The organism is Candidatus Nebulibacter yamunensis, from assembly GCF_024208055.1.
In the GTDB taxonomy this organism is placed as follows: Bacteria; Pseudomonadota; Gammaproteobacteria; order Francisellales; family Francisellaceae; genus Caedibacter; species Caedibacter lacustris.
Genome location: NZ_JAMBMW010000004.1, coordinates 57,672 through 115,068, shown reverse-complemented (window position 1 = coordinate 115,068; position 57,397 = coordinate 57,672). Strand labels below are relative to the sequence as shown.

The following is a 57,397-nucleotide window of genomic DNA, read 5'->3' as shown; positions in this document are numbered from 1 at the left end:
TCCATATGGACAAATGTTAGTATTCGAGGAGATTTACTGAACATTACCATAGGCAATAAAAGCAATGTTCAAGATAATAGCAGCATTCATACCACACAGTTCTTTGATCGCCCTGGGTGTGGCTTTGATGTGAAAATTGGTGATGAAGTCACCATTGGGCATGGTGCGATTATTCATGGCTGCCATATTGGCAATCAAGTCTTAATTGGCATGGGAGCAATTATATTAGATGGCGCTATTATCGAAGATGAGGTTATTATTGGTGCAGGTGCTGTCGTTTCTCCTGGCAAAAAACTAGAATCAGGTTTTTTATATATAGGTGCTCCAGCTAGACAGGTGCGCCCATTAAAAGAAAGTGAGAAACAATATATTCGTGCAAATGCTCAAAATTATTGCGAAATTATGCAACAGCATAAAAAAGGATTAAACCAGTAATATGTCTATTTTCACTCACACCTTACAGCTTATTGAATCAAAATATATATCTCTTTTGGGCTTTCCCTACGAAAAGCGAATGAATAAAAATATGTGGCAAAATTCAACTTGTCAAAAACACACAAAATGCAAGGCGAGCAAGTCTGTGAAATGGTCTATCTGTGTATATGCCTTGCGAAACTTAAGTTATTTTATTAGCGTTAGTTTTATGGCTATTTTTATTAGTTCTTGTACGACTATCAGCATACCTAAATCACCATTATTGACAAGTCAAAACCCAGAAAGCCAATGGCAAAACTATCAAAGAATCTTAACCACTCTAACCACTTGGCAAGTTTCTGGTGTGGTTGGTGTTGTAATGAATCAAAAAGGTGAATCTGCCAATTTTATTTGGAAACAAAACAAAAATTCTTTCTGGATCCAAATTTATGGTCCGCTTGGCTTAGGTGCAACAACGTTTGAAGGAGATACTAATACTCAAGAAGTAACTTTAAAGCGTAGTAATGGTGAAACTGTTAAAGCTAAAAGCTTACAAATATTAATGCAATCTCAATTAGGTTGGAGCATCCCTATTGCTGGGCTTTACTACTGGGTACGTGGTTTATACATCCCTAATGCTGCACATATACTTACACTTAATGAATATGGATTAATCCAAAATTTACAGCAACAAGGCTGGATGATTGATTACAGTCGTTATATGTTATTTGCCCATAAATATCCACTTGCTGAAAAAATGATATTTCGTTATGGTGAGGACTTAAAAATTACCTTGATTATTAAAATATGGCAACTCAATCCTTAATTTATCCTTCATTTGCTAAAATAAATCTATTTTTACACATTACAGGTAAGCGTCACGATGGTTACCATGATCTGCAAACGTGGTTTCAATTTATCGATTTAAAAGACTATTTGCATTTTACACCACGCCAAGACAATGAGATCTCGATTTTAAGCAACATTAAAATCACAGAGCTCTATAACAATTTAGTTTATAAGGCTTCAAATGCACTCAAAGCCTTTGCCCAGAATCCAATTGGTTTTGACATTTTTATTGAAAAGAATATTCCATTAGGAGCTGGTCTTGGCGGTGGCAGCAGTAATGCTGCTACCACCCTTATTGCACTTAACACACTGTGGCAATGCAATTTATCAAATGAAATGCTCCATGCAATTGGTGCCAAGCTTGGTGCCGATGTTCCTATATTTTTATTCCAAAAAGCAGCTTGGGCAGAAGGCATAGGTGAATTACTTACTGAGAAACCCTATATTGAACAATATGCTTTGATTATAAAACCCAATTTTCATGCCTCAACTGCTAAACTTTTTAATCACCCAAGTCTCAATAAACATAAGCCACTATTAGATAAAAATGCTGAAATAGACTTGTCGCAACAAGAAAATGTATTTTTAATCGCTATATCGAACCTCTATCCAGATGTTTGCCAAGAGTTAAATAAATTGCCTGATGCTAATCAACTAAAGCTGACAGGAACAGGTGCTTGTTTTTACCTATTGAGTCCAGATCTTGATCGCCTTTTACAAAATAAGAAAAACTTAAAAAAAGATATTGACAGTTGGATAGTTAAGACATTAAACTTTGCTCCTGTCGAAAGATGACAACCCTTGAAGTTAAAGGGTTTTATCGTCAAGATTGGGCTGTCGCCAAGCGGTAAGGCAACGGGTTTTGATCCCGTCATACCTAGGTTCGAATCCTAGCAGCCCAGCCATAAACTCCTATAATACTCCTTATATTTCGGGTTACAGTTAGAGATGTAAAATAAGTCTAAAAAATGTCTCTTTTTACTGTTTAGTGATCTTGATATTTGAGAGTTCTTGCAAGTAGACAAGATTGATCAAAGGTTTTAATATAAACTGATAGACTTAAGTTATTTTTGAGACATTACTAAGCTTTAAATTAAATTATGTAATGTTGAAATTTTAAGTTTTTATTAAGCTTTAGCTTTTAATTTTGTGTTGTCTTTGTTCACTTATCTTGAGTGAATTTATTTAACTTCAACTTAAAAATGAGGAAAAGCAATGAAAAAATTATTATTAGTATTAGGTTTAGCTGCTGCTTCAACAACTATTTTTGCAACTGGTTATCAGGTCTATAGTGAACCAAATAAAAATTCACAAGTTATTTCTCAATTAACAGACCAAAACCAAAATCAATATATCCAATTTTACCAGCAAGGTGACTGGGTGAAGGTAGCAAATACTCAAACAGGAGCAGTTGGCTGGGTAGATACGGCAAAAATGCAACAATCACAAGCTAAATATCAAAATGCTATTAATGCATTAACTGCTGAGCAAAAGCAACTTGAAGCGCAACGACAATTATTTGAGCAAAACTATCAGCAAGCCGTTTCTCATTTGCAACAAAAAGTGCAACGATTACAGCAACAAATGAATGCAAAAACTGAGCAACCAATTCCAAATGTGCAAGTAAACGATCAACCTGTAGTACAGAATCAAACCCAAACAAATATTCAACGTTCATTTAATGCGATAAGTATAAAAACGAATTCAGACGGAAAAACAGCGACAGTGACAAAAGAATGGTTAGGGAATGATGGTAAAATTCATAAGGAAACTAAACAAGTTACTTTAAGTGACTTACAAAATACATCTTTGAATTTCTGAGTTTTGACAATATCTGACAAAGTCAATTTTAAGGATCAATTTTTAATGTTTCTATTGAGTTGAATGCGATGAGTTAGAATAATGCTGACAAGCGCGCATATTGCCAATGTGGATAAAATAATAGACAGTGGTAATTGACTTTTTAGTGGTATAAAAGCAGCAAGAGCAGTTAAGATTCCAGCACCTAAATTTTGTGTACCTCCTAAAACTGCTCCTGCCGTTCCTGCAATATTGGGAAACGCTTCTAATGCCTTAGTTGTTGCAGTTGGAAAAATAATGCCACAGCCTAGAAAATAAATGCAACCAGGTAAAATAATACCTAAGCTTGTGATCCCAACTAAGTAATAAGATAAAATCATAGTAATTCCACTTATGAATAAAGTAACACAGCCAATCAGTAACAAATGATCTAAGCTATATACGCGAGCAAGTCTAGCTGAAAGAAAGCTACCAAACATATAAAATGGTAAAGGAATAATAAACAACAAACTTGTGATTGCTGGAGAAAATTGCAAAATAGAAGTAAAAAGTGCACCAGAGCTCACTTCAAATATGGCGATACCACTATTAGCAACAATCAAAAGAATCAGATTTATGATAAAGTTGGAATTGCAAAACACAAGTTTATATTTAGAAAATACATTTCCACGGGCAGATCTTTGTAAGTTTGTTTCAGGGAAGAAAGCCCACTGGATAATAAAGAGCAAGATCCCATAAATACTTAAGAATACGAAAATTGCACGCCAACTATGTAGATCGGAAAATAAACCACCTAGTAAAGGTGCGATAAGTGGTGAAAAAATAAGTGCAATTGCCATAATGCTATTTGCACTATGTAGCTTTAATCCAGAGTACAAATCACGCATCACTGTCCTTACCATGACACCAGCAACTGCTGTACCACTACCCTGTAGAAAGCTTGCACATAAGAGTGTTACAAAATGTGTTGAGAATATTGCTAAGGTGGAACCCAACGTAAAAAAGATGATTCCAACTAAAATCATAGGTCTACGACCAAAGCGATCAGAGTAAGGACCGTAAACAAACTGTAATAAGCCATAAGGGAAAAGGTAACAAGCAATAACTGCCTGCATTCTACCTACACTTACTGAAAAATCATGTGCCATTTGGGTCATTGCAGGAACGTATATAGTGTTTGTCATTTGTCCCGCAGCTGTCAAAATAATAATCAAACTTAAAATTCGGTAGAAATTACGATCAAAGGTTGCCATAGTAGCATCTGAATTAAGTGGCTCATAAATTTGTTGTCATAATATCCTAAAATAAGAAAAATAAAAGTATTGTAATTGTTATTTTGGGGTAACCTTAACTGAATAGACTCCTTATCTGTATATGTATTGCCTGAAGCAATATCTAGGCTTAAAAGCCTTATAAACTCAATTCCTGATCATCAGCTGTTATTAGACGGCAAACTAATAGCCCTATGAGATTAGTGAAATGCAAAAAGTATAAGATTTGTACCCAACTCTTTCGAGATAGAACTATAAAAATGAATTATTATCTTTATAATTTGGAGCAATTGCATATGGGAGTGGGAATTATAATTTGTGTAGCATTAGCTATATATTGCATCACAATTCGTTTAATGCTGAAAAGGCTGATATATCAAAAATAAATAATTTTGTGACAGACTGTAGGGTTCAAAGCTAAAAAGGCTGTAAATAAGTATATGATATGTATATACTGCCAAGCCAAAGAGACAAGCAAGCTTTTACATTATGTTACTTACTTTAGACGTTGGCAATTCACATATCCATGCAGGAGTTTTTAACCAAGATGAGTTGGTTTTGCAGTTTCGTTATACTACTGCATCTGCGCATGGTAGTTCAGATCAAATTGGTATTTTCTTGCGCCAAGCGTTGCATGAAAATAAAATTAACTCTAAGACGATTACAGGAGTAGCTGTGGCTTCAGTTGTGCCTGCAATTAATTATTCTTTGCGTTCTGCAGTTTTAAAATATTTTGACCTTGAACCTTTTTTTCTACAACCAGGTGTGAAAACAGGTTTAAAAATGCAAGTAGCAACGCCAAAGGAAGTTGGTGCAGACAGAATTGCCGGCTGTATAGCGGCAGTGCAATTATTTCCAAATACAGATATTTTGGTTATAGATTTGGGAACAGCTACCGTATTTGACGTTGTGCGTAAAGATAAGACATATTTGAGTGGGGCTATTTTGCCAGGCGTGCGAGTTTCTTTAGATGCACTAAGTGCAAGTGCAGCACAACTTTCATCAGTGAGTATTGTAAAACCACAGATAGTAATTGGTAAAGATACTGATACTAATTTGCAATCAGGCATATATTATGGACATCTAGGTGCGTTAAAAGAGCTTAAATCAGCGATGATTAATGAGATTAATGTAGAGGCAAATGAAGTTGTTACAATTGCAACGGGTGGTTTTTCACAGTTGTTTAACGTTAAAGGATTGTTTGATATGATCGTGCCAGATCTGGTTTTACAAGGTATTAAAATAGCCTTTGATAAAAATAAAATACAAGAGAAATAAATAAATGCGACCAACTAGGGAACAAGCAGAACAAGCAATAAAAACGTTATTAGAATATATAGGTGAAAATCCAAATCGCGAAGGGCTAATTGAGACACCTAAGCGCGTCATAAAATCGTATGATGAGTTTTTTAAAGGGTATTCAGAAGAGCCAGAAGAAATTTTAGCAAAAACCTTTGAGGATGTTGAAGGTTATGATGAGATTGTATTGTTAAAAAACATGCGTTTAGAATCGTATTGCGAACATCATATGGTCCCGATTGTCGGCAAGGCTCATGTTGCTTATTTACCTAATGGTAAAGTCGTGGGAATTAGCAAAATTGCACGTGTAGTAGACGTGTATTCAAAACGGTTACAAACCCAAGAGCGCTTAACGATGCAAATTGCTTTAGCGATTGAGAAAGCCTTAATTCCCAAAGGGGTTGCTGTCATCATTGACTCTATGCACCAATGTATGACAACACGAGGCGTACGTAAGTCTGAAACCTCAACGGTTACAAGTTGCATGCGTGGCATTTTTAGGCGTGATGAAAAAAGTAGAAGTGAATTGATGTTACTTATTTCAGGGTTAAATTAAGATTCCAAATTAACCATAAAGCTATAAAAAAGCTTGGTTTAATGTGTATTATTTATATAATAATTGAATCATAAATTCACCTAATCATGTAATGAAAAAGTTGCTGATACTCTTAGTGTGCTATTGCCTTGTAGGATGCGCTAGTACACATGAAATTATCACAAGCTCAATGCAAAAAACAGTTGCGGCTCCAATAAATGATGTTCATTATGTAGATAAATTAGTAAAATTACCTAAAAATGCGACAGCTTACCTTGCTTACCCTAATAATGGATATGATGATTTGCATAGCTATCCACAAAGTGGTAAAAAAGCAATTAATGTGATTAATCAAAGTTTTAAATCTTATTTTAGAGAGCTACATTGCGCTAAAGATTTCAGATCCGCACAGTTTGAATATTTGGCAGCTAGAGAAAAAAATTACGACTATTTTATTTTGCCGCGTATTACTAAGTGGACAGATAGCTATACACTATTTACAGGAATAGCAGATGAAGTAGTAATGAATTTAAAGATTTATGATTTAAAAACAAACACACTCATCAATGAGATAAGAATCAACAGTCAAAGCTCAAAAGTACCAGGTTTTGAAAAATCACCATCAGAGTTGTTACAAGAACCACTATCGGCAATTGCGAGTCATTTATTTATAGATGAGATGTAGGTTATAAGCATGGATAAAGAAAGACTCACCGAAGCTTATGCAATTTTACCAATGGAATTTACTGAGAATCACGAACTTCCCTTTTTTGATGAATGTGATTTACACGATTTAATTGATGCTGGTGAAGACGTTTTTAAACGTAAGGTTATGATGACTAAAGAAACATATCACGCTTGGCAGATGATGCAAAAAATTGCGCAACGTGAAGGCGTGTCATTACTGATTGTGTCAGCATTTCGAAGCTATACCTATCAGGCTAAGATTATTGCCAATAAGTTAGCAAAAGGACTGTCATTAAATGAGATCTTAAAAGTTTCTGCTTTACCTGGATTTAGTGAGCATCACACAGGAAGAGCTCTTGATTTAACCACTGATGATGAAAAGCAAGTTTTAACACAAGCCTTTGAGAATACAAAAGCGTTTCAGTGGCTTACACAAAATGCACATAAATTTAACTTTTATCTTAGTTATTCACGGAATAATAGTTATGGCTTTATTTATGAACCCTGGCATTGGTGTTATAAATCCTAGTAAGGTTATGTTATGCTTTTTATTCCTATAACAAAATTCTAAATCAACATGTTACAGCATTATGCTTTGGTGCTTGAGTATTGTGGCACTAAATACAGTGGTTGGCAAAGGCAAATACATAGTAAGAGTGTACAAGAAGTATTAGAAAATGCTTTATCACAAATTGCTAATCAAAAAATACAAGTGGTATGTGCAGGGCGTACAGATGCAGGTGTTCATGCTACTGCTCAAGTGGTGCATTTCTCGACAACAGCAGTTAGAAAGTTGCAAGCATGGGTATTAGGTACTAATGCGCATTTGCCAAACGATATTAAGATTAGTTGTGCCTATCAAGTAGATGTAAATTTTAGCGCACGCTTTAGCGCATTATATCGCCGCTATCAATATGTTATTTATCAACATAAAACCAGCAGTGCTTTATGGTATGAGCGTAGTACATGGTTTAACCAAAACCTAGACATATTGGGCATGAATGAAGCTTGCCAGTATCTTCTTGGTGAGCAAGATTTTAGTGTATTTCGTTCATCACAATGCCAATCACTTAGCACTAATCGGAATATTCACCATGCTTATTTTACGCAAAAAAACGCATTCATCATATTTGATATTCAAGGTAATGCTTTTTTGCATCACATGGTAAGAAATATTGTTGGATCGATGTTAGAGGTGGGTTTGTCTAAACGCACGCCACAGTGGATACAAACGCTTATTGCAAAAAAAGATCGCACATTAGCAGGTCAAACTGCGCCAGCTCAGGGTTTATATTTAATTGAGGTGGGCTATCCGGAGCATCTAGGCATTAAAGCATATCAATATGTTCCATTTATTCATCATTAAAATGAGGTTTTGATTATGTCGTGTAGGTTTTATTTAGAACTGCTAATTTATATTTGGTTTTCCTCTATAAGCTTGCTATATTGCCGATGGCAGAAATATGCTTGCAGAATTCACTTTTAATTTTATCAGTCAAATTATAAGCTTGATTTAACTTGGGTTTAGATTGGTGAACGAGCGTTAAGATAATTTTGCAAGTATTTCGTTATGAATTGTAAATTGAGTTAAGTTGGAGGAACAAGATGATTATTGGTATTCCTAAAGAAATTAAAAATCATGAATATCGTGTTGGGTTAACACCTGGGAATGTTGCAGAGTTTGTTCATCATGGTCATAGCGTATTGGTTGAACATGATGCAGGTGATGCAATAGGGTTTTCAAATGAAAGTTATATAGAGGCGGGTGCAAGCATTGTTGATGATCCAGCCCAAATATATGCTAAAGCTGATATGATTATTAAAGTAAAGGAGCCTCAACCTAATGAATGTAAAATGCTGCGAAAAGGACAGCTCCTGTTTACTTATTTGCATTTAGCACCTGATCCATTACAAACGAAACTCTTATTGGAATCAGGCTGTACTGCGATTGCTTATGAAATGGTTACTGATAAAAATGGTCGATTACCTTTATTAACTCCAATGAGTGAGGTGGCGGGGCGCTTGTCTGTGCAAGCTGGTGCCCATTGCCTAGAAAAAGCTCAAGGCGGTAGTGGTGTGCTTTTAGGTGGTGTGCCAGGTGTGAAATCAGCAAAAGTTGTAGTTATTGGTGGGGGTGTTGTGGGTTTAAATGCAATTCGCATGGCGATTGGTATGGAAGCACATGTAACGGTGTTAGACAAATCTCTAGATCGCCTACGGGAATTAGATGATTATTTTGGTCCTAAACTTAATTGTATCTATGCAACGAAGGATAACCTTGAAAAATATGTGCAAGAAGCAGATTTGGTGATCGGTGCAGTATTAGTGCCAGGGGCGGCTGCACCTAAACTTGTAACAAGAGAAATGATCAAAAATATGAAAAAAGGTTCAGTCGTTGTTGATGTTGCCATTGATCAAGGAGGCTGTTTTGAAACTTCAAGACCAACAACGCATCAAAACCCGACCTATGTAGTTGATGGTGTGGTGCATTATTGTGTTGCTAATATGCCAGGTGCGGTTGCAAGAACCTCAACGGTTGCTTTAAATAACGCGACGCTTCCGTTTGCATTGCAACTTGCTAACAAAGGTTATAAGAAGGCAATTGTTGAGAATGTGCATCTAGAGCATGGCTTAAGCGTTCATAATGGAATGCTAACTTCACTGCCAGTGGCGGAAGCCTTAAACATTCCTTATGTAAATCCTCTGGAAGCCTTAAATAGCAAACGACAAGCATTTGTGGCATAAACCAAATAATTCAATGGTGTGTTGACTAATAGCAAACGCACTTTTTTGTGCGAGTTTTTGTAATGTTTGATCTAGTTGTTCATCGTGTTGTTCGATCTTTGTGCCACAGTTTTTGCAGATAAATAGCTGGCAAATGTGTTTTTCTGGATGACAACAAATCGTATAGCAATTGGTTGTATGGATGCGATGAATCAATTCATTTTGACACAAAAAATCTAAGACGCGATAGATAGACATGATGTTGTAGTTTTTATCCTTGCTTTGCTCGTTTAATTTAGCAAGCAACTCATAAGCTGTAATCGGTTGGTTTTGTTCAGATAAAAGAAGAATGATGAGCTTACGTAAACTTGTAAGCTTGATGCTGTGCTTTAAGCAATGGCTTTCTATGTGTGCAACAACGTTATTCATCATTTTTACTGCCACATTAGGTTTTTGATAAGACCGATTATATAAATCAAACAAATAATCATAGTAATACAAAAGCTGGCAGGAAGGTTAACATAAAATGCTAAACATAACGCCCCCCAAACGCTAATAAGCGAGATCATAATACTTAGAAGCATGCTTTTATAAAATCCATCGCTCCATTGAAAGGCGCTAGCAGCTGGTCCAATAAGAAGAGTAAATACTAAAAGTGCGCCAACAATTTGGCATGCCATTGTGACTGTGAGTGCCAAAATAATGAAAAAAATCATCGACAGTAATCTGCTTGGAATGTTTTTAGATTGGGCAATAATAGGATCAATTGAGCAAAAAAAGAGTGATCTGGCAACAATAGATAATGCACATATAATTATGATGGCCATAATTAGTAGTATGATAATCTGTCTATAAGAAACCGTTAGAATATTTCCAAACAAAATTGACATAATCGAGCCAGAGTAACCAGTTTGATATAGATAGAGAAAATAAGCACCTAAACCTAAGAAAAAGGTGAGAACGATTCCAATGGCAAGGTCATTTTTTTTAATTTTGTCTCCCATAAAGCCCATGAAAATTGCCGCAATCATGTTTGCAATGAGCTGACCATTCATGGCAGAGACTCCAATTAACACAGCACCAGAGGCACCGGTAAGGCTGATGTGACCTAAGCCGTGTGCAGCAAAAGCAGCTTTACGTAACACGACAAAAAAACTTACGATTCCACAGATAATAGCAATGAGGGTACCTGCAATAAAGGCATTTTGCATGAAACTATAAAATAACACTTTTATCCTCCGTCAAACAGGGTAATTGTGGGCATAAATGGACGTGACCATTTTTAAAATGAATAAAATTATCCAACTCGTGCGCAATTTCGTGCATATCATGTGAAATTATCAATAAAGTAATATTTTGTGATCGATGAATTTTCTTGAGCGCATCGATAAAATCATGTTTGGCTTGCGGATCAAGGTCAGCTAAAGGCTCATCTAATAAAAGTAATTTGGGATTGTTAACTAATGCTTGTATGAGGTAGATGCGTTTTTTTTGACCGCCAGATAGAGTTTCAAAAGCTTGATTTGCATAGCTTGATGCGCCAACGATCTCAAACAACTGATCAAGCATTTTATTGAATTTTTGACCAAAAAAAGGCATGCCGAATTTATTGGATTTAAAACTTGCTTTTACAAGCGTTTTACCAGAAATATGCTGGCTTAGATTAAGCTCACGTTCCTGTGGGATATAGCTGATTAAATCGTTACAAATCCCCACGGGTTTATCAAATACTGTTAATTGTCCAGAGATAGGTGGTTGGATTCCTAAAATGCTTTTTAAAAAAGTGGATTTTCCGATACCATTTTCACCAACAACTCCTAACCATTGATTTTGGTAAAGACTAAGGTTGATTGGTTTGGATAATTGGTGTTTACCATGCCCAAGCACAAGGTTATGGCATCGTATGATAGTTTGTTGCATATTCATTATTTTGCGTTCTGAGTGAAGTATTAGTGTCATTTAATTATTGTATTACTTTTACTTTTGTTGGAATAGCGTCGCTATTTTATAGAGTGTCCTGTTTAATTTTGCTTATTAAAGGCTTTTTCTAGTGCCTTTTGTGTCTCCTCTAAATTTGCGTTAAGCCAAGTAATCACATTGTCATTTTGTGGCATGGTTTCTGATATTCCAACTGTTGGGATTTGATTCTCTGTAGCAAGGTTTAGAATGTTGTCGATCACATTATCCTGAACTTGTTGATTGTAGAATAAAACCTTTACTTTTTTTTGATTGAATAGATTTTGATAGTCAATAAGCATTTTAGGTGTCGGTTCAGCATCATTCATTATTGCCCACTGAAATTTTTCGCCTAACATTTTTAAACCAAGTGCTTCTGCCATATAGCCAAAAACAGGCTCAGTTGCGGTAACGGCTGTTCCTGCAAAGTGTCCCTTTATTTCATTTATTTTGGCATAAACCATTTGATAACGTTCATCAAATGTTTTCATGTTGAGTTTAAAGGTCTTTTCATACTCTGGTTCTAATTGGCTAAAAACAGTTGTTAATTTTTTAGCTAATGTTGGAAAGGTATTGGGGTTATACCATAGGTGAGGGTTATCACCACTTTTGGCGTTCATAAGAGCAGCAACATCAATAATTGTAATGTTATTATTACTTTGTGCATTTAATAATTGTTTTATCCAGGGATCATAATCGGCACCATTGTAAATTACAACTTGTGCGTTATTTATAGCAATCGCAGTTTGAGTTGAAGTAGTGAAAAGATGTGGGTCAGCATCAGGGTTGTTAATGATGCTAGTTGTTGTAACATAGTCTCCACCAATTAAGCTTGCAACGTTTTCGTAGAAGTTTTCTGCTGCTACGACTTTAATTTCCGCAGTGGCTTGGTTGTAAAGTAGTATAGTTGTAATGAATATGAAGGTTAAACAAGTCAGTTTTTTGAGCATGATAATTCTCCTGGATAAAAAGTAAATGTTATAATATATCATTTATTTTTTTTAGCAAAAAGATTTCATGTTTTTTTTATTATTGTGCTGCGTAATTGCCACACCAGCTAAAACTTCCTGGATTTAGTTGGTTTTAAATAGAAAGACTGTAATGCAGATAATGTCTAAATGAAATCAGAATTTACACGTTATGTTTTAAGATTAATACTAAGTTGTGTTACACTTGAACTAATTTAAGTGAAGCTAAAAATAACAGTACCAGTACAGATGGCAAAACTAGAAATATTAAAATACCCACATCCCTTTTTAAAAAAAAGGGCAAATCCTGTTTCTATAGATAAGATTGATAATTATTTACGTATCACCATTGCCAATATGTTTGAGACAATGTATGAAAATCATGGAGGGGGGTTGGCTGCAACTCAAGTTGGGCTTAATATGCGTTTATTTATAATGGATGGCTCAGAAAATAAAGATCAGAAATTTGTTGCAATTAATCCTGAGATCATTGAGCGTAAAGGTGAGATTTATGAAGAAGAGGGATGTTTATCTTTTCCTGGGGTATCAGCAAAAGTCAAGCGTGCAGCATGGATAAAAATGCGTGCATTAAATGAATTTGGTGAGATGTATGAACTAGAATGTGATGGTTATCATGGACGTTGTATCCAGCATGAAATTGATCATTTAGATGGAATTACCTATTTTGATCATTTATCGCCATTAAAACGTCAGATGATTGAGAAAAAATATAAGAAACTTATGCAGGAAAATTCAGAAAAATAAAAGGCTTTCAAATACTTATTCGATTACCCCGCCACCTAAGCAGACTTCACCATTATAAAATACGACTGATTGACCAGGGGTGATGGCGCGTTGTGGTTTTTCAAATTTAACATGTGTTTTATCCTTTTGAATGTAAACCGTGCAAGCTTGATCAGCCTGGCGATAGCGTGTTTTAGCTGTGCATGTAAATTCTCGATCAGGTGCTTCTCCTTTTATCCAATCTAGCTTAATTGCTGTTAAGTTATCTTTGAACAAAAGTGGATGATTATGCCCTTGAACAGCTATAAGCACGTTGTTTTTTAAATCTTTTTTCGCAGCAAACCACGGAATTTCAGGACGATTTTTAACACCACCTACACCTAAGCCTTGCCGTTGACCAATTGTATAGTACATAAGACCATCATGTTTGCCAATAACAATGCCGTTTTCATCATGAATTTCACCTGGTTGTGCTGGCAAATATTGATTCAAGAAAGCTTTGAATTTACGCTCACCAATAAAGCAAATCCCTGTACTATCTTTTTTATTATATGTGACAAGCCCATGCTTTTTAGCAATAGCACGTACTTTAGGTTTCTCAAGCTCACCAATAGGGAATAGTGTATATTGAAGTTGGTCTTGTCCTAATGTGTATAGAAAATAAGATTGATCTTTGTTATGATCTAGTCCTTTTAATAGTTGATGCTCGCCGTTTTCAAGGGTACGTTTACGTGCGTAATGTCCTGTGGCAATATATTCCCCCCCCAATTGTTTGGCATAGTCCAAAAAAGCTTTAAACTTAATCTCTTTGTTGCACAAAATGTCAGGGTTAGGTGTGCGTCCTGCTTTATACTCTTCTAAGAAATATTCAAAAACATGATCCCAATATTCCGCTGCAAAGTTGATTCTTTGGAATGGTATACCAATGCTTTGGCAAATGCTTTGAGCATCTTTAATATCCTCTTTGGCAGAGCAGAATTCATCTGTGTCGTCTTCTTCCCAATTTTTCATAAAAACCCCCGTGACATCAAAGCCTTGTTGTTTTAATAACAAGGCAGCAACAGAGGAATCTACACCACCAGAAGCACCAACAATTATTTTTTGTGACATAGAAATTAAAAAGTAGTAATAAAAAAGAGTGTGGCTATTGTGCCGCCATTTATTTGAATTTGCAAATACATAGACAGAAGTGTCATAACTCATCATTAAAAATCACTAGGAACTACTAAGTTTTTAATAAGTAAACCATGGAAAAATCATTTTTTTTATGATGAATTATGCTCAATAATCTTTATATAATGGTGTTTCATGGCAGTTTTCCTAAGGTGGTTTATAAAATGGAATATGTGGTGCACAAGTTTGGCGGGAGTAGCCTTGCAGATGTTATTAAAATTAAACACGTGATGAGAATTATTGGCACCACAGCACAATCAGTCGTTGTTTCTGCAAGTGGGAAAACGACCAGCTTATTAAAAAAGGCGATTGAACTTGCTTTAGAGAATAAAAGTAATCATAAGGTGCTTGAGCAGATTAGTGAACATCATATGACACTAATCAATGGCTTATGTCCAGATAATAAAAGTGTAATCAAAATTTTTAAAAAGGATATTGAGTATTTAAAACAAATATTGTTGACTATTCGTTTAAGTGGCATTTGTGGGGATGCTCTGGAATACTTCATTCTTGGGTTTGGTGAGCTGTGGTCAGCACAGATTTTAACAGTAGTATTACAGCAAAATGATATTCAAGCTCAGTTTGTTGATGCGTCTACCGTTTTATTTATCGATGACCATCAAAAGCCTGTGGTAATTGATTGGCAAAGAAGCCAACAAGCCGTTGATAAACATATTATCGATAGAGCGAATAAGATTTACATTATTACTGGATTTATTGCACAAAACCAAGAGGGTAATCGTAGTATTTTAGGTATGAATTGCAGTGATTACTCATCGGCAATTTTTGCTAAATTGTTACAGGCGAATAAGCTTGTTATTTGGACGGATGTAGCTGGTATATATAGTGCTAATCCTCAAGTTGTAAAAAATGCAAGGCAGCTTAAACAATTATCATATAAAGAAGCTTTGGAGCTTGCTTATTTTGGTGCGTCAGTCGTGCATCCATTAACGATTAATCCAATGATGGAAATGGGTATTCCAATTGAGATTAAAAGTAGTTTTGACCCACAAGATCCTGGAACGGTGATTGTAAAAAAACTTGATCAAGAAAACCTTGCTCAGTACCTTATCAAAGGATTAACAAGTATTTCCAATGTGGCACTCATGCGTGTGCAAGGTGCTGGTATTATCGGTGTGTCAGGTATGGCAGCAAAGGTATTTTCAGTACTTGAGCAGGCGCAAGTTTCAGTGATGATGATTTCACAGTCAAGTTCCGAATACTCGATTTGCTTTGCCATTGAATCTAAGTTTGCTAAGAAGGCAACTAAAGCGCTTGAACGGCATTTTAAAGCAGAGATTGAGCGTGGAGATATAGAGCATATTTACTGCGAAATAGGTTATGCACTTGTCACGGCGGTGGGAGATGGTTTAAGAGCACAGCCTGGTGCGTTGGCACGCGTGATTAAACCATTAGCTGATGCTAAAATCAATATTCATGCGATTACACAAGGTTCATCTGAACGTAGCATCACAGTGACGGTTAAACAATTAGATGAGGATTTGGCGCTTAATTTGATTCATCAGCAAGCAAAGAACCCACCTCTACAAAACTTGGCAGTTGCAATTATTGGTACTGGTGGAGTTGGTAGCGAACTGATTAAACAGTTGCAAGCACAAAAAGCAAATCTTGAGGCAAAAAGCATCAATTTACAGTTGGTTGCTCTATTGAATTCTACAAATGCGCTTTATGCAAATGATCTATTAGTAAAAGAAAATCTATTGGGTTTGCTTAAAACAAACGTTGGTGGTCACTCTGACCTTGATCAGTTAATAAATCATATGCAAGCTTTATCTTGTGCACATAAAGTGATCGTGGATGCAACGGCAAATAGTATAATTGCTGAAAGTTATATTAAGTTTTTGCAAAATGGGATGAGTATTGTGACACCAAACAAATATGCCAATACCCAATCGATGGCTTATTATCAAACATTAAGAGCAACTGCTCAGCTGCATAACGTTGAATTTAAATATGAAACAAATGTTTGTGCGGGCTTGCCTTTGATTAGTACTATTCAAAGTATGCAACTAACGGGAGATAAAATTACTAAGATTAAAGGAGTTTTTTCAGGAACATTAAGCTTTATTTTCAATCAGATAAATCAAGGCAAAACTTTTGTTGAAAGTTTAATGTTAGCTTATAACGATGGCTACACTGAACCTGACCCACGTGAAGATTTATCTGGCATGGATGTGGCACGTAAAGTGGTATGTTTAGCACGTGAAATTGGCTTAAGTATCGAGTTAAGTGATATTAACGTGCAGAACTTAACACCCACTGAATTAAGAAATTGTACAAAAGAAGTGTTCTTGGCAAAGGTTGCAGATTATGACCAGGCATTAACGGATAAATTTAAGAAGCTCAAAGGCAAATTAGCTGCACTACATTTTATTGGTGAAATTAATGTCAGCGGTAAGGTTGTTGTTTCTGTTTTGCCGTTAGAAGAAACAAGCTCATTTGTGAATTTAACAGGTGTGGATAATATGGTTTTGATTTATTCTAAACGCTATTGTAATACACCTATGGTGATTAGAGGTGCTGGTGCGGGGACAGAAGTAACAGCAGCAGGTGTGTTTTCTGATATTCTATCGCTTGTTCGTGTATAGCTTAATCATTTTGGTTTAAAGAGCAGCATTTTGACGAGAAAAAAGTTAGAAATTGTAATTGCTTTGTCTGAAAGGATTTGTGTCACACTTATTTATGATAGACTACAACCAGAAATAAACTAGTCAGACAAAGCAATGAAGCAAATCTACCTTGATTACGCATCTACAACACCCGTTGCACAAGAAGTTATTGACGAAATGCTCAAATATTTAAGTTTTGAAAATATATTTGGGAATCCTGCATCCAACACTCATGAATATGGTTGGTATGCAAAAGAGGCTGTGGATAAAGCAAGGCAGCAGGTTGCATTATTAATTTGTGCCGACAGTCGAGAAATTGTGTTTACATCAGGTGCTACTGAATCCGATAACCTTGCAATAAAAGGGGTTGCAGATGCTTATGCCAATAAAGGCAAGCATATTATTACATCTTCGATTGAGCATAAGGCTGTGATTGATACTTGTGCTTACCTTGAGACAAAAGGCTATACAGTAAGCTATTTAGTACCCGATCAAAAGGGTCAGATTACAGCTGAACAAGTCATGCAAACAATACAACCAGATACGATTTTAGTGTCGCTTATGGCAGTCAACAATGAGCTTGGAACATGCTATCCTTTAGCAGAAATTGGCGCTTTATGTAAAGAAAACAAGATTTTATTTCATGTGGATGCTGCACAAGGCTTTGGTAAAATTGATGTTGATGTTAGAGCGATGAACATTGATTTGCTATCGATTTCAGCACATAAAATCTATGGACCTAAAGGTGTAGGTGCACTTTATGTACGTAGAAAGCCTAAAGTGAAATTAACACCCTTAATTCATGGTGGGGGGCATGAAAATGGTTATCGCTCGGGGACCTTGGCTACTCATCAAATTGTGGGCTTAGGACAGGCTTGTGTACTTATGCAAAAAAAAGGTAACTCTTTTTATAGACACGTTGAAAACTTAAGAGCGATTTTTTTAAAAAAGATAGAAGCTTTACCAAATATTACGATTAATACACCACTGGCAAACAGTTATCCTGGCATTGTTAATATCACTTTCGAAGGAGTTGACGGTGAAGCATTGGTTGCAATGTTACATAACCTTGCTGTATCGATGGGCTCAGCTTGTAACTCAGCAAGCATTGAACCTTCATTTGTATTATTAAATATCGGTTTGAGTCAGCAGCAAGCACATGCAAGTTTACGTTTTTCATTTGGACAATATACAACTGTAAGAGAAGTACATATAGCAGCAGATTCCGTTGTTGCTGCGGTAACAAAATTAAGAGCATTATCAGAGCAATGTGGTATGGGGGTGTAGATGTACAGTAAAAAAGTACTCTCGCTTTTAGATAATATTAATTCTACAGATTTTCTGCCAAGTAAAACCGTTTTAAAGCAAGTTAAAATAGGGGAAGGCATGCAGCAGATTATTATTGCATGTGACGATAATCGCTATTATTTTGCTGCTATTGGTAGTCCTTATTTACTAGCAATGGGTAAATGGTTGAGGGACAATTTACAGCAAGGTACATGGATGAAGATTAAGGACTATCAAATCACCGATTTAGTTGAATATTTTTCATTACCTGAGCATAAGCGCCAAGATGCGTTGTTAATTTTGAATTTAATTGAGCAGCTAAATCTAAATGCGTGGTAACCTTGAAAATGCAGTGATTTTACACAGTCGAAAATACAAAGAGTCTTCACTGTTATTAACCTTATGGTTGCAATCTCATGGTAAGGTGAGTGCAGTTGCTCGAGTGAGTAAAACAAAAAGAACAGCATTTTTATATGAACCATTTTGTTTACTAAATGTTGAAATAAAACTTGCACATTCAGCTGAAGCCTTATCAACCATCAAATATGTAGAGCTTGAAAAAAGCTATACCTTAGGCAGTTATTTATCACAGTTATCACGTTTATATTTAAACGAACTGTTATATTGGTTACTCCCTTTTGATCATCATGATAAAAAATTATTTGACTGCTATCTTGCAGTGATCAGTGGACTTATGACTGATGAGGTAGCACCTTTATTACGCTACTTTGAATTACAATTATTAGAGAGCATTGGTTATGGCTTTTCGTATCAGTTCGATGAGAAAGATAATCCAATTGATCCAAACGGATATTATGAGATGTCAGCCTTATCAGCATTTTATCAAACTACACCAGGGAATGGAGTATTAGGTAAGACAATTTTAAAACTGGGTGAACCTGTATCTTGTTGGAATAACAAAGAGCTCGCTGTATTACAAAAACTAATTCGCTTGAATTTAGATGCGTGTTTACATGGGCGAGCATTAAAAACACGAGAGTTGTTGATTAGTTATTTGCATGGATGTAAAAGCCGTTAATTTTTGTTAATGGAAGTACCTAAGTACCGTAGTGTCATTAACAAGAGAAATTGTTGGACTAATCGGTGCGACGATGCTCTCCGCTAAAAGCATATAGGTCCACAGGATATGGGACTGTTAAAATCACCTAAGCAGCTTTATAAAAAAATCCAAGCAACTGTAATTCATCTAGGTGATCAGGCAACACATGCAACTGACAATACGAGACTTTGGTTCATCTTAACAAGCATAATGGTGACAATAATGTAAACAAGATAAGTGCTTAGTGCACAAGAAATCGGGTGACAACTAGTTTGATACCTACTGTTTTGAGAATGCTAAAATACAGTATTTTTATTTGAATTAATACGGTTAATGTTTATCTTGGTATAGGATATAATCGGCGTGATACTGCTTACGGAAGAGTATGTTTGCAGTTAGGAGGTTAGGTAATAATTAGTTGGACGCTTAACTGAAAGAGGTCGTTATATTCTCTGATATATAGTTACAATCTCTCATGAATTCGAAGCAAAATTGGACTGTGTCTAGTGAAGGAAAGGAGTAAAGAATGCTTGAAACAGAAAAAGAGCTATTAATAAAAGCGGTTAGTAATCCAGTGTATGCTAATATTGATACGTGGGAAATTATCAATAATCCATAGCTGCGACCGCTACGACCGTCATCTTTCAAATATTTGAATTCAATCTCTACGCTTGGTGAGAAGATTTATGCAGAAAAATTATAAAAGAGACTTTTATTTTTTGTGGGCAGGTCAATCACTAAACGTATTAGGGGATCAGATTTTAATAGTGGCTTTGCCGCTATTTGCATTATCTATCCCAGGCGTATTGGAGTCTGAGGCAGTACTGCTGCGGTTTGCTTTTTTTCTACCATTTTTATTTTTAAGCCTTATTGCCGGGGCCTTAATTGATCGCTTGCCACTAAAGCGAGTTATGTTGGTATGCGATAGTATTCAGGCATCAATATTCTTGCTAATCGTTGTTTTGGCATGGTTTAAAATGCTTAGCTTAATACTGTTGTTAGGTTTAGTTTTTATTAGTGGCTGTGTTCTTGTATTCTTTCAAATTGCGTACTCATCCTATCTTCCTGAATTATTTAGCAGTCATAATGACATTCAAAATGGCAATGCTAAGCTATTTTTTTCGGAATCAAGCGCGCGAGCATTAGGTCCGTTATTGGCAGGATCATTAATTGCTCTTTTAGGTATTATGTTCACAATTTTTATGAACTGTTTGACATTTGTAATTTCTGTTTTAACGCTTTTTGCAATTAGACAAAAATCTGAAGCTCCCAAACGGTTAAATCAATCAGAGCAACGCCTAATGAGTGATATTAGAGAAGGACTCTTGTTTATTTTTCGTCATAACAAACTTGAGCCAGTGATTACTTGCGGTAGCGTTTATGTTCTTTTTCTCAGTATGGTCATGAGTTGTCTTGTTATTTATTGTGATAGAATACTAAACCTGAGTCCTGTGATGATTGGAATTGTGGTGGGATCTGCTGCAATCGGTATGTCTATTGGAAATTTATTAGCACCGAAGGTAGTTAACAGGTATGGGAACTCACAAACACTTATTCTGGGTGCTTTTATTTCTGTTTCAGGTATAGTTGGTATCCCTATATCTGGTGCTTTTCATTCACCTGCATTTTTGATCATCGCTGGGATAGTGCACGGCATAGGTGAGGGTTTTTTTAGCCCGACAGCTTTAACCTTAAGGCAAACGGAAACACCCAAACAACTTTTGGGGCGTATCAATTCAGTACAAAGATGCTTGCTATGGGGAATGATTGCAGTTGGTAGCTTATTGAGTTCTTTAGTTATTCATCTATGGGATATATCATCTGCGCTATGGCTTGGTGGAGTTGGCTCAATATTGTGTCTTATCCCACTATTAAGGCGCGGAATTTTACAGGACATTCTCAAACAGGAAAAAGCCAAATTTAGTGAAAATTAAGAGGTAGAAATATGGATTTATCATATGTTGAAGGAGTTCAAGAACTTATTGACCTATGTAATGCAGAGATGCCAAATTGTGTTCAATTACTAGAAGGGAGTAGTTGTGATGCCTAAAAGACCTATAGCTATAATTGTGGATCCATACTCATCTGGAGCCTATTACGCACATGCTTTCGATAAGGCGAGTGTTGATGTGGTGGCAGTACAAACGGCAAGGCAACCACCCGAGGTATATGCTGCTTCGTATAAACCAGAAGAATATAAACAAATATTTGTTTATGAGAACAACCTTGAAGATCTTATTTCTCAATTAAAGTTACTTGATCCACTTTGTGTTGTGGCAGGATGTGAGTCTGGTGTAGAGTTGGCTGAACAAGTGTGCTCTTTAATTCTACCTCATCTGAGCAATGATCCCAAAAAAGCTGTAGCTCGTAGGCATAAGGGTAGAATGATGGACGCTGTCACCAATGCTGGTATAGCCACAGCAAGGCAATTATGCACCAATGATCAGCAAGCAGTAGCAAACTGGTTGCTTGAAGAAGGATTGAACTCCTCAAGTTTTGTCATAAAGCCCCCTAAAAGCGCTAGCACTGACAGTGTTTATAAAGTGAATGCAGCAGATAATGACTGGCAAGTCATTTTTAACTCATTGCTCAACCCGCATAATCGTTTAGGAATTTTAAATGATTAACTGATTGTTCAAGAATTTATGCAGGGGGTTGAATATGTTGTTGACACAATGAGTTATGTAGGAAAACATACAATATCGAATATCTGTAGATATCAGAAAATTAGAAATGATAAACATATTGCCATGTATGACTATATGGAGTGGCTTCCTTCTGATATTGAGCTATATCAAGAACTACAACAATATGCGTATTCTGTTCTAGACGCCTTAGGGATAAAATTTGGTCCTGCTCATATTGAGATCATGCATACTGATAATGGGTTACGCTTGATTGAAGTTGGAGCGAGGGCTCATGGGGGAGGGCATCCACGCTATAATATGGTTGCTACGGGAGATAGCCAAATTGATCGTACGGTTAGATATTTTTCAAGGCAGCAACCTGTTTCTGAAACATATGATTTGCTAATCAATATGATGGTTGTATTTTTTGTCTGTATGAGGGAAGGTGTAATAAGCAATGTTGAGCATACGGTGGAAAAAATAAAAAGTCTCCCAAGTCATTATCATGTCTCTATTCATGTAAAAGACGGTGATCATGTGGCTGAAACAAAAGACTTATTTGCGACCTTAGACTTGGGTTTTGTTGTTCTTGCACATCGACAAAAAGAACAACTTTTACAAGATTACAAAGCAATTCGACAAATAGAGCGGGAACTGATTGCATGAACACAATAAATGCGATAAGGGGGATAGATTATCATGGAATTATGTGCAAATAACGAAGAGGTGATCAATAAGCAAAGTCTCCAATCAGAAGGTTTTTGTGTGGTTAAAAATGTTCTAAAACCAGAAACCTGTCTCTTGTTAAGAGAGTTATACGCCAAGGATCAGCACTATCGATCCACCATAGATATGCAAAGGTATAATTTCGGGAGGGGGCAGTATCGCTATTTTAATTACCCTTTTCCTGAGATCATCAGTCGTTTAAGGCGATACTTTTACGAAAATCTGGTCGACTGCACCAATCAAAGAACCTTGCATGAAATGAAGTTTCCTGCAGATTTTTACGCATTTGAACAATCACAATACGAAGCCAATCAGGCTAAACCAACCCCATTAGTTTTAAAGTATCAAGAGGGGGACTATAACTGGAGCACGGAATATATTGCGCTTAGGGCTCTAGGTGATCAAAATGCGTTTCCTGAAAATGATGTTTTTTTGCAAAAAATGTTGACTAATGAACATATTGATTGTAGTAAACCCTTTCGCGCTTATATTGCGAGCTATTGCTATATCTATGCGGAAACTATGAAAAATCAGAACTTGGTGAAGATGCCTACGGTACAACCATTAAAAGTGAATAAGAAAATAAACTTGCATAAGGAGGCTTTTATGCAAACTAACGGTTTTTATGAGGCGATTTACCGCTCCCCGTTTGGATTAGTGAAATTGCAAGCCAATGATCAATATCTTTTGTCATGTATTTGGATTATTAACCAACTCGTGTCGTTGGAATAGCTGTGGCAAAGATAGGATAAACGTGAGAATTGTGAGAATACAAAACACTATAATAATGGCAAACGGTGAGAGTAGAGTTGCTAAAATTGACATAAGAAGCCCAGCTAATGGCACGCTTAATTGATTTAAAAATACGATCATCCCAATTGTTTTTCCAAGAACATCTTTAGGGATAAATTTAGCTCTTTCTGTACGAATGTAGACGTTAAAAACGCCATCAAAGACCATGATAAAAAGATAACCGATAAAGAAAAAAGTGTAGGTTTGTCCTGCCCCGATAAGTAGTCCGCCTGTAATCATGCCGATGGTGGCAGAAAAACCTAAGATGGCAACACTACAGCGTTTGAGCACTATTGGGATAAGCATAAATATAGCAATGTTCACGATTCCTGTTACCGTTTGCACAAGACCAAAATAGCTGGCAGTTAATTGGAATGTTCCAGTAACTAAAGGGGCTCCCATTGATAGCATAAGTCCCCAAATAAGATTAATAAAGATTGTGAGGGTAACCATCCACCTTAATTTGTTACTATACCAGATGACGCCTAGTGCTACTTGTAAGTCTTTTACAATATTGGATTGGATAACGTTCTGTTTGTTTGTAGCTATAAAATAGCTTTTTGGCAGGCGCAAGATAAATAGGGATGACAGCACAAACATAACGGCAATAATGATGAGCTCAGATAGAATATTGAAATACACTGACAAAGCCACACCAATTGCAGGTCCCATGATTTGGCTTATTTGTTCAATATTCATAAGATAAGTCTGGACTTTGGCAAGTTTTTTGCCGCTGTAAACATGTGAGGTGTAATACTGTACAGTGACGAATGAGCGTGCATAGTAAAAGCCATTAATAACCATCATAAGGCAAAGCACAAGAAAAAGGGAAACTGAGGTAAGGCTTAGTGCCAAGAAAGCACATAAAATAATGACACCTCTTACAAAGTTGGCGTGGACAAACATATTCTGGCTGTCACATTTATCGAGTTTTCTGCCAGAAATGGGTAAAGAAATAACTCTTGGTAGCCACTCCATAAAAAAGGCGATTCCCGATAAAGAAAAACTATTTGTTAATTTAAATACAATAATCGGAATCGCGAAAAGGAGAATTTGATCAGCAAGCTTAGAAAGCAGTATAGAGAAAATTGCTAATAGGTGATATTTAGTATTAGTCATTGTAAAATCTCGGTTTCTTCTTTTGGGAGAGTGGGGACTATAACTAGTTTACTTTGTATTTGACAAGTTAATTCAATAAGTCCTTTCTCTAGCATGTCATAGTTCTCTGAGGTCAGAATAATATGACCAATAAAGGAAGCATTATCAGAGATTATATTATCTACATAGTCTCCAATTTTTTTATGCATCACAATCGATTCTATTTTGCAGTTATCAGGAGTAATAAATTCGGCTAAATCAGAGATGTTATTTAATATCCCGCGTAAAGGAGAAGCAATTTGTCGTATGCCAGCATAACGACGAAATTGGAGATGATGTTTCTTGGTCTTGCCACTTATACAAAAATCCAGCCAGTTTTCCCATGGGTTAAAATCAGAAAAAGCTAGCATAGCAAGATCCCATATGTGCATACCTGCAGGTCGCATATTTACTTCTACGGCAAAAGATTGATTGTTGATATGATTCAGGAAAATTTCATTGTGATAAGCGCCATGATTATTGCTGATCAATGACATCATGTGTTTACCTGTTTGGTTGATAATAGTTTCCTGATCTGTGCTCAGCCTAGCGGGGACGATTTGTTGAATTTCTGCTTTTACGGGTTGATCATGGGTAATTTTTTTATCGGTAATCCATGAGGTTCCTGCTACATAATCCCAGCTGTATTCTTGAACATTTTCGATTAACGTTTCTATCAGAATACCCTGATTATGGTAGCATACTAATTCAGTCCATGTTTTATGTGCATCAGCCGTGGACTCAACTGCATAGCATCCACGGCTATTGCCTTCTGAACTTGGTTTGACAAATACATTAGACTTAAAACTCTTAATCACATTCATATAGTCGTTGTAATTGAAGACTTTTTTGGAAAAAATTGGCTGATAGTTTTGAGGATGTTGAGTAGTTTGCTGGTCTAGCTTGCGAAAAATTTCTTTATCTAAGGATGCTCTAGGATATTGGCATTTTATAGGCAAAGCTTTTAATTTGCTTTCTAAACGAAGAGCTAGTTCTACACCACGATCTGAAAAAGGTAATACCCCTAATATTTCGAATTTTTCCTGGGCAATGGTGCTGCATATTGCCATTAAACTATTTTCAATATCATTTACTAGGGGATAACGCCAGATAAAATCAGCAAATTCTTGATCTCCAGCAGCAGGATTTTCATGAATTAGGATGACTCCAGAATCATACTTCCTTTGTGCTATTTTACGAATTTTTGCAACGTCGTAAATCCTTGTGTTGTTATAACCAACGATGATAACGTATTTACTCATATTATTTCCTCAACCTTTACTTCTTTGATAAATGCATGAAGTATATCTTGTAAGTTATCTTCACTGCTTTTAATTACCCCTGAGAAAGGAGAGTGCTCTTTAGAGTAACTAATCATTTTATTTTTTAAAGGAGAATGATTAATTTCATGCCAACAAAATATAGTTTGCCATTTCTGTGTGTCAAAACTAACTTGGTATAATTGTCCCCCAGTATTTGGATATACAAACCAGCCAAAAAAGTCGTTACATATTTTAGATTCCTGTGGTCTATATTCATCATAGATTTGCGAGAGGATATCAAGTTTATATAAATTTAATCCAGTTTTTCTTTCAAAAGTCTCGGCAACGCCAGCGCCTCCAACTCTACCACCAAGTTCTAGAAAAAATCTATCTCCATTAGGACGGATGATGCCTTCGTAGTGAAAGGAGCCATCAATATAATCAAGCGTTTTCAGGCATTCTGTTACCAAGGAAAGGGTTTTAGGAGAAGATGCCACTTGATATGAACCTAAAACTTTTCCTTTGGTATAATCAAAGCATGTATTTACATATCTGCTTTCAATAGCACAGTGTATAGTTCCTTTCGCTATGAAGCCGTCTACATGGTAAATTTCTCCTTTGCAAAACTCTTCAACAAAAAATCTTTCCGGTAGTTGTAATTGTTTAATTTTAGTGGTTATATCATCATAATTTCCAATATAGATATTTTCGCTAGAGGCCCCTAACTTTGGTTTTAATACGTAGTGAGAAGTTGTAGTTTCAGACTTTACAAATTCAAAGATGCTCCAATATTTTGGCTGCTTGATATTTTTGGATTGAAATATTAACTCTCTCATAGTGAATTTATCGCGAATTGCTAAGGACTGGGCAACAGATTTCCCTTTAATTGTGAAATATTCGCGTAATTCGGATGCGACAATTAGATCATATTCCGATCTTGCAATAAGGATATTACAGGCTGAAAATATATCTGAATAATGATCGATTAAGTGAGTTTTCTTATATTGATCATGTGAAATTTCTATAATTTTAGCATTAATATTTTGAGGAATGTCTCCTTTTTTGTCCTTAAGGCAAAAGTATGTAATATTATGTTCAGCATGATTTATATGGTTATCATAGCGGATTTTTTCAAAATGAATGCGGTGCAAAATAACAATGTTCATTTACATATACTCGATTTTTAAAAAGTCTTTACTATCTTGATGCATCAAAGAGTCAAACTCTTCTGTATTTAATTGAGTTATATCCCATAAAGCCTGAGCAACAAATATTTCTCTATCCGAATGAGGTAGAAGATCGTACGGTTTTTTGAATATTTTATATTCTTGTGGCATGAATTTTATAGGAGTTTCCCTAACTTTGCGTATTTGTTTTCCAGGTTCACCAAAGTACACCCTAAAAAACGTTTTGTTAGATTGTATTTTAACAGGTATACTTTTCTACCTTTGTAAAGATTGAATCCATAGTTCAAGAAGGTTTATTCCTGAATGTATTAGAGTACTTTTAAATATATAAGCACCACCAATACGTGGATTTATTTCTATCAATTCCCAGCCTGTAGCTTTATCATATTTGGCTTCGACATGATATAATCCTGCATCTATTTCTAAAGTCTTGAGAATCCGTTCAATAAGTATTTTCCCTTGTTCAATATCATATTGGGAAATATTATTGGGGGGGCATATACATGCTGGCTCGACAGTAGATAAGTTTTGTTGTTCAATCTCAATTTTCTCATGAATTGAAATTATATTGGTGATGCCGTGATTAATAATGACTTCAAAACAATACTCATTCCCGGAAATAAAGTCCTCATACATAAACTGCATATCACTTTGGAATACGCCCGAGTATGCACAATCTTTTAATGCATTAGATTTAAGGATTTCAAGGTCCTCAAATGTATTTATTTTATTCAGTGGAGTTGTTCCGAATGATGCTAAACCTTTCACTGGTTTTATGAAATATTGTCCTGATTGTGACTTTAATTCTTCAAATAAGTCATTTGTTAAAATGTTTGAGGAAATATTAGTTAGACTGTGAGAAAACAAAGTTTTTCTAAATGTGAGTTTATTTTTTAATATTTCAACTTTTTCGGGGGATATATCGTTAGCGTTGAGCAACTGATTAAGTTGAGACATGAGCTCTCTATAACCATCCCAGACACTTATGCAACCGACAAAATTAATATAAGAGGAGTGTAGAATATAAAAATTATAGAGATCTTCCCAACATAAATGAGCTTTGTTAACGATGAATATTTTATTAGGGTCTACAGTATTTATTTGAGAAGTTGGTTGAGAGGATAGAATAATATAGTCGAATCCTAATTTTTTGATAGCGTCACAAATTTCGGTTATCATAGATAATCCTTGGTGTGATAATACTATAAGAGTGCCCAATTTTGCCATTATTACTTATCCCTGTTGTTTATAAAACACTATTTTCAAGTTCTTGTGCTTTTGCTGTAGTTTTTTCATAGATTTCTATAAAAAATAACTTTAGAGTTTCTTGAAAATCAGAAATATACCTTTTGATATCATAGATATCGGCTTCGCTTTTAATTAAGGGGCTAATTGTATTCCACACTTCTTGTGTATGGTCTTCAACTGCATCTGTAGTGACATGTGCAAGCTGCCCTTCGATCATGTCTTAACCTAAAACATCAGTAAGGGCTGTCATTTGCTTTGGAGTAATTGCTTGTGATGTATATTCTACTAAATAGCTATAACACAAAGCACCTAAAGGATTTTCATGTTCTGCTATATAATACATAAAACCAATTAATAGTTTAGTGCTAAGCATGGGTTCTGTGTTATATATTTCATCTCTTGTTATCCCTGCTTTTTCTGCATCTTGCATAAATAATGTATCATGTAACATCTCTTCACTTTGGTAGTTTGCATATATTTTAGCTACTTCAGCATTTATTTTACTGATCTTGTAAAGGATATGGCATTGCGCACTACGCATTAATCGTATTCTCCAGCTATGCTCTATTAAAGTACGTTTATAGTATGCCATGTTAATCTCTGAACCTTCAAGATGGCTGGCGTATGGGACACTAGATTTCCATTCTGCAATTTTATGATCTATGAAACGGTCAATTTCACTTTTTACTTTATTGCTGTGGATGAAATCCAGAAAAGGTTTTTCTCTTTTAATTGAGAGTGTACGGACTCTATTATGCATGTGATTATCTCCTATGATTGTTTTTTCGGATTTGTTCAATTTTTACATTACCATAAATCGTACATTGGCATGCAAGCCTTATGGTGTCATCTTCTATTTTTAGGTGCATAAAAACCATTTTCTCAAGATCATTTTTGTGTGAAATATTGTCGTTTCCTTGTAAAACTCTGATTCGACAAATGCCACACTTCCCAGCTTTACAACCAAATTTTAATATTCCATCTAGTTCTTTCAAAGACAGTTTTTTGTCAAATGCAACAATATTATTGTCGTTAATGATTATTTCTTTCAAATAATTCTCCTGTAAACTAAGAGACGGTGCTATGTAGGTTTAATTACCTAAAGTATCAGTTCATATTCATTAAATCTACTGTCAAAAATACATGTTTTATGAATTTTTGACATTTTTTTACACTTGGTTACGTGGTAAGATTTGGGATAACATAACTTACCGTTTTGATTGGACGACAAAAGGAGGACTGTCTTTGAATAAGCGTGATGTATGGGGATTGAAAACTTTATTGTGTGATCAGTTGCACAAGGATTGGCGGTCAGTGGATAAAGTAATGTGTATACATGCCTTAAGCGTTGCCGAACTCAAGGTCGTTGAATTATTGGTTTTAGGGAATCAGTCCAAACAAGTGGCTCATAAATTAAGTTTATCCAAACGAACAGTTGATTGGCATATAGAAAACATCAAGAAAAAATTTTCTGTTAAAACTCAATTTGAATTGGGTCTCAAGTTAGGTATGCTTAAAGCGAAGCAAATCTTTAAAATAATTGTCTAAATTCTTTTATTGCTAACTCGACTTACGTATTTTTTTCTCATACTCATTTTTCATTTCTAAATATACAGGGTCACCTCATTAAAATTTAGCTCTTAAAATTTCATCTAAAAACACTTGATTCCAACCTGCCATTTTTCTCATGACTTTAAGACTTTTTCTCTTATGCTCAGGCTTTTGTTTTACAGCTCTTAACAAATTCATTGCTATCTTTTTTACAACAGCCATGTTTACAGGTGCATTGCCTTTGCGAATTCGACTCATATCATCTTCAAACGTCAGGTCTAGCACCCAATGCAATTGATTCTCCACACCCCAGTGGTAGCGGATAGATTTAAGAATAGTTAAAGCGTCGGTATCTAAGCTCGAAATATAATAGCGTTTCTCAGTATTAGTGATATTTTTAATCTCACATATGCTTTCAATTTCAATAATGGATGAAATGCTTGACCAGTTTTCATGTTGTTCCTTAAGCCAGTCAAGTTCTTTACATACTCTACATTTACGATGCTCAAAACGACCATGCGCCTTATCAATTTGCTCTGTTTCTTCAATTTTTGATGATCTTGGTGGTGTCCCAAAAAAAGTTTTAACGTCATCGTGCAAGGTGGATTGATTACCCTTTAGTGAAAATATATAACTAGCCCCTTGATCGATGATTTGAGTTGCGATTTTATGCTGGCACCCCATCGCGTCTATCGTCACAATAGCGCCTTTCAAATCCAACAGCTGTATCAGCTCAGGTATGGCAGTTATTTCATTGGATTTTTCATGAGTTTTTAACTGTCCTAGAACAACGCTAAATTGACTGGCAAAGGCACTCGCCATATGCATTGGCTTGGAATTACCATCAAAACGTCTCCTAGAGGTTTTACCATCTAAAGCAACAATTTTTGCTTCAAGGGTTAGCTGAAATGATTGCACCCATTTTATAAAAGCCTCTTCAAATGCATTACTATCGAGAGTGCGGAAAAAACGTCTTAGCGTATCATCACTTGGGCTACCATTTTCATATGGTAAGTCGAAGCGTAATTCATCCAGTTTCGTTTGACCATAAAGCTTAATATCATCCCCGTTTGAACAGCCCGAGATAACTGCGCAAAAGCTTAATAACAATATTTCTTCAACACTATGTAGCTTCTTGCGTTCAATACGATGATCTGGTACTTCTTTAAAAAAGTCTAAAAACTCTGGCTCTTTAGTTGGCATTATAAATAAAAATGATAAATCCCTTATAGCACACGCTTATTCCACATAATTTGCTAGATGTCACCGGTTTTTTTAATGAGGTGACCCTGATGAGCTCTAACTCTCATCTTGTGTTTTAGGCTTAAGTAGGACACAATGCTGTTGCTAGGAGAACTAGCATGGTTTGGTTGTCAACAAGATATAGGGGGAAATTATGGGAACCCTAAGCTCATGGTCAATAGTATTTATTCCGCTGGTCGTAATCGTTGGTTTATCCTTGGTAAATTACCTTAAGAATCGATCGTAATTAAGCTTATTGTCTTCAACTTAAGTAATGGTTAATGTGTGTTTAGATTTTAAGTATTGCATGAATCTAAATGTATAAATCTACTGTAGAGAAATCGAAAGGTAAGGAAAATGTCAGCACTTGTTATCGTCTTTGTATTATATATTGTTATTATTTTTGGTTTAGCGGTGTGTTCATACTTTTACACCAAAAATTTACATGACTATATGCTTGGTGGTCGATCATTAAGTGGTCCAATTGCTGCGTTAGGTGCAGGTGCTTCGGATATGAGTTCCTGGCTGTTATTAGCATTACCAGGTACGGTGATGTTAAATGGATTAAACCAAATTTGGCTGCCGATTGGGTTAGCATTAGGTGCTTATTTAAATTGGCAATTTGTTGCGAGGCGTTTACGTGTTTATACCGAAATGGCCAATGATTCGATTACGATTCCATCTTATTTTGAGAATCGCTTTGGCGATAAAACAGGACTTTTGCGCTTACTAAGTGCAATCGTTATTTTGATTTTTTTCACTTTTTACACAGCTTCAGGTTTTGTGGCAGGTGGGCTTTTATTTGGTTCTACATTTCAGATCGACTATTCAACTGGTTTATATATTACTGCGTTTATTATTTTAGTATATACCTGTATAGGTGGTTTTTTAGCGATTTCATGGGTCGATTTTTTCCAAGGGTCGTTAATGTTCATTGCACTTATCATAGTGCCAATTGCGGTATGGGTGCATATTGGGAGTTTGAGTGATGCGTTAACAATTGTCTCTCAGCAATCATCTGTATATTTAAATGTATTTAAAGATACGACTTTAGTCGGTGTGATTTCTCTTTTTGCTTGGGGTTTAGGGTATTTTGGTCAACCACATATTTTGGTGCGATTCATGGCTACAAAAACCGCAAAGTCTGTTCCTCAGGCACAGTTTATTTGCATGACGTGGATGTGTATCGCACTTTTGGGTGCGGTATTTACAGGTTTATTAGGTATTGCTTATTTTGCCCCAAATATGCTTCAAAATCCTGAAACGGTATTTGTTTTACTTTCACAAATGTTGTTTGATCCGTGGGTGGCGGGTGCTTTATTGGCTGCCGTGCTATCTGCTACAATGAGTACAGCCTCAGCACAATTATTGGCATCATCAAGTGCGGTGGTAGAGGATTTTTACCATAAATTTATTCGTCCGTATGCTACGGTCAATGAGATGCTTATTGTTAGTCGTATAGTTGTGCTTATGATTGCTATTATTGCAATGCTGTTTGCGCTTAATCCCAAAAACTCAATCCTAAATTTAGTTGGCTATGCCTGGGCAGGGTTAGGTGCGTCATTTGGTCCTATTATTATTTTATCGCTTTATTGGCGCAGGATGAACTTAGTTGGTGCGTTTGCAGGAATAGTTGTGGGTGCGCTAACTGTGATTATATGGCCTTACTTAAAATTCTTGGGTGGTTTTTTCGAGTTATATGAACTTTTACCTGGTTTTATTTTTGCTTGTGTTGCAATTGTTGTTGCAAGTTTAATGAGCAAAATACCAAATCAGTTAATCCTTGAGCAATATAGTCAAACAAAGGAAAGGCTGTAACTTGTTGGCGATTAAAGGTATGATGGAGTCGAAAATTCAAAAGTGTCCCAAATTCGTGAGGGAGGTCAAACACCATGAATACAGGATTAGTCAGTACTCTTTTAAGCAGTTTCGTCTTCAGTATAGTTACACTACCTACCGCATGGGCGGCGAACCGTATTGTGGATTTGACGGTAGATTACAAAACTGTGAATTTTACCGGAAAGAACGTTCAAGCCTTGACCATTAACGGTCAGATACCAGGACCGACGTTACATTTCATCGAAGGCGATACGGTCACCATTAACGTATATAACCACTTGAATAAACCCACTTCCATTCATTGGCACGGTTTGATTTTACCCTGGCAAATGGATGGCGTCCCTCTTATTAGTCAACAGTCAATTCCACCTAGTGGTGTTTTTCAGTATAGTTTTACCTTAAAGCAATCAGGCACGTATTGGTATCATGCGCATGAGGGGCTACAAGAACAGCAAGGTTTATATGGAGCACTGATTATTCACCCTAAGCAAGAAACTATCAAGGTCACGAAAGACTACCCTATCGTACTTTCCGATTGGAGCAATACCCCGCCTGAACAAATTTATGCAAATCTGAAAAAAGAAGGTGATTATTACTCACCACGATTTCCTATGCAACCATCTTTACAGGATTTTATAAAGAGATACCGCAACGGCACAGCTAAAGGACGCCAAGAACTGGTTGACAATTATAAGATGATGCAGTCTATGCGCATGAGTCCGTATGATTTTAGTGATGTTGCCTATGATGCATTCTTACTAAACGGTCATACTACGCAAAACCCCTGGAAGGCTTTAGTCAACGTGGGTGATACAATCCGTTTACGTTTAATTAATGCTGGGGCCAATAGCCTTTTTCGGGTTAAAATACCTGGCAGCAAGCTGCATGTGGTGCATGTGCAGGGTAGTAACGTGCAACCCTATGATATAGATAGTCTTACCTTAGCTCCAGGTGAAACCTATGATGTGTTAGTCAACATCACCCAAAAGAGACCCTATATTATCTATGTGGAATCCACTGATAAAGTTGGTAAAGTTTATGGCGCACTGGTTACAGATTTACAGCAATCTCTAGATGTGAGTGGTATTTCACCCTTTCCTGAACCCAAACTCAAAATGAGTGATCACAATATGGCAGGTCATAATATGGCGGGAATGACATCACATACAGCCCATCCTGTTGATCTGAATGTACCGATGATCCATGAAGGTATGGATATGCCTGCTTCTCATACCAAGACGCAGCATGAGAGACCAGTTGTGTTTGAGCATAAATACCAGACACTCAAAGCAACTCATAAGACCAATGATCCTAATAAATCTGTCATTCCTATCAAAATGGAACTCTCAGGCTATATGGAGAGATACATGTGGTTTATTAACGGTGTTTCTGAGTATCATGCTAAGCCCATTCTCTTAGAAAAAGGCAAGCGTTACCGGATTATTTTTACCAATAACAGCATGATGCACCATCCCATGCACATTCATGGACACTGGTTTATTCTACGCAACGGTTATGGCGCCTATGATCCTTTACTTCATACGATTGATGTGCCGCCTGGCACAACTATTACCGCTGACTTTGAAGCTGATGCCAGTGGTCAGTGGATTTTACATTGTCATAACCTCTATCACATGCAAGCGGGGGATGAGTCGCATCTTGCGCTATGAGGATGCTCAAGAAAAAGCGCATAGAGGAAATAATGAAATAGCACAATTACTTCTTAGCAACAATATGGCGCACAAATCTACTTGGTATCACGATAGTCACTTAGATGTAGCCACTGATTTGAAAGGGAGTTACGAAACCACATTAAAAACTCGGATTGGTGGTGATTATCATAAACTTGAAATTTATGCAGAAGATATGGAAGTAAATAAGGATAAAATGGAACAAGCCAATGTTGATGTCTTTTATTGGCATCTTGTGAGCGAGTTTTGGGTCATTAAAGGCGGTGTGAACTATGTATATCGCCCTGCTAAAACACCGTATGTACAACCAGGTATTGGTATTGAAGGCTTAATGCCTTATTTTATTGATACGGACATCCGTGCATATGTCCATAAAGGCAGCACGAAGCTCGATATACAGCTTACTCGGGATAATCAGTTGACTGATAATTTATTTATCCGTACCGGCATCCATAGTATTGCGGCCACCAAAACCATCGCCGAAGATTACATTGGCAGCGGTCTAAATATCCTCAAGTGGACCATTCGTCCCTATTATCGCTTAAAGCCAGGGTTAAGTCTTTACATCGATTTTAGCCATACGGATTATTATGGAGCTTTAAAGAGCTTACGAAACAGTGCGGGAGAAGTTATACGGGATGACAGTGTGGCGGTTGGTATTTCTTGGTTATTTTAGTTGATGGCGTAAGACGTTTTAGCTTTTAAAACTCTGTTAGCTTGAGAGCTACTTGTACTTGGTTTTTCAGTCAGTGTTTTCCTAGGTTAAGCTTGGGTCCGTCTTAAAAATTTAATTAAGATAGACTGGTGTTAGATCAGCTTAAAATTGCTTTTTGAGAATGAATTGTCTACTATGAGCCATCTTTTTTAGAACCAGTAATAAAACATGAAATTCAAACTATTAAAAACGAGCGCTAAAGCACGTCGTGGTGAATTACACTTTGCACGTGGTGTGGTTGAAACGCCAGCTTTTATGCCAGTAGGAACTTATGGGGCAGTAAAGTCATTATCGCCTTGTGATGTAAAAGCGACAGGGACTCAGATTTTGTTAGGTAATACCTTTCACTTATGGTTAAGACCAGGAACAGGAATTATCAAAATGCACGGTGATTTGCATGACTTCATGCGATGGCAAGGTCCTATTTTAACAGATTCAGGGGGATTTCAAGTTTTTAGTTTAGGCGCACTTAGGAAACTCACAGAACAAGGGGTGACTTTTCGCTCGCCTTTAGATGGTGCCAAAGTATTTCTTGACCCTGAGATTTCGATGAAAATTCAACGTGATTTAGGGTCTGATATCGTGATGTGTTTTGATGAATGTACACCTTATCCTGCAGCTGAGCTAGAAGCACAAAAATCTATGGAGTTATCAATGCGTTGGGCATTAAGAAGTAAGATTGCGCATAGTGATAACCCTTCAGCTTTATTTGGTATTATTCAAGGTGGCATGTATGAGCACTTACGAGATCAATCACTTGAAGCTTTAACAGATATAGGTTTTGATGGCTATGCTATTGGTGGGCTATCCGTTGGTGAGTCAAAAGCGGAAATGATTCGTGTTTTGGATCATATTGTACATCAAATGCCACAAGATAAACCACGTTATTTAATGGGCGTTGGCAAACCTCAGGACTTAGTTGAAAGTGTGCGCAGAGGTGTAGATATGTTTGATTGCGTGATGCCATCGCGAAATGCAAGGAATGGACATTTATTCGTAAAAAATGGTGTAATTCGTATTCGCAATACTCAATATAAAACTGATATATCTGCCTTAGATGATCATTGTGATTGTTATACTTGTAAAAACTTCAGTCGCAGTTATTTACATCATTTAGATAAAACAAAGGAAAGTCTAGGCGCGCGTTTAAATACCATTCATAATATTACTTACTATCAAAGGTTAATGAAGAATATTCGTAAAGCACTAGATGAAGATCAATTTGATGTGTTTGTTGAAGCATTCTATCGTGATTTAGGGCAGAATGTTCCTCCACTTAAATAGTAAAATGCATGTATTTTAAGTTTTGTTGAATATGCTAAGGGCTTTTAGTTGAAATCTAGAAAATAATGTTTGACTTCACTTATGTTTTAGCTAGAATAAGCCCTGTTTTAACCTGGTTGGAAAAGATTAGGATTAACAAACATGGTAGTTTCAAATTTTCTTGCTTAGGTCTTATGAATATGAAATTCAGCACAGATTTGTGCCAGAGTGGCGAAATTGGTAGACGCAGTGGACTCAAAATCCACCGGTGGCAACACTGTGCCGGTTCGAGTCCGGCCTCTGGCACCAAATAATCATTTCATAATATCTCATCAGCGGAATACAGAGGGTTACTTCTAAGGCATGAGTTAAGGTTGTTTAGTTTTTAATGCTTCGCTATCTATAGCGAGATTGTAATCAACTCCTTCTATATTAAAGCCATTCAGTTCTAAAAAGTCTTGGTAAAATCCATCGAAGTCACTGATTTTTTTAAAGTTTTCAGCAGTCATTTTTGCCATAATTTCGTTGGTAAGGCGTTGAGTGTTAACATCCATTTCCAAATTGTCAGAGCGCACACGCTGGGTCTCATCAATAATACGTTTATTACCATACATCATGTCACGCATGAAGCGATCTATTTGTTCAATAGTGTTTTCATGAGTGCCTTGTTGTTTCATGACTTTAAAGAGAGCACAACCATACAGTGGGAAAAGTGGAATAAAAGCGCTGGCCTTAGTTACAAGTGCTTTTAAAACAGTCACAAATGCCTCTCCATGAATACCCTGTAGCATGTAGTTTAACTCAAGTGCGGTTTTCTCTAAATGGCGTTTGGCAGCACCAATAGTCCCTTTTTTGTAGATGGCATCTGTTGCATCGGCACCATCATATGAATAAGCAGTCGTTTTGAAGTTTTGAGCCAATACATTCGCATCTTTTAATGCTTCAATCCATAATTGCCAATCTTCCCCGCCCATGACCTTAATTGTTTCATCAATGTCATGTTTTGTAGCTTCTAGCATTTTGCCTGACACAATCGTTTGTTTGTTTAAATCTAACGTTGGTGCTGAAATTTCACCAATAGTACTTTTGAGTACAGAGTTATGAGTGATTCCAGTTTTGGGATCTGTACGCCTAGGTGAGGCAAGGCTGTAAATAACAACATCTATTTTCCCATCAAATGTTTTCTTGATAAGGCTAATGGTTTGTTGTTTGACTTCATCTGAAAAAGCATCACCAATGATATTCTTAGCGATTAATCCATCTTTTTCGGCTTGCTCTTTAAACCAAATATTATTCCACCAACCAGCAGTCCCAATACGTTTGTCAGAAATGCCGGATTCAAAAGAAATACAAATTGTATCGGCATAAGCACCATAAGCCAGTGCAATGCGAGAGGCAAGTCCATAACCAGATGAGCCACCAATAATCAGAGCTCGTTTTTTATCGCTAAAGCAAGATTTTTTCTTCATATAGTTAATCTGTTTTTCAACGACAGCTTTGCAGCCTATTGGATGTGGGTTTTTAACAAGTCCACCACGCATGACTTCTGGTTTTATAATCATAATCTATCGATTGCTCATGTTCTAAAAGTAATGTGATAATACGTTTTGTCTAAGTGATAAGTCAAGCCTGCTCCAAGGTAAAGCAGGATTCTTGCTCACATTATGCAATAATGGCAGCAGCTACATTACGTGCTTCATTGGCAAGAATGTTAAAGGTGCGGCAAGCCGCCCCAGAGTCCATAAAATCAAGCGGTTTGCCTAAGCGGGCAAATGCGCCTAGGATTTCAGGGGCTGGAATAAGCGCATTTATTCCTGTTCCTAGAAGATAGATATCTACATTAAGTTCAAAAAGCAATTCGAGTGATTCAATAGTTAACATAGAAGCATGTGTAATTGACCAGCACTCACTGATTACGTTGGAGGGAGTAATAATAATGCTATTGGTATAAGTTTGATGTGGTAATATTATTTTTCCATTTTGGTAGTGTTTGACATAAACGTTAGTATCTGGTTTTTCAAGTTCAAGTTGCACAAGTAAACCTTTATGTTTAAGTAATTAGAAAATAAATTGTATCAGAAGAAGTAGCTTATTAATAACTGGAATTAAAATGCTCGCCAATAAGTTGCTATTGCCAAATGGAATGAATAGCAATAGTAAAACAATTAAGAAGCCCCAACGCTCAAGTCGATTATATTGTAAAGTTGCTTTGTATGGCAAAAGAGCACTGATAACGCGGCTACCATCTAAGGGTGGAATGGGTAATAGGTTGAAAACCATTAACATTAAGTTCAGTGCTACGCCATATTGTGCCATTTGATTAAAGCCAAAGTTTGGCACAAACTTCCATAAAATAAACCAAATAATTGCCATCGCAAAATTAGCAAAAGGACCTGCAATGGCAACAAGTATCATATCCTGTCTTGGTTTTTTTAGATTGTTGAAATTAATAGGAACAGGTTTTGCCCAGCCAAATAAAAAACCAGTTTGTAATAAAAACATTACAACAGGTAAGATGATAGTGCCTAATGGGTCAATATGTTTGATAGGGTTAAAAGTTACACGTCCCATCAAGTAAGCAGTCTGATCACCACAAAGTTTAGCAATGTAAGCATGTGCTGCTTCATGAAGTGTAATTGCAAAAAGCATAGGGATAATAAACATCACAAAGTGGGTTAAAATATTTGTTAAATTGCCAGACATCTGCTGTTGGTACTTTTCTTATGGTGGAGTAAGTGTATTATAAAGCGCTAATAGAATGAAGAAATTATGCAAAGGATTTAAAATGGAGAACGTTTTATTAACTGATTCAGCAATACCTGAATTTTCTAAAGTTGATATTAGTAAAGCAAAAGAAGCGGTTGATTTTAGGTTAAAAAAATGTCTTGATTTAAAAGAAGTTTTATTACAGGAAAACCAATTTACGTGGGCTCAATTTATTTATCCATTAGAAGAGGCTGATGATCGTTTATCAAAAACATTTGGACTTATTGCGCATTTAAATGCTGTACAAAATACACAAGAACTTCGAGATATTTATCAGTATTGTGTTGAAAAAGTTTCGGAATATTCAACTCAAACGGCACAAGATGAGCGGTTGCTTAAGGCTTATCAGTATATTCTTAAAAATGATACTTCACTTGACAGAGCACAAATCAAAGCGATTCATGATGTTATTCGTGATTTTAAATTATCAGGAGTGGAGTTAGAAGGTCAAAAGCGTAAGGAATTTGAAGTAATTGCGACGAAGCTCTCTATACTACAAAGTCAGTTTGAAAATAATGTCTTAGATGCTACGATGGCGTGGCATTATGTAACTGCTGATCAAAATGAACTTCTGGGCTTGTCAGAGGATATGTTAGAACAGGCTTGGCTTCGTGCAGAATCGGTAGGTGAAAAAGGGTATTTTTTAGGGTTGGATGCACCAACCTATCTTGCAGTCATGCAGCAAGCAGATAACCGTGCGTTAAGACAAAAAATGTATCACGCATATGTTACGCGTGCTTCAAGCTTAGCGGAAAACCCAATATATGATAACGCTAAAATTATGCAAGAAATTATAGAATTACGTTATAAAGAGGCGAAGTTACTAGGGTTTAATAATTATGCAGAGTTATCATTAAAGAGCAAAATGGCGAGTTCAGTTGATAAAGTTATGGCATTTTTAGAAGACTTATTGCAAAGGGCTAAACATCAGGCGCAAAAAGAACTTCAAGCACTTCAAAGTTTTGCAAATAAGCATGGGTTAAGTGGCAAGTTACAAGTGTGGGATGTGCCTTATTACAGTGAAAAAATGAAAAAAACGCTTTATGATTTTACTGCAGAAGAATTAAGACCTTATTTCCCATTACCTTATGTTATACAAGGTTTATTTAAAATAATTGAGTCTCTTTATGGTGTGCATGCACAAGAAGTCAAAGAATGGGATCGTTACCATTTACAAACGGCATTATATGTTTTTTATGATCAAAAGAAAGACATAAGAGGAAAGATCCTAGTTGATTTATTTGCAAGAGATAATAAGCGAGATGGAGCATGGATGGATGATTGTCGTACGCGTTATAAAAGGCAGGATCAGAGTGTGCAAGTTCCTGTTGCCTACGTAACGTGTAATTTCATGCCACCCAAAAATAATGAGGATGCGCTTTTAACACATAATGATGTTTTGACTTTGTTTCATGAATTTGGGCATGCGCTTCATCATATCTTGACTAAAGTAGATTATCTGCCTGTATCAGGTATAAATGGCGTTGAATGGGATGCTGTTGAGCTACCTAGTCAATTCATGGAGAATTTTTGTTGGAGTAGGGAAGGCTTGTCATTAATTGCTAAACATGTCAAAACGGGTGAGTCACTACCAACAGCATTATTCAAGAAACTGGAGGCATCTCGGCAATATCAATCTGCTTTGGCAATGTTGCGTCAATTAGAATTTGCATTGTTTGATATGAAACTCCATCAAGTTCAGCCAGATGGGCTTGATATTCATGGTACTTTATTGAGTATCAGAAAGGAGACTTCATTATTAGAAGTGCCTGAATATAATCGTTTTGAAAATAGTTTTTCACATATTTTTGCAGGTGGTTATGCAGCAGGCTACTATAGTTACAAATGGGCAGAAGTATTATCAAGCGATGCATTTTCAGTCTTTGAATCATCTGCCGAAATCATTAATCCCAAGATTGGTCAGTCGTTTCTGCAAAATATTTTGGAAATGGGCGGCTCAAGACCAGCAGCAGAGTTATTTGAGGCTTTTCGAGGTCAACAACCCACTGTTGACGCACTATTAAAATATAATGGTATTTTGTGAATGAGTCGTGAAATTGGTGGTAGGGCAGAAGGTACAGCGTTGAAATACTTGGAGCAGCAAGGGTTTACATTGATTATTCAGAATTTTTTTACTCCGTTAGGTGAAATTGATCTTATTGGGTTAATGGATGAAACTTTGCTATTCATAGAAGTTAAAATCAGAAAGAGTGCTGGCTTTGGAGGTGCGCTTGAAATGGTTACGTATACAAAGCAAAACAAGATTCGTAAAACAGCAGAAGTTTTCTTGCAGCGTTATCAACAATATCAAAGCTATGAGTGTCGGTTTGATGTTATTGGTATTACAGCAGGGCAACTTGAGTGGATAAAAGGTGCTTTTTGATTATACCTCCAAATACCATTAAAATTACCCCGCCATTAAATTGTTAGATTCTCGCACTGAGTAGTAATAACTGTTAGAATATTTAACGAAGTTAAACAAGCAAGAGTCAAAGATATGGCAGTTATTAAAGTAGAGGATTTCATCCAAAGTGTTGCAGACGCGCTGCAATTTATCTCATATTTTCATCCAAAGGATTTTGTGCAGGCAATGTATTGTGCTTATCAACATGAAGAATCAAAGCCAGCAAAAGATGCAATTGCACAAATCTTAATAAATTCACGTATGGCAGCTTATGGGCATAGACCAATTTGCCAGGATACAGGGATGGTATGTGCGTTCGTTAAAGTTGGTATGGATGCAAAGTTTGATCGTACGGATAGAACGATAACAGAACTTATCAATGAAGGTGTGCGTCGAGCATATTTAAACGAGGATAATCCGCTTCGCGCATCAATGGTAAGCCCACCACATGGTGCGCGCAAAAATACAAAAGATAATACTCCTGCAATTGTCCATATTGATATTGTGCATGGCTGTAAGGTTGAAATTGAGCTTGCTGCTAAAGGCGGTGGGTCTGAATTTAAGTCAAAATTTAAAGTATTAAATCCAAGTGATAGTATTGTTGATTGGGTCTTAGAAATGCTCCCAACTATGGGGGCTGGCTGGTGTCCACCTGGGATTATTGGAATTGGTATTGGTGGTACCGCAGAAAAAGCGATGTTATTGGCAAAAGAAGCGCTTGGTGAAGAGATCAATATGCTTGATATTCTTGCGCGTGGTCCACAAACAGAAATAGAAAAATTACGCGCTGAGTTATATCATCGAATTAATGAGCTAGGTATTGGTGCGCAAGGCTTAGGTGGTTTAACAACTGTTTTAGATGTAAAAATTCATGAATACTCAACGCATGCTGCGTGTAAACCTGTGGCGCTTATCCCTAACTGTGCAGCAACAAGACATGTACATTTTACTTTAGATGGTTCAGGGGTTGTAAAGCTCCCGGTGCCAAACTTAGATGATTGGCCTGAAATTACAGAAACGGATAACTCACAAGTAAAAAGAGTGAATTTAAATACGATAACGCAAGCCGAAATTGAAAATTTTCAACCAGGCGAAACTTTATTACTTAATGGTAAGTTATTAACAGGGCGTGATGCAGCGCATAAAAGAATTGTTGATATGGTAACAAGTGGTCAGACTCTGCCTGTAGATTTAAAAGGAAAATTTATTTATTATGTAGGACCTGTTGATCCAGTCGGTAATGAGGTAGTGGGACCTGCTGGACCCACAACTGCAACTCGAATGGATAAGTTTACGGATTTTATGCTAAGTAGACTTGGCATTGCTGGTATGGTTGGTAAGGCTGAGCGTGGTCAAGCAACGATTGACTCAATTAAAAAGCACAAAGCAGTCTATCTTATGGCAGTGGGGGGGGCTGCATATTTGATTTCTAAATCAATACGCAAAGCAAAAGTGGTTGGATTTGAAGATTTGGGAATGGAAGCAATTTATGAGTTTGAAGTTGAAGATATGCCCGTTATGGTGGCAGTGGATAGCAAAGGTACTTCCGTTCACGAAACAGGACCAAAAGAGTGGAAAATGAAGATTGTGGAAAGGATCCAATAACAGTGAAATATTTAACTGTTATATATAGATTCATCCAATTGTTTTTCGGTTTTAGCAACAACGGTAGTGACAGATACATCCCCTGTTACGTTTACCGCTGTTCTAACCATATCTAAAATACGATCAATTCCGATAATAAGTGCAATACCCTCTATAGGTAGACCAACCTGAGTGAGGACCAGAGTCAAAGTAATTAAACCAATTCCAGGCACACCTGCTGTGCCAATTGAACTTAATGTTGCGGTGATAATTACAATAAGATAGGAAAAAAGGCTTAGCTCAATATTGTAAACATGGGCTATAAAAACGGTTGCAACGCCTTGCATTATAGCAGTTCCATCCATGTTAATGGTGGCTCCTAATGGAATAGTGAAACCTGCCACCTTATTATCAATACCAATGCTTTTTTCGGCTGTTTTAAGTGTAACAGGTAAAGTTGCATTACTGCTTGCAGTTGAAAATGCAAATAATTGTACAGGTAACATTTTTTTAAAAAAGGTGGCAGGATTTAACCGTGCAAAAACAGCTATAAGTATGCCATTTGTGATAAATAAATGAATAACTAAAACTAGTAAAACGGTAAGAAAATACCCTAGTACATATACAAATTTATTTAACTCCGTAGTGATAACAAGCTTTGCAATAAGTGCAAACACACCATATGGTGTAAGCATGATAATAATGCTCACCAAAGACAAGATCACATCGTTTAAATCATCAAACCAGTTTTTAATGCGTTGCCCTGACTCTCCCGCAAAATTAATTGCTATTCCCAATAGTAGTGCAAACACAATAATTTGCAGCATATGACCTTGAGCAAGCGAATCTACTGGGTTAGCAGTAAATAAACTTAAAATCGTTTGCATAAAGCTTTGAGGTGCAGCAACAGTGAAGCTTAAGTTTTCGGTTGAAATGTTAGCTCCTGAACCGATTTTGAATAAAAGCGAGATTGATATAGCTAATGTAACTGCAATCGCTGTAGTGATAATATAAATTATAATGGTCTTGCCACCAATTCTCCCTAAGCTTTTAGGTTCAGAAACATTGCTTGCACCACAGACAATAGAAACCAGTACTAAAGGCACAACAAGCATCTTCATCAAAGTGATAAAAATTGAACCAATAAGCTGTAATATTCCATTGGTCATATAAGTATCTAGCCAGTACGTATTTGAAAATGGATGTAGAATTAAGCCAAAAATAGCACCTAAAAACATACCAATTAAAATGTTACGAGTTAATTTTTTACTAGTCATTCTCTCTCCTTTTTACAATATTTTGTATAAACAAAAAAACAATATATTAAAAGAAAAATAAAATGCAAGGTTAGAATTGTAATTGTGCTTTGCGAAAGTAGATCCAAATAAAGGGAATGAGAATAATCACAATATCAGCAAAAACAATAACCCCAGCATAAGCAAAAAGGTTTTCTATACGAGAGAAAGCAGGTGGAAAGATACCTAAGAATATGCCACAACAGCAAGCAACTATTCCTGATAGACAAACAACAATAAGTATTAAGTTATTGTTTTGTCTTCCAATCCGGAACATGCGTTGCGTGTTAGGTTCTTTGTAACGTAAGCGAATTGCAGCAGCAAAAATTAAAATCCACATAAAAGCCGTAAACTGTGAAGTCAAAGCAACAAGCATTGCAAAAGCAGCCTGGATAGTTGGCATAAATAAAAATACAAAAGAAAGTAGGCTGCTTATAACTCCTTGAGTTAGGAGCACATTGACCGGCATTTGATTGCTATTGAGTTTAGAGAATGCTGGTGGAAGTAAATTTTGTTGTGCTACCTCTTGCATAGCACGCGCAGGACCGAGCATCCAAGTGCTTAGAGCAGAGATCATCCCAACAACAATTAAAAATGCGATCAGCCCCCTAAATCTATCAAGTCCAACTAGATTTAGTACGTTTGTAATTCCTTGAATTAAACCATTCATCGGATTAATACTGTTATTTGGAATAGTAATAACAAGTGCTATAGTGGATATAGATGACAATAAAACAATAATAACGATAGAAAAAATCATTGCTTTAGGAATATTTTTTTTAGGGTTGACTACATTTCGAATATGAAAACAAGTAGCTTGAATACCAGAATAGCTTGCCAATGTTTTAACAAAAAGAGCAAAAGTTAAAAATGACATGCTAGGCAACCAATTTTCAAAATGAGTCAAATTAACCTGGTGCTCTCCAATTACGAGCATGTAAATTGCACCAGCTAAAAGTAGTATCCCAGGCAAAATCATACCAAAAAGTGCACCGACTACATTTAAAATGACAATCCTTTTTATGGGTAAAAAATTGAAAAAGGTAACAAGCCAGAAAATAGCAAGCATAGTGACAAAAAGTGTTAATTTATTGGTTTGCAGGCTATCAAACCCCATATAAGCAATAGTAGCTACAATTGCAGAAAGAGTTGCAGGGAAGCTGATCACATTGTTAAACCATCCCATCCAAATTGCAATGAGTCCTATTTTTGCTCCAAAAGCGCGCTTCACCCATGTGTATACTCCACCGTTGTCTTTGGTTAGCATCCCGCCTAACTCAGCAGAAACTAAAGCAGTTGGTACGAGAAAAAATATAGCTGCAATTGCATAAAAAAAGATGGAAGGTAAGCCAATAGTTGCCATGAAAGCAATTGAGCTTAAACTAATAATTGCAGTAATATTCATTAAGGTAAGTTTTGGCACGTTGAGTGCTTTGTTTTGTTGCATGATTTTTAATTTAGAAGGTCAGTTGAGCTTAAATTTGTTATCTTGAGCATAAAAAAATAAATAGCAAGTATAATCTGCAACAAAGGCTGTGTGGTCTGTAGTATACTAAAAAAATTATTTACTATAACCAGTAAAGCAGGATTGTGAATATCACTTTGTTAAATATTTTAAAGCAACTTAACTGTGAAAATTATACCGATGGAACAACCATCGGTAATAAGCTTAATATTACACGCGCAGCCGTGTGGAAAAATATTCAGAAATTACAAGATGAGTACCATATTGCAATTGAGTCAAACAAGGCGCATGGCTATAAGTTAATACAACCACTTATATTGCTAGATCAAAAACGTATTTTAGAACACATTCAACATAGTAATGTGCAATTAGACTGTTTGGTAAGCGTTGATTCAACGAATGATTATTTACAAAACAATGAATCAATATGTCCATATCACATTTGTCTGGCTGAGTATCAAAAAAAAGGTAAAGGTCGATTTAATCGAACGTGGATTTCACCTTTTGCAGAGAATTTATATTTTTCGTTAAAGACTACGCTTGCTAAAGAAATCGGAGAACTATCGGGACTTTCTTTAGCACTTGCGGTATGTGTAGCAAAAGTGTTAAGTTCACTTTTTACTGAGCTTGATATCAAAATCAAATGGCCGAATGATATATATCTGAATGAGAAGAAACTTTCTGGCATTTTAGTTGAAGTTAAAGCGGAATCAAACGCCCAAAGTCAGATCATTATTGGGATTGGCATTAATGTGAATATGTCTTTCAACCTAAACATTAGCCAGCCTTGGGTTTCTTTACAAGAAGTCTTGGGTCAATATGTTGATCGCAACATTTTAGCGATTAATCTTGCTAATGATGTCATTATCACACTCAAAAAATTTGAAGCATCAGGATTTATATCTTTCATAGAGAATTATCATCACTTTGATTATTTAACAGATAAGGAGATAACATTGAGCCTTCCCAATAACATGTTTGTTACCGGGATAGCACAAGGAGTAAATGAGCTGGGTCAATTACAGCTTTGCTGTGATCAAAAGCAAATAAAAACATTTGCATCAGGTGAAGCTTCGATTGTTAAGAAGTAGATTTTTGCTTCATTGTACTTCACTTCTATATTTTAAATAGTTTTCTGGGGTCTCTAATGAGATGCGTCCAATGCGTCCTTGACGAAAGTCTTGAATAATTTTCTCTGCAATATGGTGGTGGTTATTTTGTTGACCAATGAGCTTACCAATCTCTAATAAAAGCATCTCGCTATCTGCGTGAATCGTTTCAAGTTTGAATCTATCTGCAAGAAGCTTGGGATAATCTTCTTTTAAAAGCTCAAGTAAGAAATAAGCAGTTAACGGATAATCCATTGCAGTGTCACGAATAGAGCCAATGGCAGCAAGCTTATAACCACAACCTTCATCTTTAGGACTGGGAAACATAATGCCTGGAGTATCGTTTAAATAAAAATATTTTTCAATTTCAATTTTTTGCTGCTGTTTGGTTACTGCAGGTTCATTACCTGTTTTGGCAATTTTACGCTTAGCCAATGTGTTAATTAAAGTTGATTTACCAACGTTAGGGATTCCAAGGATAACTGCACGTATAGGTTTCAAAACTGTTCCACGATGAGGCAGCTCATGTTTACAGATTTCAATGATTCTTTGCGCGCTATTTTTATTATGAGCAATATCCAAGCTCAATGCCTTACCATTGTAAAATTTAAGCCATTGATTTGTAATAATCGGGTCAGCTAGGTCTTGCTTAGATAAAACTTTAACAATAGGTTTGCCTTTAGCAACTTCATGTAAAGCAGGATTAGCGCTTGCCTCTGGTGCGCGCGCATCGATAACTTCAATTGCGATGTCAATTTGCGGCATAAGCTTTTTAAGCTCTTTTGTGGCTTTGTGCATGTGCCCTGGAAACCAGTGGATCATAAAACTGGGGGATATTAATTTAAATTAGTAGCAACATTAGCGTATTTGGCTTTGGAAGTAAACGTTAGGAGGCATTATTTCCTTGCATCTTAGGAATGAGTATTGTAGAATTGTGCCGCTATAAATTCGTCTGATTTTATGATAAATAAAGAATTTTGGTCACATGAGTAATACATGGCATTTAAGTGAGGTGAGAAGTATGCCAGCAGTACGTGTTAGAGAAACTGAACCGTTTGATGTAGCATTACGCCGTTTTAAGCGTAGTTGTGAAAAAGCAGGAGTTGTTTCTGAACTCCGCCGTAGAGAGTTCTATGAAAAGCCAACATGGGAGCGCAAGCGCAAAAAAGCCGCTGCTGTTAAGCGCTCTATGAAGCAATCAATGCGTTCAAATCCAGCTGCACACCGTCGCTAGATAGTACGCAAAGAATACACAGCCATCTATGCTTTTGAGTATAGGTGGCTGATCCATTTATAGAGACTTTAATTTACTAAGAAAATGGGTAAATTTTAGTAAGTTTGTGCTGTGTGGTTGCAATGTGCAGGAATATAGTTGACAATACAAGCATAAAAATCAAAAGTTATTTTTTAACAAAATTTTCAAGCATAACCTTAGGATTTATTAAATGTCTGAGATACGAGCACGCTTAATTGAAGATATGAAAAGCTCCATGAAGAATAAAGATAAGAATCGCCTGGCAACAATTCGTATGGCACTAGCTGCATTTAAACAAAAAGAAATTGATGAGCGTGTGGAAATAATAGAAAGTGATATCATTAGTATTTTGAGTAAAATGATTAAGCAGCGCAAAGAATCTGCTGAGCAATTTAAAAGAGCGGGGCGTGATGAGCTTGCACAAAAGGAACTAGAAGAGATAGAAATCTTGCAAGACTATTTACCTAAAGCTTTGTCTGAGAATGAGATAATTGAGATTATTCAGCGTGCTATTTTAGAAGTAGGGGCATCATCTATCAAAGATATGGGTAAAATTATGAGTGCAATTAAGGCTGAGCTTAATGGTCGAGCAGATATGGGTAAAGTTGGCTCAATGATCAAATCACAATTATCCTAGTGAGTGCTAATGAAAGGGAACATTCCCGCTGATTTTGTACACCAAGTAGTAGCGGCAAATAATATTGTTGAACTCATTGCAAAATATACAACGCTAAAGAAAACAGGCAAAAGCTACATGGGCTGTTGTCCATTTCATCATGAAAAAACTCCCTCTTTTTCGGTCAGTCCTGATAAGCAAATTTACCATTGCTTTGGTTGTCATGCCTCAGGTGATGTGATCGATTTTTTATCTAACTATAATGGTTTGAGTTTTGTAGAAGCGATTGAGGAGCTTGCAGCTTTACAGAATTTGGAGGTGCCTTATGAAGCAACAAATAGACACGGACAAAAAACTGATGTAACCAACAAAATTTATGAAGCTTTGGTAGCGGCAAGTAAATATTATCGTTGGTGTTTGCGTTACGATAGAAATAAAACAGAAGTTATTGATTATATTAAATCTCGCGGGATTAATGCAAAAACAGCGCAACATTTTCAGATAGGCTATGCACCAGATAAGTGGCAAAGTCTTTATGATCTCCTAGTCAAACAGTATTCATTAGATGTGCTTGATCAAGCAGGGCTTATCGTAAGTAGGGAAAAAGGGGGGGCATATGATCGCTTTCGTGATCGAGTTATTTTTCCAATTCGTAATCGCAAAGGTCAAATAATTGGTTTTGGTGGACGCGTGTTACCCAATAAAGATGCAAAGCCTAAATACTTGAATTCACCAGAAACGCCAGTCTTTTTTAAAAACCAAGAGCTTTATGGTCTATATGAGTTGAAACTTCAATATAAAAATCCAGATCAAGTTGTAGTAGTTGAGGGTTATATGGACGTGGTAGGATTGTATCAGCATGGTTATCCATTTGCCGTAGCAACCTTAGGAACTGCACTTTCTCAGACCCACGTTAAGCTTTTGTTTCGTACCACAGAACAAATTATACTGTGTTTTGATGGTGATGCTGCTGGGCAAAATGCAGCACTACGTGCATTTGAGATGGTGTTACCATTTTTAAGTCAAAACAAAAAAGCGCGTTTTCTAACTTTGCCTCAAGAGCATGATCCTGATTCATATATTCAAGCCGTTGGACTGGAATTATTTAAACAAGAAGTGCTTGAAGCAACTCCAGCAGCAGATTTTTTTATTCAATACTTGCTTGCTAAATACACTTTGTCGAGTGCAGATAGTTTGGCAGAGTTGATCGAAGAGCTAAAGCAGATATTAAAAAATGTACCCGAAAGTGCGTACACTGAGATAATCATTCAACAGTTAGCAAAGGCGGTGGATACTTCAGTTCTTCAGCTTAAACGGATGATTGCACAAAAAAACAGTGATAAAAAAATGCTAAATAATGAGCGTATGAAGCGTTGGGTGCTCAATACTAACAAGGTAAGCTTGATCGAAAAAGCTTTAAGTTTCGTCATTAATATGCCAAGTGAAGTGCACAGAGCATTTCAAGGCAAAGAAGAAATAGAGTTTGAATGTGTTACGGAGCAGCATTTTATTTTACTTGATGCTTTGAAAATAATCAGGCAAAATAACGGGCTGTCTTCTGCGCTGCTGGTACAAATGTTATCTGAAAAATATGAGCAATTTCGAGCTTATTTTTATCAGTTGCTGCAATTGCCGATTGAGCTTCAGGCACCACAGTTGATTGATGAGTTAGTGGCGATGTTAGATAAAATTATTAAGCAGGCATGTCAAAATGAATTAGAACACCTGATATTAAAAGCAAAGACTTCTATCTTAACAGCGACAGAAAAACAAAGAATGCAAAATATTTTGCACAAAATACGAAAAACATAGCTACCTTTAGATCGTGTTGTCATGACATGGTTAACTAAGATGGTGTATAAAATAGGTGAGATTTTAATGTCAGATCAAACAAAAGAACAGCAATTATCTCGAATAAAAGAATTATTGGCGCTTGGTCGTGAGCAAGGTTATTTGACTTATGCTGATGTGAACGACTATTTGCCGGATGAAATTACTGATCCTGAGCGCATTGAAGAAGTCATTCAGATGATTAATGATGTCGGTGTTAAGGTATTTGAATCAACACCGAATGCAGAGGATTTATTATTGCTTGAAGCGGAAGCTGAAAGCACATCTGATGAGGATGCCGTACAAGCACTGTCTTCTGATGGTGATTTTGGACGTACCACCGATCCAGTTAGGATGTATATGCGTGAGATGGGTTCGGTCGATCTTTTAACTCGCTCAGGGGAAATTGAAATTGCAAAACGCATCGAGCAAGGCACAAAAGAAGTGCTTAATGCACTTTCTGAGTATCCTTTTGTGATCAAGTCCTTATTGGGGCGTTATCAAGACTTAATGGATGTAGCGCGCGAAGAATACAATGCACTTGAAGATGAAGAAAAAAAAGAAACTCTACTTTATAAATTTGTCAAATTTTCTGATTTAATTTCAGGGTTTAACGAGGGTGAAGAGATTGATGCAACAGGGACAGATGTTGGCTCTATGCTTGATAATCCTGAAGAGACTTTGGAAGATGCGGCAACTGAGGAAGTTGCTGAAGATGAGGATGATTCAGGGAGCGCATCAGTTGCAGATACTTCGGAAGATACAGGTCCAGATCCTGATCTTGCTGCACAAAAATTTGCTGAGTTAGAAGCTAAGTTTAACTATCTGCTAGATCAGGATGCAGGCAGTCAGGTTTACAAAGATGCACTCAATCAAGTTTCAAGCTTATTTTTAAGTTTACGTTATACTAGTGCGCAATTAAACCGATTGATCAATGCTATCCGTGCTTTGGTGACTGAAGTTCGTGCGTATGATCGTAAGCTTATGCGTTTATGTGTTGAAAGAGGAAAAATGCCAAAGCAATATTTTGTTAATCAATTTCAAGGACATGAAACGGATATCGATTGGTTAGATAAAGCTGTTGCAAAATACCCTGATTTGGTCAACGTATTGGAAGAAGCAAAGTCAATTCAAATTAAGCTTGGTTTAATTGAAGATCGTGCTGATATGTCGATCTATGAATTAAGAGAAGCCAGTAAACGTATTTCAGTTGGTGAAGCTAAAGCCAGACGTGCTAAGAAAGAAATGATTGAAGCAAATTTACGTTTGGTGATTTCAATTGCTAAAAAATATACTAATCGCGGGTTACAGTTCTTGGACTTGATTCAAGAAGGTAACATTGGTTTGATGAAGGCAGTAGATAAATTTGAGTATCGGCGTGGTTATAAGTTTTCAACTTATGCAACTTGGTGGATTCGTCAAGCCATTACACGTTCAATTGCAGATCAGGCGCGTACAATTCGAATTCCAGTGCATATGATAGAGACAATTAATAAACTTAATCGCATCTCACGTCAAATTTTGCAAGAGACGGGTAAAGAAGCAACACCAGAGGAGTTAAGCCAGCACATCGATATGTCGGAAGATAAAATTCGTAGGATCATGAAAATTGCTAAAGAACCAATTTCAATGGAAACACCGATTGGTGACGATGAAGATTCAAATTTAGGTGATTTTATTGAGGATTCGATCTCTGATTCTCCCGTTGATAGTGCAACAGGTGAAAGTTTGCGTGAAGTTACCAAAGAAATTTTAAGCACATTGACAGAACGAGAGGCAAAGGTGCTTCGTATGCGCTTTGGAATTGATATGAATACCGATCACACTTTAGAGGAAGTAGGTAAGCAGTTTGACGTGACACGCGAGCGTATTCGTCAGATTGAAGCTAAGGCGTTACGTAAACTTAGACATCCATCACGTTCAGAAACGCTAAAGAGTTTCTTGTCTGAGTAGTAAAAGATGTCAATAAAACAGGAGACTAGCATGAATGTCAGAAGTTTGAAGGATGTGGGTTTTGTGGGAGTGATGGTAATGGTATTAACAGGATGTGCAAGTCGCTGTATTACCATGCCTGCAAATGCCAATACATCACAGAGCTTTGGCTCAGGTTTTGGTCAGTTAAAGGCTATTCAGTTAAGTACAAGAACTTCTGCTGGTGATACGCTGCAAGGGCAAGTGATCGTAGAGAATAAAAAATCGTCCAACCAGCAATTTCAATACCAGGTGCAATGGCTAGATAAAAATGGATTTAATGTGGGGCAGTTACAACCATGGACGCCAGTTGAACTGTATGGAGACTTGCAAAAAACCATAACATTTAGTGCTCCAACACCACAGGCAACAAGCTACAATATTTCTTTTTGTCGCGTTTAACTTTAGTTTGTATGAAGCTAATAGCTAGCTGAATGTAAATGGCTATAGATTAGTTGCAACCTCAATCATTTTAATTTATTTTGGCAGTAAATGAGACAAATATCTATTGATTTGTAGAGAAAAGGTAACAAGTGATAAGATTTTTGTATTTGTTAAATTATGAGTGATTTATTTGATAATTTCTAAAAGACAAAGACAAAGACAAAGACAAAGACAAAGACAAAGACAAAGACAAAGACAAAGACAATATTACCCGTTTATCCTGACCAATAAATTACATGACTTCAAAACAGTTGGAAAATATGATGGAGTTGAAAATTCAAAAGTGTCTCAAATGCGCGGGGTAGGTTAGTGTTTAAAACGGAGTCTGTAATATGTTTAAAGCTAATTGGGAAAAAACAAGCATTACACATGAATTATCAGAAGGTGTTATAGAAAAAATGGTACGGCTTGCCTATCCCGACCAAAAGCTCAATTCTTTTCAGTTCACCGCTGGTGGTTGTGCTAACCTTAACATCAAGTTTCTACTTGAAGATAAAAAACAACCTTTAATTTTGCGTCTTTATTTGCGCGATAGGGACGCGGTTTACCGTGAGCAAAAATTAGCAACATTATTAAAACAAAATATACCAGTACCACTGACGTATTATACAGGCATACTTGAAAAGTATAGTTTTGCAATTACTGAGTTTATGCCAGGAATTTCTCTTCGAGATCTTTTGTTAAGGAGGGATGCTTCACATGAGATCAGCCTAATCATCTATAAGGTAGGCATAATTCTTTCAAAAATTGCATCTTATGAATTTCCACAAGCAGGATTCTTGGATAAAAAATTAAGAGTTATTCCTCATGAATCATCTAATGATTATTTGAGTTTTGCTCAAGATTGCTTAAAGCATGAAACCATTTTATCTGTGCTTACGCCAGCAATGATTTCAGTAATTAACGAAATTTTTAGTCAATACAGCTATATGTTCCCTAGGGAAAGCGAAAAAAATCTTGTTCATGGCGATTTCGATCCAGCAAATATTTTGGTAGACAAAATTAATGGTGTTTGGAAAGTGGTTGGTATTTTAGATTGGGAATTCGCTTTTTCAGGATCAGTTCTATGGGATGTTGCTAACATGCTTAGATAGGCTCATAAAATGCCATCAGAGTTTCAAACTACTTTTCTAAATGGATTGAGGGATGGTGGGATTAAATTACTTGGGAATTGGCGTAGAACTTTAAACCTATTGAATTTATTATCTCTGCTTGATTGTCTTAAGAGATCAGACTTCAATAATCACCCTAATCGATGCGCTGACATTTTTGATTTAATCAACGATATTTTAATCGATTTTAATACTGTAAAGCTATGACATATAAAATCACACTGATTTCTTCTATATCTCTTTTGTTCGCCACGCATAATATGGTACATTAAGTCGATATTTTTATCTCGTCAGTTTCATTAAATTAAGGGTAGTCATGAGCAATAAAGAACAGGCATTAAATTCCGCATTGACACAGATTGAAAGGCAATTTGGGAAAGGCTCCATTATGCGCATGGGGGACACAGATTTAGTCAAAGACATTGAAGTGATTTCAACTGGTTCGATTGGATTAGACGTTGCTCTTGGTGTTGGCGGTTTACCAAAAGGGCGCGTTGTTGAAATATATGGTTCGGAGTCTTCAGGTAAAACAACTTTAACTTTACAAGCGATTGCACAATGTCAAAAAAATGGTGGTACGGCCGCGTTTGTCGATGCGGAACATGCACTTGATCCTGTTTATGCCGAAGCATTAGGAGTTGATCTTAAAAATCTCATCGTTTCGCAACCAGATACAGGAGAGCAGGCGTTAGAGATTGTTGATATGTTGGTGCGTTCAGGTGCAGTTGATATCGTGGTAATTGATTCTGTTGCTGCGTTGACACCAAAAGCAGAAATCGAGGGCGAAATGGGTGATTCACACATGGGATTACAGGCACGTTTAATGTCACAAGCCTTACGTAAGCTTACGGCCAATATCAAGCGTTCTAATACACTGGTAGTGTTTATTAACCAAATTCGAATGAAAATTGGTGTAATGTTTGGTAATCCTGAAACAACGACAGGGGGTAATGCACTTAAGTTTTATGCTTCTGTTCGTTTAGAAATAAAACGTGGTAGTCCCATTAAAAAAGGGGAGGAAATTTTAGGTAATGAGACTAAGGTGAAAGTCGTTAAAAATAAGGTTTCTCCACCATTTAAGCAAGCGGATTTTGATATTTTGTATGGTGAAGGAACTTCGCTTGAAGGCGAGCTTATTGATTTAGGTGTTAAGTATAATATTATAGATAAAGCAGGTGCTTGGTATAGCTATAATGGAGAGCGTATTGGTCAAGGCAAGGATAATGTGCGGGCATATTTAAAAGAAAATCTGACAATAAAAGAGAGCTTACATAAAACCATCTTGGAACAACTATTGCCAAACGTAACTAAAAACCAATCTGTCGTTAACGATGCAAAAGACCAACTCTGAGCGAGTTTATCTTCTTTATCTTTTAGCAAAGCAAGATTATTCGTATGCACAACTTAAGCAAAAGCTTAAGCTTCGAGGAAATTTATCATTAGAGCAAATAGAGTCGTTACTAGATGAGTTTATTCAAAACGGTTGGCAGTCTGATTTGCGCTATGCTCATATGGTTGTATCAAGCTGTCTTAATAAGCATTATGGATTGCTACGGATTCAACAAAAACTTATATATGAAAAAGGTGTGGATCCTGCGACGTTAGGCAAGGTATTATCTTTACTTGAAATCGATTGGGTTAAAGAAGCTAGACTATGTTATCGGAAAAAATATCATGATCAACCCATCACTGATTTAAAAGATAAACAAAAGCGTATTCAATATTTATTGCGTCAAGGTTATGGATTGGACCTTGCAGTGCAGACTTGCAACAACTTACGACAGGATATTGGATAGCTTTCATTGATAGGGTTGAATACCCGTTAATTGGCAAATGTTCTTGATGTAATGCTTGACTTTACTAGGTATGGTAATTAAATCCTGAATAATGGTTAAGTTGCGTAAGACTGGAAAGAGCATAATATCATCCCAAGACAGTTGATCACCGCTGGCAAATGGATGAGTAAGGAATGTGTTGAGTACATCTAGCAATGGAGTTGTTTTATCGATAGACGCTTGTGGAAAGCGCAAACTTGCTTTGAAACAACCAATATATTTTTCTTTTTTATGTTCAAAATAGTCTTTGGCACTTTGCGTTGGAAAATCTTGGTGATTTTGTGGATGGTTAATAAAGCGTGGATAAACAACTGACTTACTGGTATTGTTTATATCGCTGATAAGTTTGATAAGTGTGTCTGTAGTGACTATTTCTTGGCTCAATATTGGCTTTCTATCAAAGTTATTCAGATATTGGCAAATATCCAGACTTTCGATTAAAAAATTACCATTTTCTTTTTGCAAAAAGGGAACTTGTTTTTTCCCAATTAAATCCAGATGTGCTTTCTCATCATCATTAGCAAGAAAAATAAGATCAAGTGGAATTTTTTTAAAGCCTGCTACAATACGTGGGCGAATACAAAAGGGACAGTGTTGATAAAGATAGAGTTTCATCGTCATATTTTTATTCTCTATGATTAATAGACTCTCATTGTGTGTTATTTTAAAGCGCGTGTAAATATACAAAAAACCTTAATTAATCAATTATTGTTGGTTTTGAATTGGGCTTTTTACGGATGTTCTTGCCAATGTTAGTCTTTTTCTTTTTAGTTTTTTGAGAATTGGATGATTTTGAATCAATTAATTTTATAGGGTCAACCTTTCTATTGGTTGCTAGTTTTTTACGTGCGCGCTTAGCTGCGGCTTTAATTTCACTCGATTTGATGCGTGCCTTACGTTTTAGGTGTGGATTGTGATTTTGTTCATGAATGTTGCTTCGACCTTTGCCATTTAATGTGAGTTCAAAATCAATTTGCATTTCATCTAAGTTAACACGAACGAGTTGCACTTGTACTTTTTGTCCTATGCTATAG

At 36.4% G+C, this 57,397-nt stretch carries 60 protein-coding genes and 2 tRNA genes (2 of these 62 only partly in view); 39 read left to right on the top strand and 23 right to left on the bottom strand.

Annotated features, from left to right (window positions below):
• From M1V25_RS03380 to M1V25_RS03360, 5 genes are all read left to right on the top strand, one after another.
• On the top strand, positions 1–435 hold the 3' portion of the coding sequence (locus tag M1V25_RS03380) for a gamma carbonic anhydrase family protein (protein ID WP_498842434.1). The gene continues 147 nt to the left of window position 1, outside the view; 435 of the gene's 582 nt are visible here — the last part of the coding sequence; its start codon lies off the left edge, out of view; the stop codon is at positions 433–435.
• A 145-nt stretch (positions 436–580) separates the two neighbouring features.
• Entirely contained in the window at positions 581–1,240 is a 660-nt protein-coding gene (gene lolB / locus M1V25_RS03375) for a lipoprotein insertase outer membrane protein LolB (RefSeq protein WP_498842433.1), read from the top strand.
• Positions 1,222–2,058 (top strand): 4-(cytidine 5'-diphospho)-2-C-methyl-D-erythritol kinase, encoded by an 837-nt coding sequence (ispE, locus tag M1V25_RS03370; RefSeq protein ID WP_498842432.1) that lies wholly within the window; start codon positions 1,222–1,224, stop codon positions 2,056–2,058. The genes lolB and ispE overlap by 19 nt, the downstream gene beginning before the upstream one ends.
• Before the next feature lie 35 nt (positions 2,059–2,093).
• Positions 2,094–2,168: transfer RNA gene (locus M1V25_RS03365), tRNA-Gln, on the top strand.
• Between the two features lie 310 nt (positions 2,169–2,478).
• Positions 2,479–3,084, top strand: coding sequence for a hypothetical protein (locus M1V25_RS03360; protein WP_498842431.1), 606 nt, complete (start codon positions 2,479–2,481; stop codon positions 3,082–3,084).
• 35 nt (positions 3,085–3,119) lie between these two features.
• On the opposite strand, the gene M1V25_RS03355 is transcribed toward M1V25_RS03360, so the two are convergent.
• Positions 3,120–4,316 carry an MFS transporter gene (locus M1V25_RS03355; RefSeq protein ID WP_116963392.1) on the bottom strand — a complete coding sequence of 399 codons (1,197 nt, stop codon included), beginning with the start codon at positions 4,314–4,316 and terminating at the stop codon, positions 3,120–3,122.
• Between the two features lie 507 nt (positions 4,317–4,823).
• Here M1V25_RS03355 and M1V25_RS03350 point away from each other — a divergent pair.
• The 6 genes from M1V25_RS03350 (at position 4,824) to ald (ending at position 9,600) form a co-directional block, all read left to right on the top strand.
• Positions 4,824–5,612 (top strand): type III pantothenate kinase, encoded by a 789-nt coding sequence (locus M1V25_RS03350; RefSeq protein ID WP_116963393.1) that lies wholly within the window; start codon positions 4,824–4,826, stop codon positions 5,610–5,612.
• Positions 5,613–5,616: 4 nt separating this feature from the next.
• Positions 5,617–6,189 carry a GTP cyclohydrolase I FolE gene (folE, locus tag M1V25_RS03345; protein WP_498842430.1) on the top strand — a complete coding sequence of 191 codons (573 nt, stop codon included), beginning with the start codon at positions 5,617–5,619 and terminating at the stop codon, positions 6,187–6,189.
• 169 nt (positions 6,190–6,358) lie between these two features.
• A complete protein-coding gene (locus M1V25_RS03340; protein WP_157966557.1) occupies positions 6,359–6,853 on the top strand; it encodes a DUF4823 domain-containing protein in 495 nt (164 codons plus the stop codon).
• Positions 6,854–6,904: 51 nt separating this feature from the next.
• Entirely contained in the window at positions 6,905–7,384 is a 480-nt protein-coding gene (locus tag M1V25_RS03335; protein ID WP_116963412.1) for a D-alanyl-D-alanine carboxypeptidase family protein, read from the top strand.
• Between the two features lie 48 nt (positions 7,385–7,432).
• Positions 7,433–8,221, top strand: coding sequence for a tRNA pseudouridine(38-40) synthase TruA (gene truA, locus M1V25_RS03330; protein WP_116963396.1), 789 nt, complete (start codon positions 7,433–7,435; stop codon positions 8,219–8,221).
• Between the two features lie 239 nt (positions 8,222–8,460).
• Positions 8,461–9,600 carry an alanine dehydrogenase gene (gene ald, locus M1V25_RS03325; RefSeq protein WP_498842429.1) on the top strand — a complete coding sequence of 380 codons (1,140 nt, stop codon included), beginning with the start codon at positions 8,461–8,463 and terminating at the stop codon, positions 9,598–9,600.
• Here ald and M1V25_RS03320 read toward each other — a convergent pair.
• From M1V25_RS03320 to M1V25_RS03305, 4 genes are all read right to left on the bottom strand, one after another.
• Entirely contained in the window at positions 9,568–10,011 is a 444-nt protein-coding gene (locus M1V25_RS03320; RefSeq protein ID WP_116963398.1) for a Fur family transcriptional regulator, read from the bottom strand. The two genes, ald and M1V25_RS03320, sit on opposite strands and share 33 nt — an antisense overlap.
• A 2-nt stretch (positions 10,012–10,013) precedes the next feature.
• Positions 10,014–10,790, bottom strand: a complete 777-nt coding sequence (locus M1V25_RS03315; protein WP_116963414.1) for a metal ABC transporter permease — start codon at positions 10,788–10,790, stop codon at positions 10,014–10,016.
• Positions 10,791–10,794: 4 nt separating this feature from the next.
• Complete coding sequence (locus tag M1V25_RS03310; RefSeq protein WP_498842450.1) at positions 10,795–11,487, bottom strand: metal ABC transporter ATP-binding protein; 693 nt, start codon at positions 11,485–11,487, stop codon at positions 10,795–10,797.
• A 113-nt stretch (positions 11,488–11,600) separates the two neighbouring features.
• Positions 11,601–12,485: a metal ABC transporter solute-binding protein, Zn/Mn family gene (locus M1V25_RS03305; protein WP_157966558.1), complete on the bottom strand. Its 885-nt coding sequence runs from the start codon at positions 12,483–12,485 to the stop codon at positions 11,601–11,603.
• A 267-nt stretch (positions 12,486–12,752) separates the two neighbouring features.
• Between M1V25_RS03305 and def the strand changes: the two genes are divergently transcribed.
• Positions 12,753–13,268, top strand: coding sequence for a peptide deformylase (gene def / locus M1V25_RS03300; protein WP_116963400.1), 516 nt, complete (start codon positions 12,753–12,755; stop codon positions 13,266–13,268).
• Positions 13,269–13,283: 15 nt separating this feature from the next.
• On the opposite strand, the gene mnmA is transcribed toward def, so the two are convergent.
• On the bottom strand, positions 13,284–14,357 hold the full coding sequence (mnmA, locus tag M1V25_RS03295; protein ID WP_498842449.1) for a tRNA 2-thiouridine(34) synthase MnmA: 1,074 nt from the start codon (positions 14,355–14,357) through the stop codon (positions 13,284–13,286).
• A 167-nt stretch (positions 14,358–14,524) separates the two neighbouring features.
• On the opposite strand from mnmA, the gene thrA reads away from it, so the two are divergent.
• The 8 genes from thrA to M1V25_RS03255 all read left to right on the top strand — a co-directional run bounded on the left by thrA (position 14,525) and on the right by M1V25_RS03255 (position 23,482).
• Positions 14,525–17,029: a bifunctional aspartate kinase/homoserine dehydrogenase I gene (thrA, locus tag M1V25_RS03290; RefSeq protein ID WP_498842428.1), complete on the top strand. Its 2,505-nt coding sequence runs from the start codon at positions 14,525–14,527 to the stop codon at positions 17,027–17,029.
• Positions 17,030–17,164: 135 nt separating this feature from the next.
• Positions 17,165–18,337 carry an IscS subfamily cysteine desulfurase gene (locus M1V25_RS03285; RefSeq protein WP_116963403.1) on the top strand — a complete coding sequence of 391 codons (1,173 nt, stop codon included), beginning with the start codon at positions 17,165–17,167 and terminating at the stop codon, positions 18,335–18,337.
• Entirely contained in the window at positions 18,338–18,676 is a 339-nt protein-coding gene (locus tag M1V25_RS03280) for a hypothetical protein (protein WP_498842427.1), read from the top strand. It begins immediately after the preceding gene.
• Positions 18,666–19,376 carry a DNA repair protein RecO gene (gene recO, locus M1V25_RS03275; RefSeq protein WP_498842426.1) on the top strand — a complete coding sequence of 237 codons (711 nt, stop codon included), beginning with the start codon at positions 18,666–18,668 and terminating at the stop codon, positions 19,374–19,376. The genes M1V25_RS03280 and recO overlap by 11 nt, the downstream gene beginning before the upstream one ends.
• Positions 19,377–20,083: 707 nt before the next feature.
• On the top strand, positions 20,084–21,331 hold the full coding sequence (locus M1V25_RS03270) for an MFS transporter (protein WP_498842425.1): 1,248 nt from the start codon (positions 20,084–20,086) through the stop codon (positions 21,329–21,331).
• A gap of 108 nt (positions 21,332–21,439) precedes the next feature.
• The gene (locus tag M1V25_RS03265; RefSeq protein WP_498842424.1) at positions 21,440–22,024 is read left to right on the top strand and encodes a hypothetical protein; all 585 of its coding nucleotides are present in this window, start codon (positions 21,440–21,442) and stop codon (positions 22,022–22,024) included.
• The gene (locus tag M1V25_RS03260; RefSeq protein ID WP_498842448.1) at positions 22,025–22,690 is read left to right on the top strand and encodes an ATP-grasp domain-containing protein; all 666 of its coding nucleotides are present in this window, start codon (positions 22,025–22,027) and stop codon (positions 22,688–22,690) included.
• 33 nt (positions 22,691–22,723) lie between these two features.
• A complete protein-coding gene (locus M1V25_RS03255; RefSeq protein WP_498842423.1) occupies positions 22,724–23,482 on the top strand; it encodes a 2OG-Fe(II) oxygenase in 759 nt (252 codons plus the stop codon).
• On the opposite strand, the gene M1V25_RS03250 is transcribed toward M1V25_RS03255, so the two are convergent.
• Genes M1V25_RS03250 through M1V25_RS03215 form a run of 8 tightly spaced genes read right to left on the bottom strand, consistent with a single transcriptional unit; the run spans position 23,441 to position 29,428 of the window.
• Positions 23,441–24,661: an MFS transporter gene (locus M1V25_RS03250; RefSeq protein ID WP_498842422.1), complete on the bottom strand. Its 1,221-nt coding sequence runs from the start codon at positions 24,659–24,661 to the stop codon at positions 23,441–23,443. The genes M1V25_RS03255 and M1V25_RS03250 overlap by 42 nt on opposite strands.
• The gene (locus tag M1V25_RS03245; RefSeq protein ID WP_498842421.1) at positions 24,658–25,941 is read right to left on the bottom strand and encodes an ATP-grasp domain-containing protein; all 1,284 of its coding nucleotides are present in this window, start codon (positions 25,939–25,941) and stop codon (positions 24,658–24,660) included. The genes M1V25_RS03250 and M1V25_RS03245 overlap by 4 nt, the downstream gene beginning before the upstream one ends.
• Positions 25,938–27,107, bottom strand: coding sequence for an ATP-grasp domain-containing protein (locus M1V25_RS03240; protein ID WP_498842420.1), 1,170 nt, complete (start codon positions 27,105–27,107; stop codon positions 25,938–25,940). The genes M1V25_RS03245 and M1V25_RS03240 overlap by 4 nt, the downstream gene beginning before the upstream one ends.
• Positions 27,108–27,338 carry a hypothetical protein gene (locus M1V25_RS03235; protein WP_498842419.1) on the bottom strand — a complete coding sequence of 77 codons (231 nt, stop codon included), beginning with the start codon at positions 27,336–27,338 and terminating at the stop codon, positions 27,108–27,110. It lies immediately after the preceding gene.
• A 45-nt stretch (positions 27,339–27,383) separates the two neighbouring features.
• Positions 27,384–28,355 (bottom strand): ATP-grasp domain-containing protein, encoded by a 972-nt coding sequence (locus tag M1V25_RS03230; protein WP_498842418.1) that lies wholly within the window; start codon positions 28,353–28,355, stop codon positions 27,384–27,386.
• 19 nt (positions 28,356–28,374) lie between these two features.
• Positions 28,375–28,593 (bottom strand): hypothetical protein, encoded by a 219-nt coding sequence (locus M1V25_RS03225; RefSeq protein WP_498842417.1) that lies wholly within the window; start codon positions 28,591–28,593, stop codon positions 28,375–28,377.
• 3 nt (positions 28,594–28,596) lie between these two features.
• Entirely contained in the window at positions 28,597–29,136 is a 540-nt protein-coding gene (locus tag M1V25_RS03220; protein ID WP_498842416.1) for a heme oxygenase-like domain-containing protein, read from the bottom strand.
• A gap of 4 nt (positions 29,137–29,140) precedes the next feature.
• Positions 29,141–29,428 carry a 2Fe-2S iron-sulfur cluster binding domain-containing protein gene (locus M1V25_RS03215; protein WP_498842415.1) on the bottom strand — a complete coding sequence of 96 codons (288 nt, stop codon included), beginning with the start codon at positions 29,426–29,428 and terminating at the stop codon, positions 29,141–29,143.
• Between the two features lie 193 nt (positions 29,429–29,621).
• On the opposite strand from M1V25_RS03215, the gene M1V25_RS03210 reads away from it, so the two are divergent.
• The gene (locus M1V25_RS03210) at positions 29,622–29,924 is read left to right on the top strand and encodes a helix-turn-helix transcriptional regulator (RefSeq protein ID WP_498842414.1); all 303 of its coding nucleotides are present in this window, start codon (positions 29,622–29,624) and stop codon (positions 29,922–29,924) included.
• A gap of 78 nt (positions 29,925–30,002) precedes the next feature.
• Here the strand turns inward: M1V25_RS03210 and M1V25_RS03205 are convergent, their stop codons facing one another.
• Positions 30,003–31,130: an ISAs1 family transposase gene (locus tag M1V25_RS03205; RefSeq protein WP_498842413.1), complete on the bottom strand. Its 1,128-nt coding sequence runs from the start codon at positions 31,128–31,130 to the stop codon at positions 30,003–30,005.
• Between the two features lie 135 nt (positions 31,131–31,265).
• Between M1V25_RS03205 and M1V25_RS03200 the strand changes: the two genes are divergently transcribed.
• From M1V25_RS03200 to M1V25_RS03175, 6 genes are all read left to right on the top strand, one after another.
• Positions 31,266–31,403, top strand: coding sequence for a hypothetical protein (locus M1V25_RS03200; protein WP_498842412.1), 138 nt, complete (start codon positions 31,266–31,268; stop codon positions 31,401–31,403).
• Positions 31,404–31,526: 123 nt separating this feature from the next.
• The gene (gene putP / locus M1V25_RS03195; RefSeq protein ID WP_498842411.1) at positions 31,527–32,987 is read left to right on the top strand and encodes a sodium/proline symporter PutP; all 1,461 of its coding nucleotides are present in this window, start codon (positions 31,527–31,529) and stop codon (positions 32,985–32,987) included.
• A gap of 74 nt (positions 32,988–33,061) precedes the next feature.
• Positions 33,062–34,678, top strand: a complete 1,617-nt coding sequence (locus M1V25_RS03190; protein WP_498842410.1) for a multicopper oxidase domain-containing protein — start codon at positions 33,062–33,064, stop codon at positions 34,676–34,678.
• Complete coding sequence (locus M1V25_RS03185; protein ID WP_498842409.1) at positions 34,656–35,375, top strand: copper resistance protein B; 720 nt, start codon at positions 34,656–34,658, stop codon at positions 35,373–35,375. The genes M1V25_RS03190 and M1V25_RS03185 overlap by 23 nt, the downstream gene beginning before the upstream one ends.
• A 207-nt stretch (positions 35,376–35,582) precedes the next feature.
• Positions 35,583–36,698 (top strand): tRNA guanosine(34) transglycosylase Tgt, encoded by a 1,116-nt coding sequence (tgt, locus tag M1V25_RS03180; RefSeq protein ID WP_498842408.1) that lies wholly within the window; start codon positions 35,583–35,585, stop codon positions 36,696–36,698.
• A 201-nt stretch (positions 36,699–36,899) separates the two neighbouring features.
• Positions 36,900–36,986, top strand: a tRNA-Leu gene (locus M1V25_RS03175).
• 59 nt (positions 36,987–37,045) lie between these two features.
• Here M1V25_RS03175 and fabV read toward each other — a convergent pair.
• The 3 genes from fabV to M1V25_RS03160 form a co-directional block, all read right to left on the bottom strand.
• Positions 37,046–38,239 (bottom strand): enoyl-ACP reductase FabV, encoded by a 1,194-nt coding sequence (gene fabV, locus M1V25_RS03170; RefSeq protein WP_116963982.1) that lies wholly within the window; start codon positions 38,237–38,239, stop codon positions 37,046–37,048.
• 100 nt (positions 38,240–38,339) lie between these two features.
• Positions 38,340–38,711 carry an Mth938-like domain-containing protein gene (locus M1V25_RS03165; RefSeq protein ID WP_116963981.1) on the bottom strand — a complete coding sequence of 124 codons (372 nt, stop codon included), beginning with the start codon at positions 38,709–38,711 and terminating at the stop codon, positions 38,340–38,342.
• A 24-nt stretch (positions 38,712–38,735) separates the two neighbouring features.
• A complete protein-coding gene (locus tag M1V25_RS03160) occupies positions 38,736–39,380 on the bottom strand; it encodes a site-2 protease family protein (protein WP_116963980.1) in 645 nt (214 codons plus the stop codon).
• Positions 39,381–39,462: 82 nt separating this feature from the next.
• Between M1V25_RS03160 and M1V25_RS03155 the strand changes: the two genes are divergently transcribed.
• The 3 genes from M1V25_RS03155 (at position 39,463) to M1V25_RS03145 (ending at position 43,452) form a co-directional block, all read left to right on the top strand.
• Positions 39,463–41,487 carry a M3 family metallopeptidase gene (locus tag M1V25_RS03155; protein WP_498842407.1) on the top strand — a complete coding sequence of 675 codons (2,025 nt, stop codon included), beginning with the start codon at positions 39,463–39,465 and terminating at the stop codon, positions 41,485–41,487.
• Positions 41,488–41,826 (top strand): YraN family protein, encoded by a 339-nt coding sequence (locus M1V25_RS03150; protein ID WP_498842406.1) that lies wholly within the window; start codon positions 41,488–41,490, stop codon positions 41,824–41,826.
• Between the two features lie 114 nt (positions 41,827–41,940).
• Positions 41,941–43,452 (top strand): fumarate hydratase, encoded by a 1,512-nt coding sequence (locus tag M1V25_RS03145; RefSeq protein WP_498842405.1) that lies wholly within the window; start codon positions 41,941–41,943, stop codon positions 43,450–43,452.
• An 11-nt stretch (positions 43,453–43,463) separates the two neighbouring features.
• Here the strand turns inward: M1V25_RS03145 and M1V25_RS03140 are convergent, their stop codons facing one another.
• Positions 43,464–44,708, bottom strand: coding sequence for a dicarboxylate/amino acid:cation symporter (locus tag M1V25_RS03140; protein WP_498842404.1), 1,245 nt, complete (start codon positions 44,706–44,708; stop codon positions 43,464–43,466).
• A gap of 70 nt (positions 44,709–44,778) precedes the next feature.
• On the bottom strand, positions 44,779–46,173 hold the full coding sequence (locus tag M1V25_RS03135) for an APC family permease (RefSeq protein WP_498842403.1): 1,395 nt from the start codon (positions 46,171–46,173) through the stop codon (positions 44,779–44,781).
• A gap of 143 nt (positions 46,174–46,316) precedes the next feature.
• Between M1V25_RS03135 and M1V25_RS03130 the strand changes: the two genes are divergently transcribed.
• Entirely contained in the window at positions 46,317–47,282 is a 966-nt protein-coding gene (locus M1V25_RS03130; RefSeq protein ID WP_116963974.1) for a biotin--[acetyl-CoA-carboxylase] ligase, read from the top strand.
• 9 nt (positions 47,283–47,291) lie between these two features.
• Here the strand turns inward: M1V25_RS03130 and ylqF are convergent, their stop codons facing one another.
• Entirely contained in the window at positions 47,292–48,122 is an 831-nt protein-coding gene (gene ylqF, locus M1V25_RS03125; protein WP_116963973.1) for a ribosome biogenesis GTPase YlqF, read from the bottom strand.
• A gap of 199 nt (positions 48,123–48,321) precedes the next feature.
• On the opposite strand from ylqF, the gene rpsU reads away from it, so the two are divergent.
• The 8 genes from rpsU (at position 48,322) to M1V25_RS03085 (ending at position 56,324) form a co-directional block, all read left to right on the top strand.
• The gene (gene rpsU, locus M1V25_RS03120; protein WP_116963972.1) at positions 48,322–48,534 is read left to right on the top strand and encodes a 30S ribosomal protein S21; all 213 of its coding nucleotides are present in this window, start codon (positions 48,322–48,324) and stop codon (positions 48,532–48,534) included.
• Positions 48,535–48,745: 211 nt separating this feature from the next.
• On the top strand, positions 48,746–49,192 hold the full coding sequence (locus M1V25_RS03115) for a GatB/YqeY domain-containing protein (protein ID WP_116963971.1): 447 nt from the start codon (positions 48,746–48,748) through the stop codon (positions 49,190–49,192).
• Positions 49,193–49,201: 9 nt separating this feature from the next.
• On the top strand, positions 49,202–50,983 hold the full coding sequence (gene dnaG, locus M1V25_RS03110) for a DNA primase (RefSeq protein WP_498842402.1): 1,782 nt from the start codon (positions 49,202–49,204) through the stop codon (positions 50,981–50,983).
• Positions 50,984–51,022: 39 nt separating this feature from the next.
• Complete coding sequence (rpoD, locus tag M1V25_RS03105; protein ID WP_275667769.1) at positions 51,023–52,954, top strand: RNA polymerase sigma factor RpoD; 1,932 nt, start codon at positions 51,023–51,025, stop codon at positions 52,952–52,954.
• 30 nt (positions 52,955–52,984) lie between these two features.
• Positions 52,985–53,374 (top strand): YcfL family putative periplasmic lipoprotein, encoded by a 390-nt coding sequence (locus M1V25_RS03100; protein ID WP_498842401.1) that lies wholly within the window; start codon positions 52,985–52,987, stop codon positions 53,372–53,374.
• 374 nt (positions 53,375–53,748) lie between these two features.
• Positions 53,749–54,510 (top strand): aminoglycoside phosphotransferase family protein, encoded by a 762-nt coding sequence (locus tag M1V25_RS03095; RefSeq protein ID WP_498842400.1) that lies wholly within the window; start codon positions 53,749–53,751, stop codon positions 54,508–54,510.
• A 334-nt stretch (positions 54,511–54,844) separates the two neighbouring features.
• Complete coding sequence (gene recA / locus M1V25_RS03090; RefSeq protein WP_116963967.1) at positions 54,845–55,879, top strand: recombinase RecA; 1,035 nt, start codon at positions 54,845–54,847, stop codon at positions 55,877–55,879.
• Positions 55,860–56,324, top strand: coding sequence for a regulatory protein RecX (locus M1V25_RS03085; protein ID WP_498842399.1), 465 nt, complete (start codon positions 55,860–55,862; stop codon positions 56,322–56,324). The genes recA and M1V25_RS03085 overlap by 20 nt, the downstream gene beginning before the upstream one ends.
• A 3-nt stretch (positions 56,325–56,327) precedes the next feature.
• Here M1V25_RS03085 and grxB read toward each other — a convergent pair whose 3' ends face one another.
• Complete coding sequence (grxB, locus tag M1V25_RS03080) at positions 56,328–56,984, bottom strand: glutaredoxin 2 (protein ID WP_498842398.1); 657 nt, start codon at positions 56,982–56,984, stop codon at positions 56,328–56,330.
• 76 nt (positions 56,985–57,060) lie between these two features.
• Positions 57,061–57,397, bottom strand: partial view of a ribonuclease R gene (rnr, locus tag M1V25_RS03075; protein WP_498842397.1) — the final stretch only. 2,093 nt of this gene lie beyond the right edge of the window; the window shows 337 of its 2,430 coding nt (coding positions 2,094–2,430); its start codon lies beyond the right edge, outside the window — the gene reads right to left on this strand; it ends in the stop codon at positions 57,061–57,063.

Excerpts from the sequence above, each read along its gene's own strand:
- fabV (WP_116963982.1), bottom strand. The coding sequence starts at position 38,239 with ATGATTATAAAACCAGAAGTCATGCGTGGTGGACTTGTTAAAAACCCA.
- M1V25_RS03265 (WP_498842424.1), top strand. The coding sequence starts at position 21,440 with ATGCCTAAAAGACCTATAGCTATAATTGTGGATCCATACTCATCTGGA.
- recO (WP_498842426.1), top strand. The coding sequence starts at position 18,666 with ATGCGTGGTAACCTTGAAAATGCAGTGATTTTACACAGTCGAAAATAC.
- folE (WP_498842430.1), top strand. The coding sequence starts at position 5,617 with ATGCGACCAACTAGGGAACAAGCAGAACAAGCAATAAAAACGTTATTA.
- M1V25_RS03240 (WP_498842420.1), bottom strand. The coding sequence starts at position 27,107 with ATGAACATTGTTATTTTGCACCGCATTCATTTTGAAAAAATCCGCTAT.
- ylqF (WP_116963973.1), bottom strand. The coding sequence starts at position 48,122 with ATGATCCACTGGTTTCCAGGGCACATGCACAAAGCCACAAAAGAGCTT.
- M1V25_RS03340 (WP_157966557.1), top strand. The coding sequence starts at position 6,359 with ATGCAAAAAACAGTTGCGGCTCCAATAAATGATGTTCATTATGTAGAT.
- recA (WP_116963967.1), top strand. The coding sequence starts at position 54,845 with ATGAGCAATAAAGAACAGGCATTAAATTCCGCATTGACACAGATTGAA.
- ald (WP_498842429.1), top strand. The coding sequence starts at position 8,461 with ATGATTATTGGTATTCCTAAAGAAATTAAAAATCATGAATATCGTGTT.
- ispE (WP_498842432.1), top strand. The coding sequence starts at position 1,222 with ATGGCAACTCAATCCTTAATTTATCCTTCATTTGCTAAAATAAATCTA.
- M1V25_RS03335 (WP_116963412.1), top strand. The coding sequence starts at position 6,905 with ATGGAATTTACTGAGAATCACGAACTTCCCTTTTTTGATGAATGTGAT.
- M1V25_RS03350 (WP_116963393.1), top strand. The coding sequence starts at position 4,824 with ATGTTACTTACTTTAGACGTTGGCAATTCACATATCCATGCAGGAGTT.
- M1V25_RS03095 (WP_498842400.1), top strand. The coding sequence starts at position 53,749 with ATGTTTAAAGCTAATTGGGAAAAAACAAGCATTACACATGAATTATCA.
- M1V25_RS03230 (WP_498842418.1), bottom strand. The coding sequence starts at position 28,355 with ATGGCAAAATTGGGCACTCTTATAGTATTATCACACCAAGGATTATCT.
- M1V25_RS03085 (WP_498842399.1), top strand. The coding sequence starts at position 55,860 with ATGCAAAAGACCAACTCTGAGCGAGTTTATCTTCTTTATCTTTTAGCA.
- def (WP_116963400.1), top strand. The coding sequence starts at position 12,753 with ATGGCAAAACTAGAAATATTAAAATACCCACATCCCTTTTTAAAAAAA.
- M1V25_RS03185 (WP_498842409.1), top strand. The coding sequence starts at position 34,656 with ATGAGTCGCATCTTGCGCTATGAGGATGCTCAAGAAAAAGCGCATAGA.
- M1V25_RS03285 (WP_116963403.1), top strand. The coding sequence starts at position 17,165 with ATGAAGCAAATCTACCTTGATTACGCATCTACAACACCCGTTGCACAA.
- putP (WP_498842411.1), top strand. The coding sequence starts at position 31,527 with ATGTCAGCACTTGTTATCGTCTTTGTATTATATATTGTTATTATTTTT.
- M1V25_RS03355 (WP_116963392.1), bottom strand. The coding sequence starts at position 4,316 with ATGGCAACCTTTGATCGTAATTTCTACCGAATTTTAAGTTTGATTATT.
- M1V25_RS03320 (WP_116963398.1), bottom strand. The coding sequence starts at position 10,011 with ATGATGAATAACGTTGTTGCACACATAGAAAGCCATTGCTTAAAGCAC.
- M1V25_RS03115 (WP_116963971.1), top strand. The coding sequence starts at position 48,746 with ATGTCTGAGATACGAGCACGCTTAATTGAAGATATGAAAAGCTCCATG.
- M1V25_RS03190 (WP_498842410.1), top strand. The coding sequence starts at position 33,062 with ATGAATACAGGATTAGTCAGTACTCTTTTAAGCAGTTTCGTCTTCAGT.
- M1V25_RS03225 (WP_498842417.1), bottom strand. The coding sequence starts at position 28,593 with ATGATCGAAGGGCAGCTTGCACATGTCACTACAGATGCAGTTGAAGAC.
- M1V25_RS03150 (WP_498842406.1), top strand. The coding sequence starts at position 41,488 with ATGAGTCGTGAAATTGGTGGTAGGGCAGAAGGTACAGCGTTGAAATAC.
- M1V25_RS03220 (WP_498842416.1), bottom strand. The coding sequence starts at position 29,136 with ATGCATAATAGAGTCCGTACACTCTCAATTAAAAGAGAAAAACCTTTT.
- dnaG (WP_498842402.1), top strand. The coding sequence starts at position 49,202 with ATGAAAGGGAACATTCCCGCTGATTTTGTACACCAAGTAGTAGCGGCA.
- M1V25_RS03255 (WP_498842423.1), top strand. The coding sequence starts at position 22,724 with ATGGAATTATGTGCAAATAACGAAGAGGTGATCAATAAGCAAAGTCTC.
- M1V25_RS03135 (WP_498842403.1), bottom strand. The coding sequence starts at position 46,173 with ATGCAACAAAACAAAGCACTCAACGTGCCAAAACTTACCTTAATGAAT.
- M1V25_RS03250 (WP_498842422.1), bottom strand. The coding sequence starts at position 24,661 with ATGACTAATACTAAATATCACCTATTAGCAATTTTCTCTATACTGCTT.
- rpoD (WP_275667769.1), top strand. The coding sequence starts at position 51,023 with ATGGTGTATAAAATAGGTGAGATTTTAATGTCAGATCAAACAAAAGAA.
- grxB (WP_498842398.1), bottom strand. The coding sequence starts at position 56,984 with ATGACGATGAAACTCTATCTTTATCAACACTGTCCCTTTTGTATTCGC.
- M1V25_RS03245 (WP_498842421.1), bottom strand. The coding sequence starts at position 25,941 with ATGAGTAAATACGTTATCATCGTTGGTTATAACAACACAAGGATTTAC.
- M1V25_RS03100 (WP_498842401.1), top strand. The coding sequence starts at position 52,985 with ATGAATGTCAGAAGTTTGAAGGATGTGGGTTTTGTGGGAGTGATGGTA.
- M1V25_RS03305 (WP_157966558.1), bottom strand. The coding sequence starts at position 12,485 with ATGCTCAAAAAACTGACTTGTTTAACCTTCATATTCATTACAACTATA.
- M1V25_RS03360 (WP_498842431.1), top strand. The coding sequence starts at position 2,479 with ATGAAAAAATTATTATTAGTATTAGGTTTAGCTGCTGCTTCAACAACT.
- M1V25_RS03145 (WP_498842405.1), top strand. The coding sequence starts at position 41,941 with ATGGCAGTTATTAAAGTAGAGGATTTCATCCAAAGTGTTGCAGACGCG.
- M1V25_RS03155 (WP_498842407.1), top strand. The coding sequence starts at position 39,463 with ATGGAGAACGTTTTATTAACTGATTCAGCAATACCTGAATTTTCTAAA.
- M1V25_RS03160 (WP_116963980.1), bottom strand. The coding sequence starts at position 39,380 with ATGTCTGGCAATTTAACAAATATTTTAACCCACTTTGTGATGTTTATT.
- M1V25_RS03315 (WP_116963414.1), bottom strand. The coding sequence starts at position 10,790 with ATGCAAAATGCCTTTATTGCAGGTACCCTCATTGCTATTATCTGTGGA.
- M1V25_RS03280 (WP_498842427.1), top strand. The coding sequence starts at position 18,338 with ATGTACAGTAAAAAAGTACTCTCGCTTTTAGATAATATTAATTCTACA.
- M1V25_RS03205 (WP_498842413.1), bottom strand. The coding sequence starts at position 31,130 with ATGCCAACTAAAGAGCCAGAGTTTTTAGACTTTTTTAAAGAAGTACCA.
- mnmA (WP_498842449.1), bottom strand. The coding sequence starts at position 14,357 with ATGTCACAAAAAATAATTGTTGGTGCTTCTGGTGGTGTAGATTCCTCT.
- thrA (WP_498842428.1), top strand. The coding sequence starts at position 14,525 with ATGCTCAATAATCTTTATATAATGGTGTTTCATGGCAGTTTTCCTAAG.
- M1V25_RS03200 (WP_498842412.1), top strand. The coding sequence starts at position 31,266 with ATGCTGTTGCTAGGAGAACTAGCATGGTTTGGTTGTCAACAAGATATA.
- truA (WP_116963396.1), top strand. The coding sequence starts at position 7,433 with ATGTTACAGCATTATGCTTTGGTGCTTGAGTATTGTGGCACTAAATAC.
- rpsU (WP_116963972.1), top strand. The coding sequence starts at position 48,322 with ATGCCAGCAGTACGTGTTAGAGAAACTGAACCGTTTGATGTAGCATTA.
- tgt (WP_498842408.1), top strand. The coding sequence starts at position 35,583 with ATGAAATTCAAACTATTAAAAACGAGCGCTAAAGCACGTCGTGGTGAA.
- M1V25_RS03140 (WP_498842404.1), bottom strand. The coding sequence starts at position 44,708 with ATGACTAGTAAAAAATTAACTCGTAACATTTTAATTGGTATGTTTTTA.
- M1V25_RS03270 (WP_498842425.1), top strand. The coding sequence starts at position 20,084 with ATGCAGAAAAATTATAAAAGAGACTTTTATTTTTTGTGGGCAGGTCAA.